Consider the following 44,339-nt stretch of genomic DNA (forward strand, 5'->3'; position numbering starts at 1 on the left):
TTCCTTCGCAATTTATTAATGCATGGAGCGGTTGGGACAGCATTAGGCGGAGTCTGTACTCTTGTAGGGGAACCCCAAAATTTATTGATCGCGGAAAAAGCCGGCTGGGAATTTTTGGAGTTCGCATTGCGCATGGCTCCCGTGACGCTTCCGGTCCTGGCCACGGGATTGTTTACCTGCATCCTCGTTGAGAAATTACGATGGTTTGATTATGGCTTTCAACTACCGGATCCCGTTCGCCTCATTTTGGTGGAATTCGAAACCGAACAACAGAAACGACGAGATTCCGCGGACACGGCGAAGCTTATCATTCAAGCGATTGCCGGCATTTGGTTGATTATTGCCTTGGCCTTTCACCTGGCGGAGGTCGGAATTATCGGACTCACGGTGATCGTGTTTGTCACCGCCTTTAACGGGATTATCGATGAGCATCAACTTGGAGAGGCGTTCAAGGAAGCGCTTCCTTTCACGGCGCTTCTCGTCGTTTTTTTCGCCATTGTGGCCGTCATCCAGGACCAGAATCTGTTTTCGGGCATTATCGGATATGGATTAAGTTTAGAGGGATCGCAACAAATCGGCATGTTTTATGTGGCCAATGGCATTCTTTCGGCTATCAGCGACAATGTCTTTGTTGCGACGGTTTACATCCAGGAAGTGCTCCGCGCCTACCAGGCGGGCACCATTACCCGTGACCAATTTGACCTTTTGGCGGTTGCCATTAATACCGGCACGAATATCCCCAGTGTGGCGACGCCAAACGGACAGGCCGCATTTTTATTTTTATTAACCTCCTCACTGGCTCCGGTTATCCGCTTATCTTATGGGAAAATGGTCTGGATGGCGCTTCCCTATACGTTGACCATGGCGAGTGTCGGCCTGTTTGCCGTGTATTTTTTATTAGATCCGGCGACATCATATTTATATGATACCGGACTCATTCAACATCATAGCCTGAGTGGCTCCGGCAATCCCCCAGAACCGGCAACGCATTAATTGTTGGAGAAATCAGATAGTGGCTGGGTGAGAAGAAATGGCACCTCTGCAGCAAGAGGGACCAACAACTCGATTGTAGGGAGAAATGAAAATGCGAAGGCTCAGAAGCACCACTTCTGAAGCCTTACCGACTGTTGTGTGGTTCCCAGTTGGTATTACGGGGCCAGTGTTGCAACAGTTTCATTATCCTGAACTACCCGTTCCGGGTACAGAACGATTTCCACACGACGATTTTGGGCTCTTCCTTCCTCAGTCTCATTGGGCATCACCGGTCGTCTATCCGCATAGCCCGTCGCTGAGAATTGATTGGGATCCATTCCGGTTTGCTCAATCAGATACCGCAATACCGTCGTGGCCCGGGCAGTTGAAAGTTCCCAATTCGTGGCATACTGTTTTTGCAGCTGTCCATAAATGCGGTGGTTGTCCGTGTGCCCCTCAACTTGGATGCTTTTCCCTGGCAAGGTGGCTAACACCTGGCCAACCTGCTTCATGATCTTGAGTCCCAGAGGAGTCAAATCCGCCTCACCGGACTCAAAGAGGACTTGCCCCAGCATGGTCAACACTAATCGATCATGGTGTTGAGTCACTACAAGGCTTTTGCCAAATTTGTCCTCAAGCGCCTTGGTAATGCGATCGATCTCTTCTCCGACTGTGATCACTTCATATTTGACCTTCGCCAGTTGCGCTTCCTGAACTTCCCGGGCTTTTCGGACCAATTCCAACTCATGTTTCAATCGCTCCACTTCCTTGAGCCTAGCTTCCAAAGCCGAGAGTTCTTTCTCCAACACCCTATTCTCTTCACGAAGGTGAGACACCTGGCCAATTTGCCCATCCAAACCCGATCTGATTTTTGTAAGTGCGGCCCTCAAATCATGGAAATCCACCGGCTCTCCCCCAAAAAGAGGATCGGGCAGAGAACCGACTCCTTCCGCGTTTCCGAGTTTCCGGATTTGTGTATACAGCGCTTCGACTTCTTGTTGAACCGCGGCTAGTTGTTCCTCTTTAAGTTGGTCTTGCACCTCAACGGTATGCTCCAGGGCCATCTTGGTTTCTTGAAGCTGTATGACTTCAGATTGCTTCGCTTCAACAGCCTGCTGCAACCGTTCAAGTTCCACAGCGGTGGACTCTTGGCTCTCTTCGTATTCTTGAAGAGCACGTTCATGTGATTGCTGGCTCACGCACCCGACCACAACCATACACGCCACAGCTACAAGGAAAATATTGATCAGTTTCATGGTGCCTGCTCCTCCACGTTTACTGCCTCTCCTCACCTCAGCTTTCCGGCAATCAATGAAACCTGAGGATTCAAGACTGATTGGTAACTTTAAGCCAAAATTATTTTGATCTACTCTTCTGGGTGCCAGACTCATCCTTCCCCTAGTGACTGGAAGGTTCCTCCACCACCGCAGAGAGCCGAGAAGATTATTCTCGGCATTTTTGATAGGCCACTTGAGAAAACAGGAAGAACACTGCGGAAATTGGTCAAAGACGTCAGAAAGGCCTTTCAAAATTTCCCAAGGGCCACAACTGAGATTGTTTCAATTCACAAGGGATCTATGTGGAAAAATGAAGAGGGGGGTAATGTTAGAATGAAGGGATTGGGGGGATAAGAAGCTTGATCATCGCCTCGCATGCTCACTAAGAAGGACCATGCTGTCTTAGCATAAATTCTTCTGGAGGTATCGTCTCTGTCGCGACTGCTGCCAGCTTTGTCTTTTACCGAAGAGCCACCTCGCGGACCATCCCCAACTGGTACTGTGCCATATGCTGAGCCAAGTGCGTGACGCTCGAATCCATCATTTCCATAAGTGGTGACGGGTACAAGCCGATCCCCAAGATTAAAACCGCAAGAGGGATCACCGTGGCCAGCTCTCGCATACTGAGATCCGGTAGTTGTGCAATGGTGGAATTTTTAGGTTGGCCCAACACCACCCGTTGGAGCATCCAGAGCATATATGCCGCAGCGAGGACAATGCCCCCCATGGACAACAACACCATTACATAGCTTTCAAAAGACGTTCCGACCAGGACCAAAAATTCTCCTATAAAATTGCACGTGCCAGGCAGTCCGAAGGACGCCACCGAAAACAGACAAAAAAGTGCCACAAACCGAGGCATCGATTTTTGCAATCCTCCATAATCCTGAATCGACCGGCTATGGGTCCGATCATACAATTGACCGACAGCCAAAAAGAGGGCTCCCGTGGTTATTCCATGGTTCACCATCTGCAAGATGGCCCCTTGAATGCCATGGTTATTGAACACGAAGATCCCCAATGTCACGAATCCCATATGCGAAATTGAGGAGTAGGCTACAAGCTTTTTCAGATCAGACTGGGCCAAAGCCATGTATCCCCCGTACACAATAGCTGCCACTGATAACCACAAAATAAAGGGGGCGAAGGTCACCGAGGCCTCGGGAAACATAGGGAGACAAAATCGTAAAAATCCATACCCACCCATTTTTAAGAGCACCCCTGCCAAAAGAACGCTCCCGGCAGTGGGGGCTTCGGAATGGGCATCTGGTAACCATGTGTGAAACGGCAACATGGGCAATTTAATGGCAAAAGCCAGGAAGAACGCCAGAAAAATCCAAAATTGGGCGTCAGGAGAATACGTATTCTCTGCCAACGCTAAAATATCGAATGTCCGCCCTCCTTCCACATACAACCCGAGTATTGCCAAGAGTAAAATCAGGCTTCCTGACAAACTGTACAAGACGAATTTGATGCCGGCGGCGATGCGTTGGGGACCACCCCACAGAATGATCATGAAATACATGGGAATCATCGTGACTTCCCACAACATGAAAAACAAAAACAGGTCCAGAGCGGTAAAGACCACGATCATGGCCCCTTCGACCAACAGAATCATCGCCATAAAGGAGCGTACACGAGTGGTAATCGATTGCCAGGAGCAGAGCACGCAAAACGGGCAGAGCAGAGTCGTGAGTAAAACCAGGAGCAGACTAATCCCATCCACACCGACAGCATATTGAATATTAAAGGTCGGCATCCATGCCATCCGCTCCACAAATTGCATGCCTTGAATGGAAAAATCGAACTCTTTCACTAGCACCAGTGAGAGAGCACCATCTCCCAGCGTACACCCGAGTGCCACGCGCCGAATCCATTCCTGATCCTGAATACAGGCGATGATCGCAATGCCCACAAACGGGATGGCAATCATGACACTCAAAAGATGTTCAATAAAGATCGTGTTCATAGTCTCCCCTTCCTGACATGCCGATCATGACACCACCAAGACATGAAAGACGTCTTATCCTTTTTCTTTCGGACCCAATGCCGTTGTTATCCATGCCCAACTCGTCTTCTCAAGATTGCTGAGAAGCTCCATGTAGAATCACACCACATACCAAAATAAGACCCCAATGCCTAAAATGAGCCAGAAAATCATGACCAGTAAGTGGTGCTGTAATGTGCGAGGCTCCAATTCCCGCATCAAACTCCCTGTGGTCTCTGCTTGATTCCCGGCACGATTCACATTTTTGTCGATAACTTTGATCTCGATACTTTTCCATAGCCAGTTGGCGATACCAAGGCTACGTTGCCCGATACCCACCACGACCCGATCGACACCACGAAGATCCACCACCCGCCAGAGCCACCCGGCAATTCCTACGCTGTTTCGACCCAAACCCACTACCAGCCCGTCAATCCCGCGAAGGTCCACCACCCGCCACATCCATTTCGCCGCCAACACCGACACATTTGCGATTCCCATGATCAGGGCGTCAAACACTTTCCGGTCGACAACCCGCCAGAGCCATCGGGCAAACCGGAGGGAGGGCACCACAACAAACGCCTCGTACATTTCGTCGAAATACAATTTATTCAGGAAATGGACATAGCAACGCTTGCCCATTTCCGATTGTTGAAACCAGGATCCGGAAAATTTTGTTAGGGAAAAGTACCCGACCGCGATACCGCCTACAGCCACGGCAAAGGCTAGAATACCTTGCATGCCAGACCCCCTCGAAGGATTTTCTGGAATATACGGCATACGATGTCCCACGACCGGCGACAGAAATTCGGCAAACCAACTCCACAAGATCAGTAACAGGCTTCCGACGATTCCAATGATCGCCAAGATTCCCAGAAGATGAATGGGGGAAAAGAAACGAGGCTGCATGGCCTGGCTTCCCATTCTATCTCCATAGGCGATTGATAGAGGTTGGTGAAACAACAGCAGAACACCTCGCATGACATACATGGCGGAAAAAAATACCGTCAAAAATCCCAAAATCCAAAAGGTCCATTGGGCTGAAGATCCCGGTTGAATCATCCACAATTGTTCATATGGTCCGAAAAAAATGAGGAAGGGGGGAAGACAGGCTAACAGCAACGCCCCTGATACGATTGGCCACAAGGAATGGGTTGAGGGGACATGTGCGGAAAATGAAGTTGGTTCATGTCCATGAGATCCAACCAAACGAAGCGCGTTTCCGGTCGATAAAAATAAAAATCCCTTCAAACAGCCATGGGCCAGCATATGAAAAATAGACACCACAAAAGCCCCCACTCCGCAGGTCATGATCATAAAACCGATTTGACCAATAGTGGAAAACGCCAGCATGCGTTTAATATCCACCTGAGTCAGGGAGACCAGAGTCGCAAAAAGGGCCGTTAGGCCCCCGATCACCGCAATGACAGTCATGGCTTCAGGCGAAAGTATCACGAGGGGACTCATGCGAACCAACAAGAAGGGCCCTGCATTCACCATGGTCGCGGCGTGAATCAAAGCCGAAACGGGCGTAGGCGCTTCCATGGCAAAGGGTAGCCAGACGTGGAAGGGCATTTGTGCGGATTTCCCCATGGCTCCCAAGAAAAGAAACAGTGTAATGAGCGTGAGGATGTGAATGGGAACGTCCAGCCCGAGCCAGCCGAACAGGTTGATGGTGTTTCCCTCTATGGATGGGGCTTCCGCTAAAATCGTCTGGATATCCAGTGTTCCAAAAGTGGAATAGGTCAGAATGACCCCGAAACCTAAGCCCACATCTGCGACCGAATTCACGAGAAAGGCCTTGGTCGCAGCCTGAGCAGATGACTGACGCTCACCCCAATGAGAAATCAACAAATAGGAACAGATACCCATGATCTCCCAGAACACAAACATCATGAGTAGATTATTGCTCATGACCAACATGATCATCGAAAACGTAAACAGCGCGATAACCGCAAAGAACCGGTTATACCGGGGATCGCCGATCATATAACGGGACGCGTACACATGCACCACGCTGCTCACACCGGTCACCAGGAGCAGGAGCAACACCGTGAGTTGGTCGAGGTAGAGACCCAAATCAACAACCAGGTCACCCGATTTGATCAGTCGATAGAGGGGGATGGAAAAGGCCCCGTCCGATACCACGTGAGCAAACGCGATGGTGGAAAAAGCGAAGGAGAGAGCCATAGCCGGGATCCCGACCTTATGACCTTGCTCGCCCAGCCAGGGCTTCCCCAGCACGAGAACCAGAGCGGCCATCAGAGGAAGGAGAGGAATAAGGATGAGGAATGTCATATTCAGGAGATCACCATATGCCTAACCCAGCTAAAGCCCTGGTGGAACCGCATTTTTGAGGAGGAAACTGACAATGTGGTCGCTCATCACTCCCAACACTATGACCGCCACTGACATTGCACCGAGACTAATTCGCACCGCCAACGGAATCTCACGCATGAGAGGAGGCTGCTGAGCGGACCGGTCACGAAACACCCTTTCAAATAACTTAAGAAAGTAGGCGAGAGTTAACAGAGTCGCAATCAGGACTGCGGCAATGGCAAGATAGTTCTGTGCTTCCACCGCGCCAAGAATGATATACCATTTTCCAAAGAACCCCCCTGTCGGAGGAATTCCAATCATCGACAGGGCTATGACCACCAGGGCGACCGACATCCATCCCGCTCCTCCTTGCAATCGCACAAGATCCTCAATAGTGCGAACCCCATACAGATGAATAATCGCCCCTGCCCAGAAAAACAATCCCGCTTGCATCACGGCATCATTCAAGAGGTAAAAGACTCCGCCGACAAAACCTGTTTGATTCCCGAGACTAATTCCCACCAGCACCAGCCCGATATGCGAAAGCCCTCCATACGCAAACATGCGTTTAATTTCTGTCTGGGACAAAGCCAGGAATGCGCCAACCAAGGCTGCAATTGCCCCAAGAATTCCCACTAACATCAGAAGGCGGATCTGGTAGATCACCGCATGGGCTCCGAGCACCCAAAACATAATACGAATCCATCCATAGAGGGCGACCTTGGTCACTAACGAAGCCAGCATGGGTGAAACGCGGTCAGGAGCATACGTGTAGGCATCCGGCAACCATCCGTGGAGCGGCACCAACGCCATCTTGATGCCCAAACCGATAAACATAAAAAGCACACCGACAGCGATGGCCTTGGAGCCCACCAAGGGTGGCACCCGCTGCGCCAGATCCGCCATATTGAGCGTACCCGTTTCAGCATATAAGTATCCTACCCCCAGGAGATACAAAGAAGCTCCGAACGTGCCGAGAATTAAATACCGGAACCCGGCGACAAGGGCTTTCCCGCCAGCTAACCCAACTAAGGCATAAGCACACAGGGCGGATACTTCTAAGAAAACGAAAAGATTGAACAGATCTCCAGCAAACACCATGCCGGTCAGACTGGCGATCAATAACAACACCAGCGTATAAAACGGGACAATCCGGCTACCGAGGTAAGGAAACAAGACAGAACTAAGGAAGGTGATACACACCAATCCGACAAGACTTAAAGCCACGGTCATGACGCTGGCCAATCCGTCTGCCACCCACTCAATCCCGACCGGATCGGCCCATCCCCCAAAGTCATAATGAATGGTCCCGTGTTGAAGAACTCCTACCAGATTCGCGAAGGAGACCACGACCATCGCAGCCAGCACACCAATCGCTAGTGGCCGGCACCACTCACGACGCCTGACACCGATTAATGGCAGACAAATGGCTAAACCGAGAGGTAAAAGGAAAAGGATTACGGGAAGGTGGCGCGTCATTCCATCCTTTTGAGAATTTCTTCTTCGTCCAGGCTGCCGTATTTTTTATAAATGGCATCGGCCAGGGCCAAAGATACTCCCAGGGTGGCAACACCCACGACAATTGCCGTCAATGTCAGAACATGAGGGAGAGGATTAGCATAGACTTCAGGGTGAATAATTTCCGTAGTGGAGAGCAAAATAGGCACCGTAGCGTCTCGCTTGGCACTCGTCGTGACGAGGAAAAAAATCACACTCGTTTGCATGAGATACATCCCGATGAGTTTTTTCACCAGATTGTACCGGGTCACCATAATATAGATGCCCCACAGAAACAGCAGCACGAAGGCAATATAGTTGGGGCGCTGGAGCCACCCCCCAATCAACTCAAACATCATACTCCTGCTCGGTATCGTGATAGGCCAAGCTGAGAACAATAGAGATACCGGTCACCGCAACGTCTACGGCCACGCCGATTTGTGCTAGTAGAATCCCCATGTACCGACGTGCGGGAGCATCCAAACCCGGAATTTCCAAATTGGCATAGTTGAGAAATTCCCCACCTCCAATGAGGCATAAGCCACCCACTCCCACAAAAATAATCAATCCAATCCCATCGCCATGCAACGCCTTTTCTACCAGGCGCCCCTGAGGGGACTTCAGCCCAAACACCAAAAAAGTCAGAATCATACTGGTCGTCCAAATGACGCCGGCCACAAATCCTCCTCCCGGGCCATACTGGCCGAAGAACAAGACATAAATGGCAAACAGCTGGGCCAGAGGAATGAGCATGCGACTCATGCTCTGAACAATGATGCTGTCATGGATCTGTTTCATGAGCCTGGCTCCCTTAATAACAACGCACAGGCAATGCCGGCCGTAAATATCACCACGGTCTCAATCAACGTATCAAATGCCCGATAGTCCATCAGCACCGAGGTGACCACATTCGGCGTGAGCGTGTCCGCATAGCTATTCTGTAAGTACACAGGAGAAATATGCACGTTGGGCGGTGAGGTCGGGTCGCCAAACTGAGGAAGATCATTAGCCGCGAGTAACAACAGAAGGCCCAACAAGGGCAGCCCGAGCACTCCTGCCAGAGGAGGAGGGGGACGACGAAGGCGGCTATCCTTGGGAGCGGTATCAAACAACGTGATGAGAAACAACACGGTGCCCAACCCGGCCCCAATCACGGCTTCCACAAATGCCACATCCACCGCACCCAGCCAAGCCCAAACCAGGGACAGGAAGAAACTATACGACCCGAGAATAAACACTGAACTCATCAATTCCTTGACCAAAAATGTTGCGCTGGCTGCCGTCAGAACCAGGAGTAACAGCAAAGCAATATTCACTGAATACATCATGGGTCTTCCTTCGTCTGAGGTTTAAGGCCAGCCCGATAGGCCGCTCGAATGGTGGCATGAGCAATGACCGGATTTAAAAGGATGAGCAAGACCAGAACGACCAGGATCTTCAGCATATTGATCCCGAATCCCTGGTACAAAGCAAGGCCCGCGAGAACGCAAATGGCGCCCAGGGAATCAGTCAGGGAGACGGCATGGGATCGCGAAAATACGTCGGGGAGGCGTAGCGTGCCAATCGCAGCCACAACCAGGAAAAATACCCCTACTAGAATTAACCCGATGGCAAAAACAACCATTTAGGGTGTCCCTCGTTGCTCAAGAAATTTAGCAATGGCAAATGCTCCAACCAAGTTGAGAAGCGCATACCCCGTGGAGATATCCACGAACATCTCTACACGGTCATAGACTGTTCCCATCACAACGCCCAGAATGATGGCTTTGGTCGAAATTCCCGCCAACCCTAATACCCGATCAAATACCGTGGGGCCCTGGATCACACGGTACAGATACACGAGAATCAGAAAAGACAACGTGATTAATAAAAACAGAAAAAAATCAATCATCAGTGATTCGTGTCTTCCTGAAAGACCCAGGCAATTTTGCGCTCCATCCGGCCTGTGGTGAGGTCCTTTGCTGCTGTCTCATCTATCGCATGCACCAGAAATGTATTGCCGTTGGCTTCAACGGTAATGGTGCCAGGCGTCAAGGTCACAGAATTTCCAAGCAGAACGATGGCACCCCGATGCTTTAAATGAGACCGATAGGTAATGAGTGTGGGCTTAATGGGTAATGAGGGATTCAGAATGAGTTTCGTCAAGTGCAGACTACTCTCAACAATCCGAAGAAAGAGCCAGGGGCTGTACAGGACGACACGAACCCATGGGAAATTATGGAAGGGAGAATGAGGGAATCCCGTGTTTAACCACGCCACTCCACAAGATGCCATGAATCCAAGTACGAGGTGAAAATTGTCGTACTTCCCTGATAACACAAGCCAGACACCAAAAAGGGCCAAGGTGTTCGCGATAAACTGTTTCGGATAAGAAGACTTCATCCTGGGCTATTCTCACCAAAATCTGAACTTCTCGACTCAATGAATCCGATAAGGTAAAAAAAAAGCCAACCATATGTTTTTCGAATGAGGTATTCAAAAAACCTGGTTGGCATGTACTGTCTCCAGCCTAGCGGAACTAAAAAAATGCTGGGAACCCTACGGCCATGATGTATATGATGTTTCGGAAAACCGGATGCTCCCACTCTCCCTACTCGGTCTTCGCCAAATACAAAGAGGAGCCTCATCCTTTTCAACACCCTGCAAGCCTCTGACCTTATACCAGGCACCCTCTTCCATCCACAACTCCGAATCAAAGGGTTAGGTTCGATTGGAGTCTTTTGACCAACCTACTTAGGACCACTGGATCCTCTAGGTGGAATCGAAAAGCCTAGGAAATTAACATCTCTCATCAGAGATGATGTGGATATTCGTTCAGGCATTCAAAGCACGGCAAAAGGTAAAAAGACTCTCCTTCCTATCGTGAAATCAAATTGTAACCGTGACCGGTTCCCAAGTTGCATCAGAGAGATACCGTGAAAAGCCTCTGGACTCTGGATCACACGCTATGACATTCATCCATTGGTTATGGAAGACATGCTGAAGCAACCTGTGCTTCTGAATAATGGACCGTATTCGATCCGGCGGTGCCTCAATGATGGCGAGTAAGCGCATGGGTTCATGATAGTGCCGCGCCCCATCATTTACCGATTGGAGGGGAAGGCCTTTTTGCAGATCACTTTGGCTCCCTAACATCACCCCAACTCCGGCAACCATATTGTGAATGACCTTGCTCCCACTCCCATAGGCCCAAGGATCCACCGCCGAAAAGTAATACGTTAAGTTAATCAATTCACCCACGATGAGGGGTGCGGTCATGATTTTTTCAAGAAGGCTCCCATCAGGATCTGAGCCAGGGTCGTAGGAATGTAAAAAGACTCTGCCTTCCAAATCCAGACCCTTGGTAAGAGCCCGCCTTCCAATCAAAAAGGCCGCGTTCCCCGACAATCCCCATTCAGGACGGGAATTAGCCCAATCCATGCTCCGTTGCCTGACATGTTTAAACGCTGCATTTGGAGACACCGCTGTCGGAGCGCCGGGGATTCGCCCGCATCGTTCCAATGCCTGATGTGTACCAGCCTGCTCCAAGTCTTTCACCAACAGTCCTAATTCCTCTAAATGGATAGCAGGAACATCGACAAGGTCATACAACATCACTCGATCAGTGGTGGTGTTGTGTTTGGCGGGAAGAAACCAGGTATCCTCCGGAATGACCAGGCCATGATCGTTCAGAATGTGCCGGACCTCTGGATTATTGGCCATAGCCGAAAAGGCACGAGCATTCGGGTCACCATGACTGCCTCCACATGCGCCACAGTCCAGTGCCGCATAATAGGGATTATTATCGGATTGGCTTCCATGACCGCAGACCATCACAAAACGGCCAAAACTTTTCGTGAGCCCGATCACACGCAATCCGCCCTCCACAAAGGCCGCTTGCTCCAATGTGGTGAAACCTTGCGTCAGTTCTCCCAAACGCGGCCTTTCCTGCTCGTGATCACCTGAAGGCGTAACAGGAATATGCGTGGAAACGGTGCTCCCCAACCACTGCTGCAAAGACTGTTTGACGGCATCGAAGGAGGTTCGAAAGAGCGTTTTTCCTACCAACCCGACGCTAAAAAACATTCCTAGCACATCAATCAGCATAAAGGAGGCAAATGGATTGTGCTTTAGATCATGAAAGAGGTGATGACTGAGTTGATGCCACCTGGTCCCGGAAAGATAGCTCTCCACCCTTTCATGCTGCCCCATTCGCGGAACTTCGATCACTTCCGTTTTTGGTGTCAACAAAATTGGACACAAAGCCAAGTGGTCGTGGCTATCAAATGCCACATGACTCATGGTCACACCAAAGAATCCGGCATACCCAAATGTTTCATACGGTCCCTGAGCCTCAAGATGGCGACGAAACGACTCTGAGCGGGCATCGATGCAAAAAATCCCTTGCGCCCGAGGCCGCTCATTAGCAATAGGTGCCACCACCCGATGTCCGCTGATCTTCCTCAGCAAAGACTCTCGATAGACGTACTCATACGCTTCAAGCCAAACCGGTCCATGTGCCGATTGAGGAAAGAGATCCAGCCATTCCAGCAAGGTTGACATGTCGCTGTAAGACAATTCGTGTACCTCAATTGGGGACAATTCCAAAAACTGAGCCAGGTGAAAAATCCGCCAAGCTTGATGGCACACCGCGTAATCATTAGGATCAGTGGCGTGAGAAGAAGAAAAACTCAACTCCTGTTCATGCTTACCATGTTCGTTCCAATAGGCCAGGAGTGCAGATAACGACCCTTTGATGCCCCATTCCCGTTGGCAAAGTCCCTCTACCATTCCCGATTCATAAAAGAGCCGGACGGCCAGATATTGCACAGGATCGATGGGATAGTGTTGTTGGGCAGGATACCCGGCATGGTCTCCACGCCAGCGGATAAACCCTGACCAACCTGGCAATTGAGCTAAATGACGAGAGAGATACTCTTGCCAACGTCCCTTCGGGATATTGAGATCCTGAAGATGCCTGCACAACATCTCTTCCGGTGCGTCGGACAATTCGCGAATTTTTTGTCGGAGATCCGGAATCCCGAGAAATCTGCCTGAGAGATCCCCCCCGGCCAATTCTCGCCATGCAGCAAAAAACCCCTTATCTCTTGAAGGCATACTCCATCCCGCAACACCTTCGTCAACAAATGCCGCAATCCATTTGATCATGTGCGTATTGATGGTCTCAACCAGCGCGCTCCCCGTCTCACTGTCTAGCCAATCACCCAGCGTTCGGTCTTTAGGTAAATCAACCGTGACGGAATGGGCCTCTTTTCTAGATAAATCAGAGCTCCGATTGAGATCAGGTGCATGAAAAGAACCCGATCCCGACACAGGATCAAACAATTGGCATGTCGCCAACGAACTTTTCCAGAGGTTGTGCAGATAGGCCGATTCCGGATCATGTCGGCACTTCTCGCACTCACGAATCGTTCGGTCAATAATGGATGTTCGAGACTCCTCCGGAAGATCGGATCGAAATCGTGTGCTCAGACCTTCTAGTTCCAGGGTCCACGGCAGTAACGCAGTAGGTAAGGCTTCAATCCCGTAAACGGCATGAATCCGCCAGACATCTTGGATATGAATGATACGGTCACCAACCTGCATCGTGGTTCGAGAAGGGAGGGGAGGTCCTACGCGCCCAAGGGCCTGGTCAATGGCCGAAAGAGTGATTCGACCTTGATGAACGAATTGACGATACTCTTCACCAGGCAAAAACCCCTTGGCGCCCAGCAACTGATTCGCTTCCTCAATCGCACAGGCAAATGGTAAATGTTCAAGGTCCCGAATGGGATTGTAATAGGCAAACGATTTCATCGGCCAATACGGCCCGATGGGCTGACACGCCTCATCAACGATTTCTCGAAGCCATTTCCAATTCGTCATTGATGAATGATCTTGCTCAAGTTTGCTCATTGGCCCATTTCCACTTTTTTAAGAGCACGGACGTCTACCATCCTCAAATCAAAGTCTAGAGAAACCATTTGTGCTCTTACTGGATAAAATAACGCGAATCAGGGTGAAATGGCAGAAGGGAAAACCTGACAAGACCATGCACCCAACTCATTAGATTTCAGTTAATTTAGCAGCATTCAATTAACTCAATTGACAATAAAAAAGCCAACCGAGGGACGTCTCCTCTTGCTAGCCTCAGGAGATCACTTGGTTGGCTTATTCAATCGCCTATCTCAATCACCTGATGAATGATACAAGCGATCCGACAAACCCATTTTACGATCAAGGTCAAAACCAGCACGGTGACCACCCTCCTCAGGCATTCGAGGAGAAGTCCGTTCTCTTCTTGACCTCACAGGAACAATACGCTTATATCAGGGGGGTAGGCTCTTCCTCAAGATCCCGATATTTTTTCCTACGGGAATGTGAATGATCGATAGTTAAATGGGCAAGGTCCGTATTGCCGGAAAGCATGACTCTATGAAACCCCCCTTCACACGAGGTGAAATGGAATCGGCAATACGAAATGCCATCATTAAATTTGAGCAGGAATTCATGGGCCGCGGCCCCACCGATGTTCGAGCCAGCATTCTTCGCGACACCATCCTCATTCGGCTTAAAGGTGTTCTGACGCCAGCCGAACGCCAGCTGGCCAAAAGTGAAGAAGGCATTGGAATGGTTAAACAGATGCGCCAGAATCTCATTTCACAAGGAAGAGAGCAATTGTGTCGTGAAATGTTGGAGATCACCGGAGCGGAAACGACTGCCCTGTTTACAGATATCGACACCCGAATCGAAGAACGCATCATCGTCCTGACCTTAGATCGTGATTTGGAGGCGACCTTTCGCTGAAAATCCTCAATTTGGACATTAACCGTCTCACAGATATCTGTGAATGACTGCGCCGGTTGGACCACTTTCTGGACCTTAGTGACTGAATTCACGATTCTTTCTGGGTTTCCCTTCCTGGCTTTTTGGGAGACAGAAATTTTTCACTCTTGACTTCTCTGGAATTTAGCTTATCTTTGAAGGTATGAATCCAGGACGCGTGTTAACCCATGATGAGAAAAAAGCCTCTGAGGCGGCCTTTCGGGGATTGCCGATGAATGATTCATGGACGGATTCTGCCAAGGCCGTCTATGAAGGTCTTCTTCAGGCATTAGGGAAGACACCTCTGAGCGATCTTGCTCCTTCAGAAAAAGAAGACACCGATTCCAAGGAAAGCTCTAATGTTTTGCCTTCAGATTTCCCTGAACCATCCCAGTTAGCTCTTTCCCTGAGCTCAGGGGATATACCTGCAGAATTTGAATCACTCCCGATTGGATCCCGCAAAGAAGCCATTGAATCTGGGATACTCAAAGATGTCACGTCTATTGCGCAAAGCGTTGGGCTGGATTTCTGTGTGGGCATGACCAATCCGCTCTGGGACAAATACATCACACCTTCTCCAGATTATACCGAAGAACTTATTCAAACACGCCTACGCGATACCCTGGTGGCTGTCCGTCTCCGGTTAGCCATCCTAAAAACACCAACTCCCCTGGTGGATGTTCCTATCTTGTTACAGTTTTCTCCTGAACCGACCCCTCAGCTCTGCCTCACCTTTGCGCTATTTCACAAAGATCCAGTTGATGGCGATTGCCTGCTCCTGATTCATCCAGGTGAGGTCTTCGCGACCCGCCAAGCATTTGAGAATAATTAACCCGTTTTCCTCCCAAAACTCAGAACTTTTTTGTAGGCAAGAAATGTCTTCTGTTAATTTCAAACCGATAGGTGATGTGGTTGTTGCCACCCGATAATGCTCAACTGAGTCCCTCAGGATAGGGTTGGAACACGCAAAATTAGGGATGAGGCGAAAACCAAGGGGAGTGAGAAGCCACGAAGTTGAAATATAGGTGGTTTGCTCCTCCCGCTTGACGTTGCATCGCACAAAAATGAGAAAGGCAATGGGGAACATCCCCAATTGCGAGAGAGGGTTCAAGCCCGTGAACTTATGGCTCACGGGCTTGATACCATTAGTCGGATAAGAACGAAGAAAGCCCCCTTTATTCCAAATCGCTGGGATTGTTGAATAACGCAGGCAACGCAATATTGCCATGTCCGTACTGGGGGAAATTATGTGACTGCGAATCACCCGGATTTAAATTGGAAGCCGTATCGTCAGGTGGAAACAACACCAGCGTCTGGAGAAAATCGATAACCTGCCCCTGCTGCTGATCCGATAACCGGGCAAAGCGATCCCGAGAATTTTGCGCTTCACCACCATGCCGCATGATAACCGACCACAGGTCGATACTCCGCCCGTCATGCCCATAAGGAGCAGTCGTCCCCACTCCCCATAGCGGTTCGGTCATCAACTCCTTGGTCAAGGTGCCATCCCAATTGCGTTCCCAGAAGTTGGAGCCAAGGTTATGCCGCTTGAAATCCGCATAAATATTCTTGACGACAAATCGTTGACCTTTGGGTTTTTTCACCGAAGGCGAACCCGAACCCTGGACGTCTTGGAACGAAGGAGTCGCCACGGCAAACAGATCATTGAAAATCCCTCGTCGACGGTCATAAGTGGTTTCAACATCAGCCACACGTCGATCTTTCTCAATGACTAAATTTTGGATATGACAGCCGGTGCATTGAATGTCCTGAAAGAGTTTCTGCCCTTGTTCAGTATCTCTGGTTTGCCGGCCTATGCCGGGCTTAAAATAATTCAACAAATAGAATTCCAGATGGTCCACCAGACTCACGGGCACTTCATTGGCAACCCCATCTCGATCCGAATCATCACTCTCACTAAAAACTGGTGGCGCTTCGATTGCATCAACCTTCCCATTTAACACCATTCCCGATGGCGTCACCACTTTCTCACCGCCCGCAGCCTTCGCCAGATCAGGATCAAAAGCCTCCATACCCATTTCTCCATTCAATGCCCCGACAACAAATTCCCTGATGGAAATGGTGCCGCCGTGATGGAAAAATGGCCGTACCCGAAGATCCGCATCAACCCCTTCTAATCGAGAAGAATCGACCGAACCGTCAGGATTGACTCTGATTTTTCCATAGGAAATTCCTTTACTCTTCAACGACACTTCCACCGATCCTCGTCCATTCTTGGCTTTGGCAATGGCCTGATCCCGGGTTTGCCGAAGATCTTGGGTAATTTCATCGGCAAGCATTTCGACAATCCCTAACCCGAATAAATGCGGGGCATCCCGGCTATCCGGACGGGTAAACACGTCTCCACCAAATCCCGCCGAACTACGTGGACGTCCGTGGCAGGCCGCACAACTATCGGTTAACCCTGCGCCCAGGGAGGCATCAGCGCTAATATCTCCAAACCCGTCACCATTGCGTGGGCCCATCCCTTGAGATATGGTGAATTTTCGTTGAAAAATATTACGACCGCGACGAATGGATCGGAACGGATCCCGGTTAATAATGTATAGCGAGGAATCGGGAGTGTTAATATCTCCCCGGCCAGCCCCAATTTGCTGCTCCAAGGATTTCTGAATCCCTGCCTGTTCAGAATTAGGGTGTTGAAAGATGTCGGTTTCCTGGGCCTGCGCGCCAGGTAAACCTGTTACAAACGACAGCGTGCCCAACACTGGGAACAAAAAGAAAAGAGACATACCTCTTTTCCCATTCTTTAGCATAACGAAACTCTCTTTCCTGGGGGAAAACTGTTGAAATTATTGAGGGGGAAGTGGACTGCTCTGACAGACACAGTTGAAGTTAATGAGGGGGGCGGGAAACTGCTTTCCTACATATGGAAAAATTCTCACCCATTAAAAAAATATTAGACAAAAAATACCTTTCTGTTTATTTTTTGTACAACGGAAATGAACTCAAGCAAATTTAATACCAGAACATGAAGTGCCAAAAATACAGGACTTTTTGCCCTCAGGTGGGTTGGATTTAAGATTGTGAAAAGTCATTCTCCGAAAATCCGTATGGTTCACCCTTCGGTTTCCATTCGCATGCTTGATGGACAATCGATACATTTTTGAACCAGGAGATTTCAGAGTGCACATTTGCCGGAAAATTTTTGAAAGAGGAGAAGGCCTTGTCAGCTGAACAATCATCCTTTCACGTACCACCACTCAATCCATTCGGGGGAAAAACCTTAATTGTGGACGCGGAGCGCCCAGACTGCTTCACCTTACCCAGCGAAGCTCTCGCTCAAGCTCAGGAAGATGATCAAATATTCATTCGACCGGGGGTGTATGAAGATCGGTTGGTAATGACGGAGCGAACCATCCATCTTATCGGCGCCGGACGGGACCAGGTCACCATATTCAATCGGCGGAGCGGTCCTTGCTACCTTCAGCGAGTCTCTGGAGGAAACATTAGCGGCGTGACGTTCCGGTATGTAGGCAGCGACCAACATTCCGCCCTGAATATTTTAGATTCGGTGTGCACCATATCTCACTGCAGGGCCACAGAAGGGCTTTTATCCGGAATCGTGATTTATGGACCGGATTGCCGCCCGACCCTGCTCGGGAACGAGATCTCTCATAATCGGGAGTCCGGTATTTTTTCTTTTGCCGGCGCTCAACCTTATCTGCGCGAAAATGCGTGTTTTGGGAATCATCATTTTGGAATTGCCGCACGGGACGAGGGCACTCGACCCGATATGATTAAAAACATCTGTCGGGAAAATATGCTCAGTGGCATTCTCCTCTTTCACCTTGCTAAAGCGCTTATCCTCGACAATACCTGTGCAGAAAATGCGCATTGGGGAATCGTGCTCACTCCGGACTGTGAAACCACCCCAAAATTAGAAGACCTCCACCAATCAAACAATCTGGAAATTAACCCTCGCGGGGCCTATACCCTCACCACTGAACCATTGGCTGATATTGGTCGCTAGGTCGAATCGCCGCACGCCTGGTCATTCACGAGGGCAATACAAGATGCTGGGCAACGAGGGTCTATGATAAGGTCGGCAACGTTGACAGGACTTTCTAGGACGATTCGAGATGAATGATAATCTGTGGCATCAACTGAACGCTGTTTTGGGAAGCCTCACGGTTACGGTGGGACTCTGGTTATTAGTAGGAGCTTTACCGATGCCTATCGGAATTGCCCTGGCCATCGGACTGGCTATCCTGTTGGCCTGGAAATGTCCGTCTATTGGATCAATCTGGGCGATCTCCACGCTCCTCTTGGGAGCAGAAAGTTTGGCATGGCCGATCATGGAAATGGCGGATCTCAAAAAGCTGGGACCAGAACCTCCATTAGAAGAATTGGAACGAATTTTCACCGCCGTGTTGTTTGGCCTGTTTTCCGGGGTGTTCTGGATGACCTTCGCCTATGGCATTTTCAAACGCACTCGAGATAAGAACTCCCCGGCCTCCCCTTCAAACACAATTCCCAAAACAAAAAACCAGAAGAAACAGTCAAGAAGGCAATCAGGCTAATCACGCTTATGAGGCCAACCCGCTGCTATTGTATGTCCATGGGATCAACATTGAATTCAACGACCACAGGATCCTTGGGAAATTCTGCTTCATACTCCCGCTGTATGTCTCGAAGGCCTCGCTGTGCTTCCAATAAATCATCCGTTTTCATCAATAAAAGTACGCGATTTTTTTTAATCCGCCCGGGTTTTTTGGATACCATCGGCCCCAAGATCATTGATGTCCCGATGATCCCCTTCCCCTCCGCACAAGGAACTCTTCTCGCTTCAAAAGCTTTCAATCGTTGATGCAGAAAGTCTACGACCCTCTGAACGCGTGGCATCTGATCCCCAGTAACGACCAACAAGATCACATGGGTAGCCGGAGGATATCCTAATAGGTCACGCAACTGCAGTTCCTGGTCATAAAACATTCTGGGACGCTGATGCCCGATGGCAGTATGTACATGATGATCAGGGATTCTGGTTTGTAAAATCACCTCCCCTGGCTCCTGCCCCTTCCGGGCCAATGCGGAAGCCCTCGACAACATCTGAAACGTTCGTTCGGCTGATCGAAAGTCAGGAATATGGAGCCCAAGATCTGCTTGAGGGAACCCGATCACCGGAGCCATTGGTGGATTTGACTGATGAACTAAAAATTCCGTCCCAATCAATATTCCAATCTCCCTCTGCCGGAATTGGCGCAACATCGCATCGGCCGCCTCGGGAGTTTTCACATTCTCCCGATCGAACCGAGCAACAGAAACCCCCGGAAAAAGACGGGTCACCTCATCCTCCAATCGCTGGGTTCCCGTGCCAGAAAATCGAAAAACCCTGCCCTGACAAATTGGACAGATTTCAGGAGTTGGTTGAATTCCATCACAGTAGGTACACACCAAACGTGAGGGGCGCTGATAGAGTTTCAATGAAACTCCGCAAGTGGGACAGACCGGAGCCTTTCCACAATCTCGGCACACCAGGGCACCAGAAAACCCCTTGCGATTGAGAAGTAAAATAAGTTGCTCACCCTCCTTCAGAGCCCGAGTGATCCTGGCAAGTAAAACCGGAGATAGGATGGTCTCATAAGGTAAGGTGCGTAAATCGACCATTTCCACCTGAGGAATCTGCTGTGATGGGCGTTCCAGTACCTCACCAACCTGCTCTGTAAAACGTCCATATAGCTCCAAAGAAGGCCGCGTCGAACCATAGACCACGAGTGCCTGCTCACATTCGCCTCGCATTCGCGCGACTTCTCGAGCATGGAAATACGGAAGATGCTCATCCTTATAGGACGGATTCTCCTCCTGATTGATCCAAATGAGCCCCAAATTTGGAACAGGCAGGAATAGCGCAGACCGAGTCCCCACCACGACCTGCACCTCGCCCTGTCGAATCCGTTCCCATCGAGCAGTACGAACCATTGTCGAAAGATGGCCATGATAGACCTCAACCTGAATATTGCCAGCGAATCGAACCTGTTCCCCAAGGATTTCGACTTCCTGCACTTCAGGGGTAAGGATGAGGACTCGACGGCCCTGATTCACAATGGTCTCAACCATCCTAAACAACAGATCCTGTCGTACTAATTCTGATCCCACAACAGGCACTTCCTGAAAACCACCGGATTTGACGGCAGACAACAGATCCTTCCATATCCGGTTGTCGTCAAAGGAGGTGGACTCCATTCGTTGGGCAGATTCGGGCATTTCCCTAGCTTCTTCAGGAGAATCAAATAACCCTCGGACGATAGAATGCACGGGCTTTCGTCCAGCACTGATTCCCCGGACCGGACTTGGAGCCTTGCATCCTGAGGGCATGGTCGTCTGTTCAATAATCCATCCATTCTTTTTCCCACGAGTCAGCATAGCTGGGACATTGTTCATCGTTCGCATAAGAGAGGATCGGAGTAATCCCCTGTGAGCCCGCTCTAACTTTCGAAGCACCAACTGGACGTCAGATGGCAATGACCTGTCCAACAAGGCCTGACGACCTTCGTCGGTTAAGAATACTCGCCTCATCACTTGTATCGAATGTGGTGGAACAATCAACCGCAAACATGCTGCGAAAGGAGCCAGATAATAATCTGAAATTTTTTCAACCAACCGAAGAAGGTTGTGTTCCAAAGGCCGGTTACCGACATCGGCCTCCAACGAAAGAATGTCGCGTAGGGGTTTATGACGGAACTGAGATTGGAGGGAAGAAGAGCTTTGGGCCTCAAAGATGGTGACGACCACTCCAGAAACGACCGCAGAGCCTAAAGGCACTACCACGGGGCTTCCCACATGAAGCAGAGAAAGCAGATGGGGGGGGACTTGATAGGTAAAGACCTGGAAGCGCCTGCCCGGCAGGACAACGTCAGCAAGCATGAGTGATTGCGATTTTCATGAGCACCCGATTCTACCAGCGGCTTGCTTTGTCCACAACGCTATTCAACCTCTAGACTTCAGACCGACAAATATCATCTCGACCACGAGCAAGTATGCACATGGTCTCCAAAATATTTCCAATCGCCTTGCACGCTTATCCTCATAGTCACGGTGTAGCATGTTCCTTAGAAATAAATCTGGCTGCCAGATTCCATCACTGAAGCTTCCAGCATTCCTGTTTAAAAGACACCTTGACGATTTCTATAAAAACAGGAAGGATAGGACCGACTTAGTTGAAAATCAGTGGGGCCAGAATCCTGTGCCCGCACAAGACACAGATAAAGAGAAAAAAAACGGAGAAGCAATTGAATGGGAGAAGGAGGATAGCAAGATGGGAGGCTTGGAAACACTTGGAATCTTGGCTCTCTTGATTGGAATCATTGGCATCGTTGTTCTTCTAAAAAGCCGAAATAAATAACAAGAGGGACCGGCCCCTTCTCTCGGTGAACACGATGATATCCAATTGCCCTGAAGGACCACTTCAGGGCGTCAACAGGTTCTTTCGAGACAACCACTCGAACATCTTCATTGATGGGCTACCTCAGGCAACAACAGGGAAGATCAAGACTCGGGGATTTTTTTGAGGCGACGGTCCAAAGCAAAGCGGGTAATGCCAAGGTATTTGGCAGCGAGACTTTTATTATAATCAGATAGCCGCATAACTTCCTCAATTAAGTCGCTTTCAATGGCCGCAAGGGTTTGTTCCCCGAGAATCATTTCCATACGCACCACCTGTTGATCCCCTCGCGCGACCGCATTGACTGAGGATCGTGCCTCCTCATGGACTTCTCGAGGCAGATCCCCTTCCGTCAGGCTTTTCCCGCGACAAAAAATGGTCGCCCGCTCCATAATATTTTCCAGTTCACGAATATTTCCCGGATACGGATAGCGTTCCAACAGCCGTTGGGCCTCCGGTTCAATAGCCGTGACCTCTTTACCAAGTTCGCTGCTTTGTCGAATTAACGTGGCTAGAGCCAGCGGGATAATATCCTCTGTTCGATTCCGTAATGATGGCAGAGTCATTGACACCACATTCAGCCGAAAAAACAAGTCCTCCCGAAATCTGCCTTGCGTCACATCTTTGCGCAGATCCCGATTGGTGGCCGCGATCAGACGAAAATCCACATCAATATCTTCTTGCCCACCCAACCGCTTAAACGAACGTTCCTGTAACACGCGAAGCAATTTCGCTTGCATTGAGGGATTGAGGTCTCCAATCTCATCTAAAAAGAGTGTCCCGCCTTCAGCCTGCTCACAGAGGCCGAGTTTGCGCTGATTGGCCCCCGTGAAGGCCCCACGTTCATAGCCAAATAACTCACTTTCAAATAATTCCTGAGGAATGGCTGTGCAGTTCACTCCCACAAACGGACCTTTGTCCCGAGGACCATTATGATGAAGAACTCGGGCGACAAATTCTTTACCTGTTCCCGTTTCTCCAAAGAGGAGCACCGTCGTTTTCAGATTTTTTGCCATTTCCTGAATTTGTCCAACCAACTCTTTCATACTGGGACTATTGGAAATCAAACCGTTTAAGGCATATCGACCTGGCCTATCCTGCGTTTCAAAGTCGATACGGCGACGGAGAGTCAGATAGTCCAACGCCCGATCAATCACAGGTTCCACGCTGGAGAAATCGACGCTTTTAATCAGAAAATCATAAGCCCCGAGTTTAATGGCTTCCACCGCCTCCTCAACCGTGCCATAAGCTGTGAGGAGAATGACCAAGGCTTGCTGAGATTTGGCACGAATATGCTTGAGAGTCTCCAGTCCGCTTAACCCGGCCATTTTCAAGTCCAGCAAAATCAGATCAGGGACATCATGATCAAGGGCTTCCAATAAGGCTTCTCCCGACGCGAAGCTCCGAACTTGATGGTGTCGCTTCGCGAGCCGTCGGGTGATGGCCTGACGAACCACATCATCATCATCCGTGATAAAAATATTGGCGCGCATCGGTTACACCGTTGGGAGTTGGGGTTGGCAAACGCACGGAAGCCACCATGTCATAGTGGTCCCAAGCCCTGACTGACTTTCCGCATGAATTTCGCCTCCATGGGCTTCAATAATATTTCGACAAATAGGCAATCCCAATCCGGTACCGCGATTTTTGCCGATGGTGAAAAACGGCTCAAAAATTCGAGGAAGAGCACTTGGGCTGATTCCCGTTCCATTATCTTTAACTCTAAGACGAAGCCCAGGCTTCCGTTCAATGGCTTCCTCTTCAATGGACAGACAAAGACATCCACCACCCGACATTGCCTCAACGGCATTTTGGATCACATTGAGCAACACTTGCTTGAGTTGATCTCGATCAGCCTGGATGGCGTCCAAATTGGCTGATGGATGAAATTCGACCTGAATGGTCTTTTGTTTTATTGGTTCATTGAGTACCTGCAAAGACTCCAAAACCAGATCTTTCAATTGAAAGGTCACGGGAAGCAAATCTCTTGGCCGCGCAAAGTCAACAATTTGATTCACAATGCGGTCCAATCGCCGGGTTTCCTTAAGAATAGTTACGAGATCTTCATGCCGTGAATCACCTTCAGGAAAATCATCCATCAGCAACGTTGTGGTTGACCCAATACCCACCAGCGGGTTTCGAATCTCATGGGCAATACCCGCAGCCATTTGGCCCAACGTAGCCAATCGTTCAGATCGGTTCAGCTTTGCACGCATATGCTCTAAAGCCGTGATATCCACATTGAACCCTTGGTATAGCATCGTCTGACCACCTTCGTCTTGAATCGGTACTGCCCGACATAAGACCTTTCGAACAGTTCCATCCGGATGCAAAAAGCGAAAAACTCGCTCAAAAGGCTCACCCTGATGGCAGGCATCTTGAAAAGTCTCCCGCGCACCCTCTCGGTCATCCGGATGAATGGCCTCCCACATGTGTTCAGGATTTAACATCTCATCCGGATTCCTCCCAGCCAGAATCCAATTCTGCCGATTGCCAAAAATCAGGTGAACTTTTTTTGCCGTAAATATCCCGATGGGCGCATAATCCACAATTCCTCGATATTTGGCCTCCGAAGAGGTTAAATCCTGGTTCAATGTCCGGAGTTCCTGTTCGGATTGTTCGATACGCCGGATATGATTCCGGATTTGGGTGCCCATTGTCTGCATGACTTTCGTCAATTCGCCTATTTCATCGTCTCGTTCGAAAACTGGAATATTCGGAATCTTCCCCCCGGAAACATTTTCCACGGCCTTGACCAAAGTTGTTAAGGGACCAGTAATAGACCGCGCAATGAGATGCAGAGGGACCAGCAATAAAATCAACGCCAACGACCCTCCCCACACGACCACCCCCATCAGGGCCGATCGGTCTGCGGCGCTACTCCCAAGGGCGTGTTGCAATCGCTGGACTTCCTGCCGATCAAATCGAGCCATTTCTTCACGAATCGCGAGCATAAGTATACGACCTTTCTCGCTCTCGACATAGTTCATGGCCTCCTCCGGGTGCCCCGCTTTGACTCGTTCAATCATCTGATCTTTGTTGTTCATGAATTGTTCGACCAATTCTTGAACAGATTCTACTAACTGTTGTTGACCTTCATCAGACTTAACCATCTGTCTCAATGAATTTCCAAGTAACATCACTCGTTGCTTGGCCGCCAGATAGGGCTGCAAAAACGGGGATTTCTGCGTTATGATAAAGCCGCGAAAGCCGGTTTCAAGATCCACAACCAATCGCATATATTCAGCCGACGCGCTTTGCACATGATACACATCATTGAGGCGGTCTTCATCCAGCGAAAAAGTCTGCACACTCCTATAGGTCACCAGGCTCAAAATTAAGACGGCCAAAACCGGGACCCCCGAGACTAAAAGAAGTTTTCTAGCAATAGGAAGATTTAAAAATAATTTATTGAGAGACATCGGTGATCCTCCACTCGCCCCTTGCTGTCCCTTCAAGCTTTGCCCTAACAGGCCTGCCGTACCACATGAGAACCCTATCCACTATACCCCAATAGCCTGTCAAATCTCATTATGAGAGGTGCTCAACTCATGATCATTCCTCTATTCAGAGTCTATTCCCTGAACAGATTGACCAGATTGTCCAACTCCAACTAATGGAGAATGATTCCATGGTCAGATTAGAATATTCGGTGATCACAGGCGAAAATAAATAGCGGGAAAAACCGTCTGAAGAACCCGATGATTCACTCTAAAAAACCCACGCCCACGACAATAATAACAGCCGTCACGGTGAGAGCATTTCAAAAAACTGCCAGAAATGCTCCCATTCCCGCAAATAATATGTGCAGGTTCGTCTTCAATCTGCCATCCAGTAAAACTTCCCCAGAAACAAACAACAAATTTTGCATAAAGTAAATCTCGGCCACCATAAAAATCAGCAGGATCATCCTTTGGAGATTATTCAATGCTTCGTGAAAACCGGTCCCTAGTTTTGCCAGTCCGATCAGCATTGCTTAAAGGGACAAACAAACCACCAGGCTGCAGAGGATAACTTTTTAACGCCATGGCCAGGGTAAAAATAAATTCCAGAACGAAGCACCAGCCCGTGACTGAGGGGATACAACAAAAAATGGCTAGTAAACAGGAAAGCGAGGACCGTTCTCTTGTACCACCACCGAACATGGTCGAAAAAATCTTGCTCAAATGCACGAAGGAAAATTAATACCATATTACAAAATCTTTACAAATATGATTCATGAGCGAGCGGTCAAAACGATCGTACTCTACCTTACCGCCAAAACCGGTTCTTTGTGGGCTGGTGCCCCAATTTCCACTGACTTCTTTTCTAAGATCTGCATAGCGATATCCAGGGCCTCATTAAAATGCGTGCAATTATAGTCGTCCTTCAGTCTGGAAAGCTCATTTAAATCGGCAAGGACCTGTCGGGTTCGAGGAGACATTCCAGCAGTCAACACTGCCACGCGGCGACAGTTTGCAGCTTCAATTAAATCGCCTAACGCATAGGCACCCGACAAATCCAATTCATCCAGCCATTTGCAACGAATAATGAGCACATCTTTGTTGTCAAGATGTTCCACTGTCTCGTTTAGCCAATCTATGGCACCGAAAAATAACGGACCGTGAGGACGAACGATGATAATCCGATCTCTAACGATGTGTTCAAATCGACCGCTAACCTCTCTCATATTCGCCCCATTCTGGCTGATTTTCCGGGCATAGTCCCTGGCGAAGGAAAAAATAAGGTCTTCTTCCTCCTGTTTGATGTCTTCATCCCTTTGGTTGAGATCCGCCTTATAACGATCGGACTGGTCCTTCACAAAGCGAAAAAACGCCACTGCGAGTCCCATCGCCATGGCAGACAGGAGATTCCAAAACACCGTCATGAAGACCACCAGCCCAAACACCATCAAATCAGAAGTCGGTAATCTGCGAACCACCGGGAGAACTCGCATATCCAGAATGTCATAGCCGGCCTTGAGGAGAATACCCGCCAAGGCGGAAAGAGGAATGGATGCGGCCAATGAACCCAGACCGAGAATGAACGAAAGCAGAACAAGCCCCATCGTAATGGACGATAAACGGGTACGGGCCCCACTCTGGATATTCACCACACACGGCATGGTATTCGTGGCTCCCCCCAGCCCTCCAACCAATCCTGAAAAAAGATTGGCTGATCCTTGGGCGACCAATTCCCGGTCACTATTATGATGTGTGCCAGTCATATTATCGACGATGAGACAGGTCAGGAGACTATCGAATATACATAAGCCAGCCAAAGCCGCAGCTGGGACAAAGGCTTTTTCCAAGAGTTCTAGATTAGGAAGATACAGCTCAGGTAAGCCCGTGGGAATATCTCCAATTTTAGGAATGTCTAGCCCAAGCACAACCGTGGTTACCGTTCCAGCCAATAATCCGATCAAGGGAGCTGGTAGCCAGGTCACGGGGGAAATTTTTGGCCAAACGATGACGATGAATAAGGTCAACAAACCGATTCCCAATGCCACAGGCGATGCATGGGCCAAACTGGAGGGCAATTCCGTAATGGCGGACGTGATACTTTTGACGCCGGGAAGCCCCAAAAACGGGTTGAGTTGAAGCAACATGTACAACACCCCCAAACCCGTCATAAATCCAGAGATGACTGAATAGGGTGTGAACTTGATAAATTGCCCGAGCTTTAACAGACCCAACACAATCAAAATAAAACCGGCTAAGGCGATGGTCGTAAATACGAAAACCAGGTCGGGGCTCCCATCGGACAACTTATTGGTTTGAGTCATGGAAAGGATTTGAATGGTCATTGGTCCCGTCGGCCCACCTACCGACCAGGCTGACCCACTTAATGGACCCGCAATAAGACCAGCAGCCACTGCCGACCACATGCCCGCAATCGCTCCGAGCCCGGAAGCCACACCGAAGGCCAGGGCCATGGGAAGCACCACCATCGCCACCGTGATCCCGGCCAACACATCACCTCTCACATTGCTGGCAATCCCTTTGAAGTTTTCTTTGAAGTTAAAATCTTTGAAATATTCACGAATACCCGCAGTCAGGTGCTCCATTCCCAATTTCCTCCGAACTCATTCATCTAATTCGTCATCGTCTTGCAGAGAAGACAAAAAAATGCCTTTAAAATTTACAATAAGCTTCATCCGCAACTTACATGCCAATAATCGAAAAAATCCGTCTCAGAAAAAACCCTCTGATTTTTCTTTACATTCCAAACTATTCTGTCAAGGTTTTTGCTGGCAACTTAGCTACTCTTTCCTCGCTAGGCCCCCTGTGCGATTTCGTACCGTGTGCCCTGTGCGAAAGTAAGCCTTGTTCCGGCAGGACCAGAAGGAAGAGGATTCTTTCTCCTTGGAAAGATGGTGGAATGGGAAAGGGAGAACCTACCAGGACCAACAGCAGAATTAGAATGGCAACGTCGCCATAGTATAAACATAATTGACATCGGCCGTCCCAGGGCTTCGTGGCATTCGATCAAAATAGGAGCCTTTGAAAAAACGGATATATCCCACCTCAAATGTGGCATGCCGGAAATAACCGGCCTGAGGGGCACACGTTATGGAGCCATCCGACATATTGCCAAGAAAAGTGCCCGCTCGACCGGTCGGGTCCTGCAGACCGCTCCCCACAAAAGGGCCACGGCAATCTGCCAGCCAGAACGTGCGATAAGACACCATCAACTTAACCGTGGAGATCGGTTGAAGAGTCAAGCGAAACCCGACAGGTGAAATAATATTGGATGGAAAGATAATTCCCAAAATTCCAGTGGGTCCTTATTTTGCGCGACGTTTTGCAAAAAAATCAAAATTCTTTTTCGGATTCTTGTCTCCGGACGAATAGTCAAACAGATAGACGAATCGTAAGGGCCATAATGTCGCAAAACTATAACCCACCTCACCGTGATATCGATGTGCAAAATGATTCGTCTGATTGACCTCCCCAACTTGGTAGATCGATTCTATCTCATAATCAAATTGTTCTTTCGCAGGTTTGGCAAATACCCGAAATCCCATGGTAGAAAAATTACGTTTTTGAAGATTACTCCCCTCATTCAACCGAAAGAGATTCTACTCCCCATTAGCCCACGAGACATGGCGGCTGGAAATCGCCGCACCGGAAAAGTAACTAATGGGGCTAGTCCAATCCGGGCTCATTGTATGGCGTTGGACCGGTTGCGTGACAAAGGCCCGGAGACCCCAAACAGAACCTTTTCCCGCTCCAAGGGTCAATTGCACACCCTCAAATGATTGAGTAAAAATTCCAAAGCGATGCCCTGCTACGAGACACTCTTCTCCAAAATCCATGACTAAACGGCCGACTTCGAGCCTGCCAGAAGTCCCTTTCCCAAAAAATTCTGAGACACCAGATCAAGATGGAGTTGAAAAATATCCAGATGATCGACAAAATTGGGATTGTGATCCTGTCCCCGATCAGCCACAGGTTCCCGAAAATCTGCAAGTTCCAGTGTGAATCGGATAGGATCCCATATACCCTTAATTCCCAACAAAATCCTCGTCCGTTGCGCAACCATTTGAAGACTCCCTGCTGTGCCTTTCGTAAAAATTTGATTAAACGTTTCATAGCGAGTTCGATGTTCAACTCCCAAATCCAGCCATTCCGGTGTCAGAGCAGAAAGAGTGTTTGGCTTCTGCAAAATGGTTTTCAACCGATCAAAATCACTCGGAAATTCTTGGGCATGAGTTCCATTTGCACCATGTGCAGGATTTTCCACTGATAAGCCTCCTAGCATGAGGAGGAGGGCGAAACACACTACTCCACCTTTTCTCATCGTTTCTCCATCCAGAACAGCTGCAGAAAATGATAGTTTTCATTTTTTCAAAATTTTTCTACTCAACTTTTGCCACACAAAACTAATACGAATTTTTAGACATCGAGGAATCAGAGCATGGTGTTGGAAAAACACGCCAATATAATATTCTTCCCTGCTCCTCACGAATGGCTTCACCACCAAGCTAAGGGTGATGCGATTGATTCCGGTTTATTTTCACTATTTTTCATGAATCGTTATCCAATTTTCCCCTGGCCGTCGGCTTCACTCACAGTGGCCATTACCAGAAAAATGGTGCCAATTCACACACACCATCCTGTGCATCATCGCACTCCTGCTGATTTTGAACGATAATATGGCGTACTCATTAGAATGAGGGGACGACTGATACTAAGACGGAAACGATGGATGCTAGTGGTGTAGCTTATTTTGGTTGAGCATGCTCAAATCACTAGAGAGGAATCACGGGCATAACCTTTGCTTTCTAAAACAATCTGAGGCACTGCCTCTTCCTGGTGATTGGTTCATTGGAGAGATCCTCCGAAAGTCAGTCCTGACACCTATCCAATTACCCCTTGGATACGTGACGGTGGCTGGGGGCTCTCTTGCCAATGAACATAAAAGAACAAAACCCATACCGCATAAAAGATCCCCTGCCCTCAGAACTCCTGTGCGGTTGATATGGATGACCAAAGGATGGGAAAGTACCATGAAATGGCGGCACGACTTCTTTATTGATCTCCAATGCAAGGACTGCTATGCGTGCAACAATTTATGTGACCGACGATGACCAAAACGTATGTTCTGCGTTAAGTCGCCGGTTGGTGAAAAAAGGGCACCTCGTGAGAAGCTTCCATTCAGGAGCCTCGCTCATCGAGGCATTGGAACATGAACTTCCTGATTTGCTGTTTCTGGATCTTAAAATGCCAGAAATGGATGGACTCGAAACCTTACGCCAAATTCGACAAACAATTCCTAAAACCCTGATTTTCATGTTGACAGCATATGGGAGCGTCGAGGATGCGGTGGAGGCAATGCGGCTCGGAGCGTATGATTTCTTGATTAAATCCATTGATTTCTCAACGGTTGAGCCAGCCTTACATCGAGCCATTACCTTCCTGGAGTTAAGGCGTCGAATTGAGTTTTCTGCTTCCGAGAAACAGCGGCAATATTCCTGGGAACATGTAATCGCCAGGAGTCCAGCCATGACCAAGGTCATCGAACAACTCAAAATTCTCGACGCTCAGGACGCCCCCTTAGTGTTCCTTCAAGGAGAGGTAGGGACGGGGAAGGAATTCTTGGCACGCATTCTTCATTATAATAGCCGCAAACACCTCGGCCCGTTTGTCACGGTCAGTTGCAACGAACGGAGTGGATCCCTCCTTGAGCCACAAATATTTGGATATGAACGCGGAGCATTTAGTGGTGCCAGCCAAAACATGCCCGGAGCACTTGAACATTCCGATGGGGGAACACTATTTGTTGATGAGATAGAACATTTGCCCATTCCTGTTCAAGGATCATTGGCCGAGGCCATTCGTACCCGATCATTTTGTCGAATGGGAGGGTTTGACCATCTCCCCATCAACAATCGACTTGTGATGACCAGTGCGACCCCCCTGGATCAAACAGGCTACGAAGATATATTTCATCCAGAATTAATGTCTCTCCTCGAAAAACGGCAACTCTTTATTCCGCCACTCCGTGAACGCAAAGATGACATCATCCCTTTGGTGATCAAAACCATTCAGGCCTATGGTGAGGAAATCGGCCGTCCTAAACTCGACATTGATTCATCCGTACCCCTGCTATTGGATACGTACCCATTCCCAGGGAACATCCGAGAATTAGAGGCCATGATTCGCAGGGCGGTATTGTGCTCCCAAGGACCAGTTCTTACTTCTCTGGACTTTTACTCCCAACATCCGGGCGGCGGAGACGGGCTCTCTCCAAATATTGGTCGGGTGCTCTTTGAGATTGGCCAACACAGCCTACAAGAAATCCAAGTCATGGTGATTGATGAAGTCCTGCGATTCACCAAGCAGGACAGAGAACGGGCGGCTCGCTATCTTCAGATTTCTAAGCAGACACTGGATGAACACATCCAATTACGGAAAAACTTTTCCCATACGACAGAAAGGTCCTAAGGCATGAGGCGGGGGTCTCCCCATTCATTCGCTTTTCCCTTTCGACACATTTTTCTCTCGATACGGGGAAAAATTCCCCCTTTACTCCCTGGGCTTAAACTCAGGACTCAACCCTTTGACAGGCAGCGGTCGTGCACCCACCGATTGCGTAACACATTTTTGAGTAACTTTCTCTCGAATATCCCCAAAGCTCTCCACTGAATAGTGCGAAGAACTTTTGTCTGAACAAAAAACCTGTCTTATTAGAAGCTGCCGCGGTCTTCTTTCTGGGGACGATATTTTTTCAAGCTTAATAGAGCTGAGCATTGTTTCGACTATTTTCCTAACCTGAATACAAACAGGTCTGTTCATAGGAAGTTTTAGCACAGTCCGCATAATGCAACTCCGCACCTCTTCCCTTTCGCTGCACGATCGATGGTAATTGAAATATCAATAACGCCAAGTAATTCCATGCATCCTTCAGTAAATGTCCCCGGCCTTGACTGCAGTTCCTTTGCTCTCCCCTGGAGTGCTCCCCGAATTTTAGGCCAACGCCATGTTAGGTTTTCCTCAACCTGAGGAGGACCCACATGAAGACGAAGCGATTCACGGAAGAACACATTGTGGGCATTCTCCGGCAGGCTGAAGCGAGTACCATTGAGAAGGCCGCCCGACAGCATGGGGTCTTGGAGCAATCGATCTATCGCTGGAGGCGGCATGGAGGTGGCAGATGTGCGGGAACGGCGCCAGTTACGGCAGGAATTTGTCCGCCTCAAGAAGGTCTTGGCTGAACGGGACTTCGAAGTCGAAGTGATGAAGGAATTGCAGGCAAAAAAGTGGTAAGCCCGCGTGCACGACGACAAGTGGCGCGTGCCGCTTGTGCTCGTGGGCTTCGAACGCGCCGCGCCGCCTGGCTCTGCTCGACTCCGCGCTCCGGCCTTGGCTATACCTCCCGAACAATCCGGCGGGATGCCCGGTTGGCTCAAGCCCTACGCGGCGTGGGAAAGCGCGATCCTCACTGGGGGGTACCGGTTAACGGGAAGTTTTCTTCAAGGCCGGGGCTGGCAGGTAAATCTCAAGCGAATTCCTCGGGTGTGGCAGCAACAAGGACTTGGGCTTCCCAGCCGAACACGCCGCAGAAAATTCCGCAATGGCTGCACCATCCAGCCCAAGGGCAAGACCCAACACGATGTCTGGAGTTGGGATTTCGTCCACGATACCTACGGACACCGAGAACCATTCCGGTGTCTGACCGTCAAAGATGAAGCCACCCGGTTGGGTTTGGCCATGGCCGTGGGCCGCTCCTTGACCCACCAGCATGTGATCGAGGTGTTACGCCAGCTCATGGCCCGGTATGGACGCCCGCAGTATCTTCGCCGTGACAACGGCTCAGAACTGGTCGCCCATAACCTGACGACGTTTTTGAAAGACCAGAAGATTATCCCGAGTCGGATCGAACCAGGCAACCCCTGGCAGAATGGTAGGAACGAAAGCTTGAACGGCACGTTTCGCCGTGAATGCCTTGATGCCGAGCTCTTCGAGAGCTTGGCAGAGGCCAGAGTGGTGAGCGAGAACTGGAGACGGTTGTATAATCACGAACGGCCCCACAGTGCACTTGGCTACCAAGTGCCCGCAGCGGTCTTTAAGGGAGCCATGACCCGGAAAACCTAACATACCAACTGGCCAAAGAATGGGTGCAGATCAATAGTCAGTATATTTCTAGTTCCTCTCATTCATTGGTCTCTACTAACTTCAAAAATCGAGCGATAACGCACAGCACTTACTTAATAAATTCGCTCATTTCTAATGATAGGAAGAGATGCACTTTGGATCTAAATACATAAGCCTATGAATTTTGTGAATATTTCAAAAATCATCAAGATCACATCTATTGGCATTTACCTTGCAAATTTAGAACTCCAAGATCAAAAAATATCAGGAGAATGAACAGAATGGAAGGCTTTACTCTAATTTTACTCATCACATGGGCAGTACTTTCGAGGTTCTAACATGGAACATGTCCCTCTCATTGCAATTTTGACTATCATTGTTATCCAATTGATTAATCGGTTGGGTGTGGACTAAATTCGTACCCCTTCCGTTTAACTTAATTCTCCCCGGTTGATTGCCTTCCCACGCTGTTCGCCCCCAGCCAGATTGCCATAGCTACAATTTCATGTATTAAAAAGTATGAGGTCTTGTTGATCTCCTGTTATAGTTTTGCGTAAATCACCCTCAAGCGAAGAGTGAAATGTGTCCAGGACAGAGGGGATGAAGGCCAACAGGGCAATGTTAAATTTATGACTCGTCAGTTCTTTTTCATACTCCTTTTCTCCATTCTCATTTCCTTGGGAATTGGGGTAGGCATCGGGGGAAACCTTACACCTCGGCATGGCATACCTATCCGTGTGGTCGCAGATTATTTACATGCCATTCTTCAAGCAGACCGGACCTTTTATACCCAGCATGTCGTAGAACGGATGGAGGACATGCTTATTGTCACCGCCACCGAAAATTGGCGGGAGGAACGGACATTGCCCTTGCCTGCCCAATTTTTCAAGGAAGCCTCTCGGGGATTACAGGCTCCCGGGAAACCGTTTCGTTACCGGTTGATGGGTCTTTGGCCCTTGAATCCAGAGAATTCACCTCACAATGACCGGGAACGTAAAGCCCTGGAACAAGTTGTTAAATATGGAGAAGTGACTGAGCAAGAAATTCAGGTGGACAACCAGTCTTATTATCAGGTTATTTTTCCTGACCGAGCCATAAGCCGAGCCTGCGTCAACTGCCATAATGCCCACAAGGATAGTCCCAAACGAGACTTTAAATTAAATGATGTCATGGGGGGATTGGAAATTTTAATTTCCCTTAACTAGCCATTCCTGTACCAAAGCGTACAGCCCATTTCAGCTTCCTCTTTTTCCCGCGTTTCCATTTATTCTTTTCTCTCATCTTTTTAAAAACCTTCTGCTGCTCCACTTGACGAAGAACCATGGATTAGAGTGAAATCGCTCCCCAGCTAGCCTTCATCCTTTAAAGATATACCCCAATGAGGCTTGTTCACGGGCTACATTTCAATAACCTCCGTGGTGATGTTTACGGAGGCCTGGTCGCCGCGGTCGTGGCCCTGCCGTTGGCGCTGGCCTTTGGCGTCGCTTCTGGATTAGGGGCTATTGCCGGTTTATACGGGGCCATATTCGTCGGATTTTTTGCCGCGCTCTTCGGAGGTACCCCCGCTCAAGTTTCCGGTCCCACCGGTCCCATGACCGTGGTGATGGCAGGAATTGTCACACTCTTCCTAGACAATCCTGGTCTCGCTCTGATGGCTGTTATTCTTGGTGGGGGCTTTCAAATCCTATTGGGCCTTTCCAGGGTGGGACAATATATCGCGTTGGTCCCGTATCCGGTCGTTTCCGGGTTCATGAGTGGCATCGGCTGTATCATTCTCATTTTGCAATTGGGTCCCCTGGTAGGCCATGCGGCAAGCCCTGAGGGTGTCGTGGCCACACTCAAGGCTATCCCGCGATTTTATGGGGAACCGGTGTGGGATGCCGCTCTGGCAAGCGGCCTCGTCCTGGTCATTGTGTATTTCACTCCCAGTCGGATTGCGAAACTGGTGCCTCCTTCTTTATTGGCCCTCCTCGTGGTTACCCCACTCGCCTATGTTTTCCTACCGGACGCCCCTATCATCGGAGAGGTCCCCCAGGGATTTCCCGCTCCTCTCATGCCCACACTCTCTTGGGACACATTGAACATCGTGTTGGAATCTGCCGTCACCCTGGCATTATTGGGAGCAATCGACAGTCTGTTAACCAGCCTGGTGTGCGATAACATGACCCGGACCCAACATGACCCGGATCGCGAACTGATCGGCCAGGGCATTGGGAATATGGTCGCCGGGGTCTTTGGAGGAATCCCAGGAGCGGGAGCCACCATGCGGTCGGTAGCCAATATCCGAACTGGAGGACGGACACCGATTTCCGGTGCGCTTCATGCGGTGATCTTAGTGGCAATCCTTTTGGGACTTGGCCCTTTGGCGGAGAAAATCCCCTTAGCCGTTCTCGGGGGCATTCTGTTCAAAGTCGGCATCGATATTATTGACTGGCGTTTCCTGCGACACATCCTGCGAGCCCCACGCATCGATGTCGTCATCATGACCGTGGTATTGCTGACCACCGTACTCGTGGATCTCATCACCGCCGTGGCCGTGGGAATGATCTTTGCCAGTCTGTTCTTTGTCAAACGCATGGCGGATCTGGAACTGGCCAATCTCCACATCGTGACGAAACACACTCCCAGCACACCCCTCTTGCTGGAGGAAGCCATGATCCTGGAGCAAGCCAATGACAAAATTCTCTTGATTCATGTCGATGGTCCCATGAGTTTTGGATCGGCCAAAAACATGGTTCGCCGTTTGGAAACCGTTCCGGGCTTTAATACATTTTCTAGTGTCGTCCTGGATTTATCCAAAGTCTCAGCCATTGACGGCACTGCAGCGTTGGCCGTGGAAGATATGCTGAATATCATCAAAGCGCACCAACAACATCTCTTCTTCGTGGGCATGCAGCCTCATGTGACCAAAGCGTTGGATGGCTTGGGAGTGCTTGAGCAGATTCGGCCCGGCCATCGCTTTGCCAGCCGGTTAGAGGCCTTACAGAAAGCTTCCATGGTGGAACACGCTTCCATTAAAAGCCCATCAGAAACCCCGACACCAAAGGTGAATCTTCCTGAGACTTCCTAAGCGGAGCTGATTCTCTGACGCCGGGAAAGTACTGAACAACATGCACGAAACACCCATCAATACCATCCTTGGATTCTCCCCACTGTGGTTGGCCACATCAATTTTAATATTGACCTATGCCGTTATTATCTCTGAACGATTTAACCGGGCCATCGTAGCGCTTCTTGGAGCCGCTGTCGTCATCGGAACAGGAGTTCTCACGCAGGACCAGGCGATTCAAGGCATTGACTTCAATACCATCGGCTTACTGACCGGCATGATGATCCTGGTCGGAATTACTAAAGAATGCGGCATCTTTCAATTTCTGGCGATCAAAGCCGCGAAGGCGGCTAAGGGCAGTCCGTGGGGAATTCTGGTCATGCTCTCTATTGTGACCGCAGTGCTCTCGGCATTTTTAGATAATGTCACGACAGTTCTGTTGGTCGCTCCGGTGACCTTGCTCATTGCAGACGAATTGAAAATCAACCCCTATCCTCTGCTGTTTGCGGAGATCAATGCCTCGAATACAGGCGGCACCGCGACACTGATTGGTGATCCCCCCAACATCATGATCGGCTCTGCCACCAGTCTGACGTTTAATGATTTCGTGATTCACCTGACTCCCGTTGCCATCGTGGCCTTTAGTGCGACACTCATTCCACTTTGGTTTATATATGGAAAAACCATGTCTGCGACGCCCGAAGCACGAGCCCGGATCATGGCCTTTAACGAATATGAAGCTATTCGGGATGTTGGCCTCATGAAACGGTGTCTCATGGTTTTTAGCTTGGTCATTATTGGATTCGTCTTTGCCCATCCATTCCACATAGAACCTGCCACCATTGCCCTGGGAGGCGCCGCATTGCTCTTGTTACTCGTCACCTTTTCCTTAGACAACGAACAAGCAGGTCACAAAGTTCATGCATTGTTCGGGCAAGTGGAATGGATTACCATTTTCTTTTTCTGCGGTTTGTTCATTATCGTCACCGGTGTGGAACATACCGGCCTTTTACAATCCGTGGCTGACTGGACATTGAGTCTCACCGAAGGAAATTTCACCGTAACGGCCCTGGCCATTCTTTGGGTTTCGGCAATCCTTTCCGCTATTGTGGACAATATCCCCTTTGTCGCCACCATGATCCCTATGGTCAAAGGCATGCTCCCGGTCTTCCTGCAGTCTGGGATTCCTCTTGAACAGGCTGAGACGCTCTGGTGGGCATTAGCGTTGGGCGCCTGTTTAGGAGGCAATGGGACGCTGGTGGGAGCCTCCGCGAATTTGATTGTGGCGGGGATAGCGGAACGAAATGGTGTACAATTTCGATTTTTGCCATTCTTGAAAGTCGCCTTTCCGCTCATGATCCTCCAGGTGCTGATCAGCACCCTGTACATTTGGATGAGGTATTTATGAACGCCAGAGACATCATGATCCGTCAGGCCTACACCATCCCTCCCCAATGTACGATCGGGGAAGCCCTTCGCCAAATGGCTGATCTGCGCCTCCAGGCCTTCCCGGTCGTGGATGAGAAAAAAATGTTACTTGGGACTCTAAATTTTTGGCAGATTCTTGAATGGGCCATGCCTTCCTACATTTCTCAAGGGGATCTTTCCGATGTTCGTTTCGCTCCGGACCTTGCCCAGTTCCATGAACGGCTTGAAGAACTCAAACCAAACCCGGTCACTCAGGTGATGAACCCCCATCCTCCATGTGTCCGGCCGGATGACTCCGTATTGGCCTGCGGCGCCTTGATCATGAAAACCCCGAAAACCGTCTATTTACTGCCCGTGGTGGAAGGAGACCACCAATTAGTGGGAATCATTTCTGCCTGGGACATCATTAAAGAAATTGCGGAGTAGAAGACGGCGGTATATGCCTGCATCATGTTTTCTGTTTCTAACTCCTTCCATTTCAGGGACCCGTATTAAACGTTTCCGTATACACTTCCACTTGATCGATCACCCACCTGCCCTCAGGATTCTTCAGCAGGACATACAACTCATCCTGCGGCTGATCCCCCATCAGCGTTAAGATGTGGGCATGGACGATTACATGGGCTTCCTCTCCGACCATCTTCTCGTGTGCGATGTTGGTTCGCACATACTTTAACTGTAAGTTCCGAAGATACGGACCCCGGGTGGCAATCCATTCTTCTTTTGACACACCTTCCCTGAATGTCGTTGTCGTCAGCTCCGCAGCCATTTCAATGTTCCCCGGGTAAACTTCAAACCACTGTTCCACCACCTGGCGGGGTGTGGGGGAATCAGGCTCCTGAGATTCCGCTTTCCCCACACCCGCCACACAGATGGCAATCGCTAAGCTGATCCCTGCATTCCACACGACACCCCATCGCCCTTTTCCTTTTGCCTTCATGTTAGAGTCCCTTTTATTTGACATATTTCTGATACCTTAAAGAGTCCTTTGCTCTATCAATGTACTATACGGGTAAGGTCCAGGGAAAAAAATAACGTTCCAAGGGTGCATGGTCATTTCAACGCCTTCCACTGATCTCTTTGTTGGCATCGAGAGTGCCACGAAAATGGGGAAGGTAAAAAAAGCTTGGGGTCTTTTCGACATGGTACCGTTCACCGATTTACCAGGAGTCAATCAGAGTAAAAAGGCTCATCCCCAAGAATACCTCACCCGCATCTTAGCCATCATCTTTACCGGAATTGTGTGTTTCCTCGCCTTCGCCATCCTTTGGCCAACACTACCTTCTCCACTCGCCATCGTCATCCGACTTCTGGGCATTGCTCTGGGCGGCGTCTGGTTGTACCGGTTACTGACTCGTCATATTCGACAGCGTGCGATTATTCGTCAGACTCCCTTTCCCGGCGAGTGGAAAAGAATTCTGGAACAAAAAGTCCCCTTCTATCAAGCGCTTTCGGCCCCAGACCAGGGGCGTTTTCGAGAAGAAGTCCATATCTTTCTTCGTGAAAAACGAATTACGGGCATCACCACATCGGTCGATGACACCATCAGGGTGTTAGTCGCGGCAAGTGCCATCATTCCTATTTTTGGATTTCCTGGATGGGAATGGGAACATATTCGGGAAATCCTGATTTATCCGACATCCTTCGATGAGGGGTATCAAATGGGATCAGCTCAAGAGCATCCTATTTCAGGAATGGTTGGAACAGGGGCGATGAACCGCATGATGATTTTATCCAAACAGGATTTATTACAAGGCTTTCAACAACCCTCACACGGACAAAATGTGGGTATCCATGAGTTTACCCATTTACTGGATAAATCGGATGGCACCGTGGACGGAGTTCCTGAGGTGGCCTTACCCGGCCGGGCCCTTAGGCCCTGGCTCAATTTGGTTCAGACTGAAATGGACAAAATTCGACGGGGGCATTCAGATATCAATCCCTATGGTCTCACGAACGAAGCCGAATTTTTCGCGGTGGTCTCAGAATATTTTTTTGAAAAACCCGTCCGGATGAAACAGAAACACCCTGAACTCTATTCAATGTTGGAACAGATCTTTCACCAGGATCCCCAATCACGAATAACTGGCGCGCTCAAGGCCATGCTTCGCCCCCAAAAATCTTCGTCGAATCATCATGCCCCCTGCCCATGTGGAAGTGGGAAACCCTTTGAACAGTGCTGCCTAGCCAATGAGAAAGAATCAATCTTCAGCAAATGACGCCTTTTGAAAAACCGGGATAATGCATGACCGCCAGAACTTAACAATCCTTTGGGGCTTTTCGGGACATCTCGACTATAATGCCTGACTCAAGATAAAAGCATGCAGCTCTAACCACAGACCCAAGCCCTATGCACAGACCGTGTGGGAAGACAAGACCATGCAAGATCACCATAAAAGGATAAAAGAGGAGAAATAACACATGCGAGTACTCCTAGCTACTGATGGATCGGAACAATCCTTTCACGCCACAAAGGCTGTCATGAGTTTGGCCTCAGTCAGCACCCTGACCATTCTGCACGTCATTGATCTCCCCCGATTAACCTTTTCTATGCTCGGGCCTGAAATTGCCTATGACCTGTCCAAAGTCGCAGAGGAGGCACTCCGCAAAGACGGCGAACAGGCTTTAACACACACCAAGGCTCTCCTCTCAGACAAGGTGAAAGCTGTGGAAATCCGATTGGAAGAAGGCTCGCCGGCCGAGCTTATTTTGTCGGTAGCCCAGGAGGAACATCCTGATCTCATTCTGATGGGCGCTCGTGGAAAGGGGCAGGTAGAGGAGCTTTTTCTAGGGAGTGTCTCGCAACGGGTTCTGACCCACGCAGCTTGTCCTGTCCTGATCATCAACGGGCCATTAACGGATATCAAAAAGATTCTGATTGCCATCCAAAGCCAGGATGATGTTCAAAAAGTGAAGCAGTTTTTAGCAAAGTACCCCTTTCATCCACAGACTGAGATCACGCTCTTGTCGGTGGTACCGATCCCTCGTTCCCTCTTTCGTGGCGGGGTTTCTGCACCGGAGGAGAAAATCGAACAGGCTTTGGAAAGCACCGAAACCTTCCTTGATCAGGCAGTCAGTCAACTCAAGGACTGTTACGATTCAGTAAAGGGATATGTGGGATTAGGTGCCCCGGCGAATACGATATTGGAACAGGCCTCAATTACGGAACCAGATCTCCTGGTGATGGGAATGCACCATCCTTCGACGATCACACGGTTTGTATTGGGCACCGTGTCCCATACCGTACTCCACCAGGCCACGCGATCCGTTCTCGTCATTCGATAGCCGGATATGCTGCAATCGGCGTTATTGTTCCTTGCCTTTTACTCCTGGATGGTAGGTGGAATAGACATACACGGGAATCGCTAAATCCCCCAAGTGCTTTTCAATTAACGGCTTGACATCCTTCCAATCCAATCCCCCCACACCGGTCGCAAGTTTTGGCAACGCCACACTCCTATAGTTCTCAGATTCAATGATCTTCCGAAACGCTTTCAAACAATGATTGACATTTTCAACCGATGCTTTTCCCGGTTTGGCCCCATGACTCGGTGGAGCCTCCTGAGTTAAGAGATTGACAATACGCACATTCCCGGCCCCGGCCCAACTCCATAATTCGCCGGACTTCGGTGTAGAAACCTGGCAATAATGACGAAAGTCCTTGTACATCGCGGGCCACCGCTCCCGTAACGCGAGCGCCAAACCATTCGCAAAATTGTCATTGGGGGCCACCCCATGGGCGACGGCTGCGGCCTCACTCAATAATATGTCCCCTTCCACTTCATGAATCATGCTCTTGCCTCCTTGTTGTGTTCCATGAACGCGTTGTCTTGGAAAAGCCCTAATGATAGCAGATGGCGCCTATGCGATTCATGCCAACCCTTCTCGCGTCACCATTTAAGACCACTCTCACCCCTACCGAATAAATATGATAAATTCATCAGCGTACCGGATCATCTCCAACAGGCCGCACCGGAAGTGAAAAACACAGAACAAGCCTCCACCCGGCTCCATGGCCAACCCCCAAACGAGATATCCCTGACCGATCGGCTTCGATCGGGCTATCACCGATTCTGGTATGAAGCCTCACAAGCCCTTCGATGGTCATGGGGACCATTCCGCGAAAGTTCCAAGGGGCCACTAACCAATCTTAGCCCGTCCCAACAACAAAGAACTGAAGAGCTGGCGAAGTTCTATCGTTCGCGCTTCGAGAAATCCCTTCCTCCCGAAACTGCTCTTCTGAATTATTCCTATCTTGACGTATTAGATCGTGCCAGACAGGCTCTTGGTTGGACTGTTCCCCTCAACCAACGAGTCTGTGACCTCGGGAGTGCGAATTTCGCTTATGCTGCGGCCCTACACACATTCTTCCACCCAAACTGCCTGGCAGGCGTCGAGGTCGATGGCCATCGTCTCTATTGTAACGGGCGAAGCCGCATCGATTATGCCCGTGGGCACATCCAAGATCTGCCGCAGACCGAGTATGTGATCGCCGACTATCGCCAGTTCACCAGACAGGCCGACATCATTACGGCCTGGTATCCATTCGTCACACCCAAACCCTTATTGGCCTGGCGATTACCACTCAGCTTATTCAATCCGTCCGCCTTATTCGCCCAAGTTGCCACTAACCTCGTGATTGGCGGAACCTTCGTCATGATCAATCACAGTCCGGACGAAGCGGAAGTGGCGCGAGGCATCGCGGAAGACGTCGGCCTCGTCTGTGCCGGTCACTATCTTCACAAAGTTCCCCTCCGTCCACGAATAGCAGACCCGGTGCTAACCATCTGGCATCATGGGTAATGGGAAATAGCTGGTTAGTGATTGTTTGGCAGAAGGAACTCCATCCGACTCGGTCTCATGATTCACAATCTCCCGTTGCCCTTACTAGACAAAATTTCTAAAGTCTCTGTTAAGACTCGCCCCCTGACGGAAACTATCAAACCGTCCTCCACTCATTTATAATGCCGCAAAAATTATTTGGCGCTCAAGGCCTGGTCTCAAACGACCCTTTGATTCTCACGTTCCCCCACTTGGAGAAAATCCTTGCAGAACGGGAAGGAAGGAAACCGCAGCCTCCAAAATCCACAACAGATGGCTTGGGTTATTTCATTTCTCTTAATTGCCGGGACATTCTATGTAGACCTTCACATTCCCTTAGGGGTTGCTTGTGCCATCCCTTATATCTTAGCCGTCTTAATCGCGTCGTTTCTGCATCCCGCATGGGCCATGCCCATCATAGTCCTTGTCTGTTCCATCTTAACCATTGTCGGGATTTTCTACTCACCCGACCCTCTGGTTGTCCCAATTTGGAAAGTTTTTACGAATCGTGGATTAGCTCTTTTTGCGATGTGGATCATTGCCATCCTGTTGTATCATCGCAATGCGCTCATCGCCCGAAAAGAGGAAGCCCTCGCGCGAATCCAATTACTGGAAGACCTTTTACCTATCTGCGCGGAATGCAAAAAAATTCGTGATCAGAGGGACACCTGGCATCAATTGGAAACGTACCTTGCCGCTCACTCCAATATGACATTTACCCATGGCATATGCCCGGAATGTGAGAAACAAGCCATGGCGAATTTTAAACGCGAACAATTGGTGCAATAAGGATTCTTATCTTGTTGAGAAAGAAGATGGGAACAGGACTGTACAAAAGGGACTAACGGTGCGGCGGTTCGGGAAAACCCCTCGCTCTCCCCTGCCAAGGCTCTTTTCAGATTCACTAAAGGGGGAAGGAGCAAGCACACACGGAACCGGGATAGGAAGGCGGTTAAATAGGCCTCACAGGCCAGTGAAAACATTTTCGATCCGGTCAAGCCTATTGCTGATGAGCGAAGTTGCTGATAGACACAAACTTTTTATCGTTACCTAAAAATGAGAACAGTCCATACATGACGCAAAACCTAAAAACCTGGAAAAGCTTGAAATGTAAAAGAATGATTTCCGTTGATTACGGGATACAGTTAGTCTTTAGAGTGAACCAAAATCCCCTTTCGTGCCGTTCCACCACCTGTCTCGA

The 44,339-nt window shown here is 49.4% G+C and carries 38 protein-coding genes; 18 read left to right on the forward strand and 20 right to left on the reverse strand.

Annotated features, from left to right (window positions below):
- Nucleotides 1-993: SLC13 family permease (locus tag AAH187_RS03430; protein ID WP_342347034.1), on the forward strand; the 993-nt coding region annotated here is incomplete at its 5' end.
- A 155-nt stretch (nt 994-1,148) separates the two neighbouring features.
- Here the strand turns inward: AAH187_RS03430 and AAH187_RS03435 are convergent.
- From AAH187_RS03435 to AAH187_RS03485, 11 genes are all read right to left on the reverse strand, one after another.
- Nucleotides 1,149-2,228 (reverse strand): OmpA family protein, encoded by a 1,080-nt coding sequence (locus AAH187_RS03435; RefSeq protein WP_342347035.1) that lies wholly within the window; start codon nt 2,226-2,228, stop codon nt 1,149-1,151.
- 481 nt (nt 2,229-2,709) lie between these two features.
- Complete coding sequence (locus AAH187_RS03440; protein WP_342347036.1) at nt 2,710-4,218, reverse strand: NADH-quinone oxidoreductase subunit M; 1,509 nt, start codon at nt 4,216-4,218, stop codon at nt 2,710-2,712.
- Nucleotides 4,219-4,356: 138 nt separating this feature from the next.
- Nucleotides 4,357-6,534 carry an NADH-quinone oxidoreductase subunit L gene (locus AAH187_RS03445; RefSeq protein WP_342347037.1) on the reverse strand — a complete coding sequence of 726 codons (2,178 nt, stop codon included), beginning with the start codon at nt 6,532-6,534 and terminating at the stop codon, nt 4,357-4,359.
- A gap of 30 nt (nt 6,535-6,564) precedes the next feature.
- Nucleotides 6,565-8,034, reverse strand: coding sequence for a proton-conducting transporter membrane subunit (locus AAH187_RS03450; RefSeq protein WP_342347038.1), 1,470 nt, complete (start codon nt 8,032-8,034; stop codon nt 6,565-6,567).
- On the reverse strand, nt 8,031-8,411 hold the full coding sequence (locus tag AAH187_RS03455) for a cation:proton antiporter subunit C (protein ID WP_342347039.1): 381 nt from the start codon (nt 8,409-8,411) through the stop codon (nt 8,031-8,033). Before AAH187_RS03455 ends, AAH187_RS03450 begins: the two co-directional genes overlap by 4 nt.
- On the reverse strand, nt 8,401-8,850 hold the full coding sequence (locus AAH187_RS03460) for an MnhB domain-containing protein (RefSeq protein ID WP_342347040.1): 450 nt from the start codon (nt 8,848-8,850) through the stop codon (nt 8,401-8,403). The genes AAH187_RS03455 and AAH187_RS03460 overlap by 11 nt, the downstream gene beginning before the upstream one ends.
- Nucleotides 8,847-9,380 (reverse strand): DUF4040 domain-containing protein, encoded by a 534-nt coding sequence (locus tag AAH187_RS03465; RefSeq protein ID WP_312645978.1) that lies wholly within the window; start codon nt 9,378-9,380, stop codon nt 8,847-8,849. The genes AAH187_RS03460 and AAH187_RS03465 overlap by 4 nt, the downstream gene beginning before the upstream one ends.
- A complete protein-coding gene (mnhG, locus tag AAH187_RS03470; protein WP_342347041.1) occupies nt 9,377-9,676 on the reverse strand; it encodes a monovalent cation/H(+) antiporter subunit G in 300 nt (99 codons plus the stop codon). The genes AAH187_RS03465 and mnhG overlap by 4 nt, the downstream gene beginning before the upstream one ends.
- Complete coding sequence (locus AAH187_RS03475) at nt 9,677-9,943, reverse strand: monovalent cation/H+ antiporter complex subunit F (RefSeq protein ID WP_342347042.1); 267 nt, start codon at nt 9,941-9,943, stop codon at nt 9,677-9,679.
- A complete protein-coding gene (locus tag AAH187_RS03480) occupies nt 9,943-10,434 on the reverse strand; it encodes a Na+/H+ antiporter subunit E (RefSeq protein WP_342347043.1) in 492 nt (163 codons plus the stop codon). The genes AAH187_RS03475 and AAH187_RS03480 overlap by 1 nt, the downstream gene beginning before the upstream one ends.
- A 486-nt stretch (nt 10,435-10,920) precedes the next feature.
- Entirely contained in the window at nt 10,921-13,947 is a 3,027-nt protein-coding gene (locus AAH187_RS03485; RefSeq protein WP_342347044.1) for a DUF2309 domain-containing protein, read from the reverse strand.
- Between the two features lie 519 nt (nt 13,948-14,466).
- Here AAH187_RS03485 and AAH187_RS03490 point away from each other — a divergent pair.
- Nucleotides 14,467-14,838: a DUF2294 domain-containing protein gene (locus tag AAH187_RS03490; protein ID WP_342347045.1), complete on the forward strand. Its 372-nt coding sequence runs from the start codon at nt 14,467-14,469 to the stop codon at nt 14,836-14,838.
- Between the two features lie 181 nt (nt 14,839-15,019).
- Nucleotides 15,020-15,688, forward strand: a complete 669-nt coding sequence (locus AAH187_RS03495) for a hypothetical protein (protein ID WP_342347046.1) — start codon at nt 15,020-15,022, stop codon at nt 15,686-15,688.
- Nucleotides 15,689-16,031: 343 nt separating this feature from the next.
- Here AAH187_RS03495 and AAH187_RS03500 read toward each other — a convergent pair whose 3' ends face one another.
- Nucleotides 16,032-17,609 (reverse strand): di-heme oxidoredictase family protein, encoded by a 1,578-nt coding sequence (locus AAH187_RS03500; RefSeq protein ID WP_342347047.1) that lies wholly within the window; start codon nt 17,607-17,609, stop codon nt 16,032-16,034.
- 434 nt (nt 17,610-18,043) lie between these two features.
- Here AAH187_RS03500 and AAH187_RS03505 point away from each other — a divergent pair, with 434 nt between their 5' ends.
- Both AAH187_RS03505 and AAH187_RS03510 read left to right on the forward strand, forming a co-directional pair.
- A complete protein-coding gene (locus tag AAH187_RS03505) occupies nt 18,044-18,850 on the forward strand; it encodes a right-handed parallel beta-helix repeat-containing protein (RefSeq protein WP_342347048.1) in 807 nt (268 codons plus the stop codon).
- A 109-nt stretch (nt 18,851-18,959) separates the two neighbouring features.
- Entirely contained in the window at nt 18,960-19,400 is a 441-nt protein-coding gene (locus AAH187_RS03510) for a hypothetical protein (RefSeq protein ID WP_342347049.1), read from the forward strand.
- A gap of 25 nt (nt 19,401-19,425) precedes the next feature.
- Here AAH187_RS03510 and priA read toward each other — a convergent pair whose 3' ends face one another.
- Nucleotides 19,426-21,744, reverse strand: a complete 2,319-nt coding sequence (priA, locus tag AAH187_RS03515) for a primosomal protein N' (RefSeq protein ID WP_342347050.1) — start codon at nt 21,742-21,744, stop codon at nt 19,426-19,428.
- Nucleotides 21,745-21,922: 178 nt separating this feature from the next.
- Between priA and AAH187_RS03520 the strand changes: the two genes are divergently transcribed.
- Nucleotides 21,923-22,222 (forward strand): hypothetical protein, encoded by a 300-nt coding sequence (locus AAH187_RS03520; protein WP_342347051.1) that lies wholly within the window; start codon nt 21,923-21,925, stop codon nt 22,220-22,222.
- 143 nt (nt 22,223-22,365) lie between these two features.
- On the opposite strand, the gene AAH187_RS03525 is transcribed toward AAH187_RS03520, so the two are convergent.
- From AAH187_RS03525 to AAH187_RS03545, 5 genes are all read right to left on the reverse strand, one after another.
- Nucleotides 22,366-23,754 (reverse strand): sigma-54 dependent transcriptional regulator, encoded by a 1,389-nt coding sequence (locus AAH187_RS03525; protein WP_342347052.1) that lies wholly within the window; start codon nt 23,752-23,754, stop codon nt 22,366-22,368.
- Nucleotides 23,755-23,757: 3 nt separating this feature from the next.
- On the reverse strand, nt 23,758-25,683 hold the full coding sequence (locus AAH187_RS03530) for an ATP-binding protein (protein WP_342347053.1): 1,926 nt from the start codon (nt 25,681-25,683) through the stop codon (nt 23,758-23,760).
- A gap of 824 nt (nt 25,684-26,507) precedes the next feature.
- Entirely contained in the window at nt 26,508-28,307 is a 1,800-nt protein-coding gene (locus tag AAH187_RS03535) for a SulP family inorganic anion transporter (RefSeq protein ID WP_342347054.1), read from the reverse strand.
- Between the two features lie 351 nt (nt 28,308-28,658).
- Complete coding sequence (locus AAH187_RS03540; RefSeq protein WP_342347055.1) at nt 28,659-29,012, reverse strand: hypothetical protein; 354 nt, start codon at nt 29,010-29,012, stop codon at nt 28,659-28,661.
- A gap of 548 nt (nt 29,013-29,560) precedes the next feature.
- Complete coding sequence (locus AAH187_RS03545; RefSeq protein WP_342347056.1) at nt 29,561-29,986, reverse strand: hypothetical protein; 426 nt, start codon at nt 29,984-29,986, stop codon at nt 29,561-29,563.
- 174 nt (nt 29,987-30,160) lie between these two features.
- On the opposite strand from AAH187_RS03545, the gene AAH187_RS03550 reads away from it, so the two are divergent.
- From AAH187_RS03550 to AAH187_RS03585, 8 genes are all read left to right on the forward strand, one after another.
- Nucleotides 30,161-30,397 (forward strand): hypothetical protein, encoded by a 237-nt coding sequence (locus AAH187_RS03550; protein ID WP_342347057.1) that lies wholly within the window; start codon nt 30,161-30,163, stop codon nt 30,395-30,397.
- A gap of 404 nt (nt 30,398-30,801) precedes the next feature.
- Nucleotides 30,802-32,190, forward strand: a complete 1,389-nt coding sequence (locus AAH187_RS03555; protein ID WP_342347058.1) for a sigma-54 dependent transcriptional regulator — start codon at nt 30,802-30,804, stop codon at nt 32,188-32,190.
- 657 nt (nt 32,191-32,847) lie between these two features.
- Complete coding sequence (locus AAH187_RS03560; protein ID WP_342347059.1) at nt 32,848-33,012, forward strand: hypothetical protein; 165 nt, start codon at nt 32,848-32,850, stop codon at nt 33,010-33,012.
- 6 nt (nt 33,013-33,018) lie between these two features.
- Nucleotides 33,019-33,840 (forward strand): IS3 family transposase, encoded by an 822-nt coding sequence (locus tag AAH187_RS03565; RefSeq protein WP_342347060.1) that lies wholly within the window; start codon nt 33,019-33,021, stop codon nt 33,838-33,840.
- A gap of 629 nt (nt 33,841-34,469) precedes the next feature.
- Entirely contained in the window at nt 34,470-35,045 is a 576-nt protein-coding gene (locus tag AAH187_RS03570) for a DUF3365 domain-containing protein (protein ID WP_342347061.1), read from the forward strand.
- 173 nt (nt 35,046-35,218) lie between these two features.
- Complete coding sequence (locus AAH187_RS03575) at nt 35,219-36,910, forward strand: SulP family inorganic anion transporter (RefSeq protein ID WP_342347062.1); 1,692 nt, start codon at nt 35,219-35,221, stop codon at nt 36,908-36,910.
- A gap of 40 nt (nt 36,911-36,950) precedes the next feature.
- Nucleotides 36,951-38,297, forward strand: a complete 1,347-nt coding sequence (locus AAH187_RS03580; protein ID WP_342347063.1) for an ArsB/NhaD family transporter — start codon at nt 36,951-36,953, stop codon at nt 38,295-38,297.
- Complete coding sequence (locus tag AAH187_RS03585; RefSeq protein WP_342347064.1) at nt 38,294-38,743, forward strand: CBS domain-containing protein; 450 nt, start codon at nt 38,294-38,296, stop codon at nt 38,741-38,743. Before AAH187_RS03580 ends, AAH187_RS03585 begins: the two co-directional genes overlap by 4 nt.
- Before the next feature lie 52 nt (nt 38,744-38,795).
- On the opposite strand, the gene AAH187_RS03590 is transcribed toward AAH187_RS03585, so the two are convergent.
- Nucleotides 38,796-39,257, reverse strand: a complete 462-nt coding sequence (locus AAH187_RS03590) for a hypothetical protein (protein WP_342347065.1) — start codon at nt 39,255-39,257, stop codon at nt 38,796-38,798.
- A 202-nt stretch (nt 39,258-39,459) separates the two neighbouring features.
- On the opposite strand from AAH187_RS03590, the gene AAH187_RS03595 reads away from it, so the two are divergent.
- Both AAH187_RS03595 and AAH187_RS03600 read left to right on the forward strand, forming a co-directional pair.
- The gene (locus tag AAH187_RS03595) at nt 39,460-40,536 is read left to right on the forward strand and encodes a zinc-dependent peptidase (protein WP_342347066.1); all 1,077 of its coding nucleotides are present in this window, start codon (nt 39,460-39,462) and stop codon (nt 40,534-40,536) included.
- A 202-nt stretch (nt 40,537-40,738) separates the two neighbouring features.
- Nucleotides 40,739-41,602: a universal stress protein gene (locus AAH187_RS03600; protein WP_342347067.1), complete on the forward strand. Its 864-nt coding sequence runs from the start codon at nt 40,739-40,741 to the stop codon at nt 41,600-41,602.
- Nucleotides 41,603-41,623: 21 nt separating this feature from the next.
- Here the strand turns inward: AAH187_RS03600 and AAH187_RS03605 are convergent, their stop codons facing one another.
- The gene (locus AAH187_RS03605; protein ID WP_342347068.1) at nt 41,624-42,109 is read right to left on the reverse strand and encodes a macro domain-containing protein; all 486 of its coding nucleotides are present in this window, start codon (nt 42,107-42,109) and stop codon (nt 41,624-41,626) included.
- A 186-nt stretch (nt 42,110-42,295) separates the two neighbouring features.
- Here AAH187_RS03605 and AAH187_RS03610 point away from each other — a divergent pair, with 186 nt between their 5' ends.
- Nucleotides 42,296-43,120 carry a hypothetical protein gene (locus AAH187_RS03610; RefSeq protein WP_342347069.1) on the forward strand — a complete coding sequence of 275 codons (825 nt, stop codon included), beginning with the start codon at nt 42,296-42,298 and terminating at the stop codon, nt 43,118-43,120.
- A 243-nt stretch (nt 43,121-43,363) separates the two neighbouring features.
- Nucleotides 43,364-43,927 (forward strand): hypothetical protein, encoded by a 564-nt coding sequence (locus AAH187_RS03615; protein ID WP_342347070.1) that lies wholly within the window; start codon nt 43,364-43,366, stop codon nt 43,925-43,927.
- Nucleotides 43,928-44,339: the final 412 nt, after the last annotated feature.

The sequence above is a fragment of the uncultured Nitrospira sp. genome (assembly GCA_902500695.1).
Lineage (GTDB): Bacteria > Nitrospirota > Nitrospiria > Nitrospirales > UBA8639 > Nitrospira_E.

Bases quoted from the DNA above. Each gene is read 5' to 3' on its own strand.
- mnhG (WP_342347041.1), bottom strand. From the start codon at position 9,676: ATGGTTGTTTTTGCCATCGGGTTAATTCTAGTAGGGGTATTTTTCCTG.
- AAH187_RS03605 (WP_342347068.1), bottom strand. From the start codon at position 42,109: ATGATTCATGAAGTGGAAGGGGACATATTATTGAGTGAGGCCGCAGCC.
- AAH187_RS03460 (WP_342347040.1), bottom strand. From the start codon at position 8,850: ATGAAACAGATCCATGACAGCATCATTGTTCAGAGCATGAGTCGCATG.
- AAH187_RS03595 (WP_342347066.1), top strand. From the start codon at position 39,460: ATGGTACCGTTCACCGATTTACCAGGAGTCAATCAGAGTAAAAAGGCT.
- AAH187_RS03435 (WP_342347035.1), bottom strand. From the start codon at position 2,228: ATGAAACTGATCAATATTTTCCTTGTAGCTGTGGCGTGTATGGTTGTG.
- AAH187_RS03465 (WP_312645978.1), bottom strand. From the start codon at position 9,380: ATGATGTATTCAGTGAATATTGCTTTGCTGTTACTCCTGGTTCTGACG.
- AAH187_RS03575 (WP_342347062.1), top strand. From the start codon at position 35,219: ATGAGGCTTGTTCACGGGCTACATTTCAATAACCTCCGTGGTGATGTT.
- AAH187_RS03455 (WP_342347039.1), bottom strand. From the start codon at position 8,411: ATGATGTTTGAGTTGATTGGGGGGTGGCTCCAGCGCCCCAACTATATT.
- AAH187_RS03450 (WP_342347038.1), bottom strand. From the start codon at position 8,034: ATGACGCGCCACCTTCCCGTAATCCTTTTCCTTTTACCTCTCGGTTTA.
- AAH187_RS03590 (WP_342347065.1), bottom strand. From the start codon at position 39,257: ATGAAGGCAAAAGGAAAAGGGCGATGGGGTGTCGTGTGGAATGCAGGG.
- AAH187_RS03485 (WP_342347044.1), bottom strand. From the start codon at position 13,947: ATGAGCAAACTTGAGCAAGATCATTCATCAATGACGAATTGGAAATGG.
- AAH187_RS03500 (WP_342347047.1), bottom strand. From the start codon at position 17,609: ATGTCTCTTTTCTTTTTGTTCCCAGTGTTGGGCACGCTGTCGTTTGTA.
- AAH187_RS03510 (WP_342347049.1), top strand. From the start codon at position 18,960: ATGAATGATAATCTGTGGCATCAACTGAACGCTGTTTTGGGAAGCCTC.
- AAH187_RS03475 (WP_342347042.1), bottom strand. From the start codon at position 9,943: ATGATTGATTTTTTTCTGTTTTTATTAATCACGTTGTCTTTTCTGATT.
- AAH187_RS03495 (WP_342347046.1), top strand. From the start codon at position 15,020: ATGAATCCAGGACGCGTGTTAACCCATGATGAGAAAAAAGCCTCTGAG.
- AAH187_RS03585 (WP_342347064.1), top strand. From the start codon at position 38,294: ATGAACGCCAGAGACATCATGATCCGTCAGGCCTACACCATCCCTCCC.
- priA (WP_342347050.1), bottom strand. From the start codon at position 21,744: ATGCTTGCTGACGTTGTCCTGCCGGGCAGGCGCTTCCAGGTCTTTACC.
- AAH187_RS03525 (WP_342347052.1), bottom strand. From the start codon at position 23,754: ATGCGCGCCAATATTTTTATCACGGATGATGATGATGTGGTTCGTCAG.
- AAH187_RS03580 (WP_342347063.1), top strand. From the start codon at position 36,951: ATGCACGAAACACCCATCAATACCATCCTTGGATTCTCCCCACTGTGG.
- AAH187_RS03530 (WP_342347053.1), bottom strand. From the start codon at position 25,683: ATGTCTCTCAATAAATTATTTTTAAATCTTCCTATTGCTAGAAAACTT.
- AAH187_RS03550 (WP_342347057.1), top strand. From the start codon at position 30,161: ATGGTGTTGGAAAAACACGCCAATATAATATTCTTCCCTGCTCCTCAC.
- AAH187_RS03440 (WP_342347036.1), bottom strand. From the start codon at position 4,218: ATGAACACGATCTTTATTGAACATCTTTTGAGTGTCATGATTGCCATC.
- AAH187_RS03570 (WP_342347061.1), top strand. From the start codon at position 34,470: ATGACTCGTCAGTTCTTTTTCATACTCCTTTTCTCCATTCTCATTTCC.
- AAH187_RS03535 (WP_342347054.1), bottom strand. From the start codon at position 28,307: ATGGAGCACCTGACTGCGGGTATTCGTGAATATTTCAAAGATTTTAAC.
- AAH187_RS03600 (WP_342347067.1), top strand. From the start codon at position 40,739: ATGCGAGTACTCCTAGCTACTGATGGATCGGAACAATCCTTTCACGCC.
- AAH187_RS03520 (WP_342347051.1), top strand. From the start codon at position 21,923: ATGTTCCTTAGAAATAAATCTGGCTGCCAGATTCCATCACTGAAGCTT.
- AAH187_RS03560 (WP_342347059.1), top strand. From the start codon at position 32,848: ATGGGGTCTTGGAGCAATCGATCTATCGCTGGAGGCGGCATGGAGGTG.
- AAH187_RS03555 (WP_342347058.1), top strand. From the start codon at position 30,802: ATGCGTGCAACAATTTATGTGACCGACGATGACCAAAACGTATGTTCT.
- AAH187_RS03445 (WP_342347037.1), bottom strand. From the start codon at position 6,534: ATGACATTCCTCATCCTTATTCCTCTCCTTCCTCTGATGGCCGCTCTG.
- AAH187_RS03480 (WP_342347043.1), bottom strand. From the start codon at position 10,434: ATGAAGTCTTCTTATCCGAAACAGTTTATCGCGAACACCTTGGCCCTT.
- AAH187_RS03490 (WP_342347045.1), top strand. From the start codon at position 14,467: ATGAAACCCCCCTTCACACGAGGTGAAATGGAATCGGCAATACGAAAT.